The organism is Erwinia sp. V90_4, assembly GCF_029967685.1.
Lineage (GTDB): Bacteria > Pseudomonadota > Gammaproteobacteria > Enterobacterales > Enterobacteriaceae > Erwinia > Erwinia aphidicola.
Genome location: NZ_JASCAQ010000040.1, coordinates 172792 through 227146, shown reverse-complemented (window position 1 = coordinate 227146; position 54355 = coordinate 172792). Strand labels below are relative to the sequence as shown.

Sequence of the window (54355 nt, the reverse complement as noted above, 5' to 3'; positions counted from 1 at the left end):
TCTATAGGATTGTCGAGGTGGGAATCAACCAGGCAACAATGAGAAAAGGTGTTCACGGTGATGGACGGAAGGCACAAAAATGGCTTAACAGCTTTGATGGCTGGCTGGTTTACAAGGAGGCATCCTGATGGACTACAGCAAACTGAGCGATGCGGAAGTTCGCGAGCAGGCCGTTAAGCACGGAATCACCGTTTCAATTAATCGACCCCTACTCACTTTCGGTGATTGTGCTGCCGCCACTTATCCCACGCACGACGGCAAAGGGTGCGATTCAGCGATAGTGAGCCTGACCGATTACGAATACGTAGATGATGCCATTAACGCCGCGCTTCGTGAGGCGCTGGGCCTGATGATGCAGGAGAGTGAGTGATGAGAAACTGGATCCGAATCGAGGAATCAACGCCTAGGAATGGTCAGGCTGTACAAGTGAGCGATGGTCGTGACGTCGGCGTTTGGCGTTACCGCGGATTCTGGCCGGATAACGACTGGTATCGCTGCAGTGTTTCAAATAGCGCACTGGAAACACTGATGCCAGTGACTCACTGGATGCCATTAGCAGAGCCACCGGAGGAATAATGCACCAGACATACACAACAGAACTTATCGTATCGGGCCTACTAATTTTAGTAGGCCTTTTAGTTTGGCGATGGGCGGGGAGGAGAGGGTGAGATGAAACATCTGAGTGGATTAAAGCGCGGCGACCCGGTTATCTACCACCGATTAGGGGAAAGCCTGAAGTGCAAATTTATTGAACTGGCGGTGGTGAGAGAAAGGAATGTTGCAGCTGTTTACCATAAGGATTGGGGATTATTCCTCGCGCCCCCATCGCAAGTGAGCCTGTCAGATAAATTAGAGAGGGTGATATGACCAGCTGGCGCGGTAACAGGCGCGTGCGTTCACAGGCAATACTCACTGAGTACAGGTACGACCCGAAAGAACACAACACCAAGTCGGTTTACCTTCTCCATCACTCATCCCGCATGCAGAACACAGTGCTTGAGCAGAACCTCACTATCGAACGCGACAACTTCGGGGGGTTTAAGCCAACCGTCGAGTTGAAAGACTTCCCTCGGGGGCTTAGCGACAGAGAGTCAATGCTGAAGCTGGCCGACTGGCTGCATCGTCTGAGCGTGGCGATTGAAGATAACTGGAGCGAACCATGACAGCAGAAATCATCCCATTTAAACCGAAGCACCAACCTGTTATCGATTCACGAAAGGCGCTTCTAGTCGCGCTGTCGATGATTCGCGAAGGCGGCCACAGCGAGCAGGCTATTGACCTTTTAATCAGCGCTGCAGCTGACAATCTCTATGACTACGTGGAGACCTTGGAAGGGAGGTAGATATGCAGTTCGACCTGGTTAAACATCCGGGCGGCGTATTTTCTCCAGTGAACGACAGTGATATCGAACGACTCCACCGCTTCAAAAATGGCGAAACCTACTGCGCCGACATCAAGCTCTCTCGCAACCCCCAATTTCACCGCAAGGTAATGGCCTTCTTCGGATTCTGCTTCGAGCACTGGTGTGCTGACAGGGCCGGGATGGGTAATGCCGACGAACACACCCAGCGCACCCGATTCAGGAAAGACCTGACGATACTGGCAGGCTTCTACGACACGGTTGTGAACATTCGCGGCGAGGTGAGGGCAGAGGCAAAGAGCCTGGCGTATTCGAATATGGACCAGGAGGAGTTTGAGCGTTGCTATTCATCACTGATAAACGCCGCAATCAAGCACGTATTCGCCGGAACGCGTGACCCTAACATTCTCAATCAGCTTCGGAGCTACTTCTGAGGAGTAATCATGAGCAAAATGCAGATAGCAATCATCGACCAGTTATCAACTGGCAAATGGATGACATCGAACGAGATAGCCGAGCTGGCCGGGCTACCCAGGCCATACACACGAGTGACTCTGGCAACAATGACCAGGGACGGGTTAATCATCAAGAAAGACGACCCGGAAAGGCTCGGTAAGGTGCTCTACAAAAAGACGGATTTGCCGTGCGGATTCGGCGTGAGCCAGGCGATGGCAGCATTCGATAAATGCCTGCGTGAGGTGCGCCAATGAGCCGACAGAAATCAGCAACACAGCGAGCCATCGACTCACTGATATTCACCCCTACAGCCAGAAGCCGCAGCAAGCGGAAGTTAGTACCGCCAGCAAGCCAGGTAACGACTTACGACTATGTGTACACGCTGCTCCGGGCGAAGTTCGATCGAATGAGGAGGTCTCGATGACAGAACCATCTGACAGAGCCTGTGCTGATTGTGGCCTATCGCTGTCACCGGATGAAACATGGGTATGCGAAGAGTGTGACTCGCTCTACATGATGATTGGCTATGAAGTTATCGAAACAGTGAGGAGGGAGGATGGCGACAATACTAAAGCCACCGAAGCCGAAAAAGTGTAAATGCTGCTCTGAGAAGTTCACACCCCACAACACCCTGCAAACAGCCTGCTCTCCCAAATGTGCCATTCAACTCGCTAAGCAACTCACCCAGCGCAAGCAACAGCGCGAGGAGAAAGAGCAGCGTGCTGCCTGGAATAAGCGCAAAGCAGAAACCAAACCGTTAAGCCACTGGATGAACATGACTCAGCGCGCATTCAACGACTACATCCGGGCGCGGGACGGGGAAGTATGCATCAGCTGCGGTGGCACTTCGGCAGTCAGTTATCACGCCGGGCATTACCGGACTACCGCGGCGGCATCACAGCTCAGGTTCAATGAAGACAACTGCCACAGCCAGTGTGCAGCTTGCAACGTGCATCACTCTGGCGCGATTGGTACGTACCGCATCAACCTGATAGCCAAAATCGGCCCTCAGCGCGTCGAAGAGCTCGAAAACAACAACACCGCTCACCGATACACCCGTGAAGAACTCGACGCGCTGCGTGCTTTCTACAGGGCTAAATTGCGTGAGCTGAATAAGCAAAGAGAGGCAGCATGACCTGGTTAACCCGACTACTCAGCTACTTCAAGCCAGTCACTCCAGCCATCCAGCCAACACATTTTCAGTCCTGGGCAGTTACTCCAAAGGGGAAGAAGCGATGAGCTTAGAATCAACAGTCAAATATCATTTCCCGAAGTCCACGCAAATCTCCGACTCACCACGCGCCACCGCCTCAGATGCCCTGACAGGCACTGACCAGATGGCAGCAATGGGCATGGTGCAGTCACTGGCACCGATGGGGTTTAGCGCTTTCATGGGGAAGGTAGGAGTAAGCGAGTACGACGCCCGACGCGCCGTCACCCTGTTAACTGAACATGCATTGAAAACCTGCGATAAGGTTGCAGCCTTACGCAAACTCGACACAGATATTAAACCAGCGGTTATGCAAATACTCGCAAGTTATGCATACATGGATTATTGCCGGAGTGCGGCCAGCGTAAAACCTTGTGAGTGCTGCAAGGCTAAAGGTTTCATTGAGGTTGAAGTCTTCACAATGAAATCCAGATTCGGCACGCAGCGGCCGGAGGCTGTTACTGAAATTAAGAGGCTGGATGAGTCGCTTGCGGAGAATGTTAACTATCAGGTGCGGGATACTGAGCGCGTGCTGTGTAACTCCTGCAAAGGTAAGGGCGTTATTTCTGCTTACTGCCGTGACTGCAAAGGCCGTGGTAGGGCGGTGATGGAAAAAGAAACTCAAAAGCAGGGCGTGCCAGTAATGGGGGACTGCAAGCGATGCGGGGGTCGGGGGTATGAGCGCATCCCGGCTGTTGAAGCGTATCGCGCCATATGCGAAGCAACTGAGAGTATCGGTCTGGCAACCTGGGATCGTAGTGTTAAGCCCTTCTATGACCAGTTAATCGGGAAGCTGGAGATAGAGGAATCATGGGCTGATTCCACGCTCAGGAAGGTAACTGCATAGCGCAATAAGAAATAGCTCATTATTTTATCGTGAGCTATTTACTTTTCAGGAATCTGGGGATATAGTCCTCTAACACTAGAAATCCGTGAAGATGTTACGGTGACTAGAGAGAAAAGCCAGACTGCGCCGAGTTTAAACCCTCGATCCCGCAGCTGGCTTTTTTTCATTTGCACCATTTCGTCGAACCCGACAATATGGTAACGCAAGCCGCTGAGCGGTCATGAGGAACTGCGCCGGGCAGTTCGAAACTGCGGTCCCGGCAAATAACATTTGCATGCTTAGCTCAGACGGTAGAGCGCCTGATTTGTAATCAGGAGGTCGGGGGTTCGAGGCCCTCAGTTTGCACCAAATTTCAAAGGTCGCCAAAGAGCGGCCTTTTTTCTTTTGCGCCCTTCGAAACAACCCTCAGATATCCATGACAGCTCGTTGCGGCGCACTTTAAACAAAAAAATCCGCACATTGGCGGATTCTTCGGTTACTACCACACGGCGCAAGGCGGTGCTCATCTCTAGACAAGGTGAAGCATATCCGGACTTGTTCAGCTTATCTTCTAGACAATTCCTATTTGGACAAGTCCCCTTAATACGGGGGGTGGAAATTGAAAATCATGCCAGACAAAATCGCATCAGGCGCCAGCTACTGCGTGTCCGGTACTCTTGTGTGCGGAGGTGGCGTGTCGCAATGGATACATAACCTCGACTGGAATCAGATCGCAATCATTAGTGGTGTGGTAATCGGTATTGCTACATTCCTGGTGAACCTCTACTACAAGAACCGACAGACACGCGCATATGAAGCCGCATTAAACCGCGGACTCGTACAAAGCCCACCACAGGACCAGTAACCATGGCGACATTTACTGCCCTGCGCAACAAAATCATTGCTGGCATAGGCATTGCTGCCATGGGTGGCGGTGCTTTCTCTATTGCTGTGGAAATGATTGAGCCTCTTGAAGGCACAGTACGCGTCCCTTATCTCGATGTAGTTGGAGTCCCCACAGTTTGCACCGGGCACACAGGTCCAGACATTATCATGGGTAAAACCTACACCGAGGCCGAGTGCCAGGAACTGCTGAATAAAGACCTGCGGAAGGTCGCCAATCAGATTGACCCTCTCATCAAGCGTCCGATCCCCGACACAACGCGTGCGGCTCTCTATTCGTTTTCATACAACGTCGGCGCCGGAGCATTCCGCCAGTCAACCCTGCTGAAGAAAATCAATGCAGGTGACACGGTCGGCGCATGCAACGAGCTACGCCGCTGGACCTACGCAGGCGGTAAGCAGTGGAAAGGTCTGATGAACCGGCGCGAGATTGAGCGCGAAGTTTGCCTGTGGAGTCAGAAATGAATGCCCGCGCCTGGCTGATTATCGCCGTGGAGTTTCTGGCTGCAGTCGTCGTGGTGCTCATCCTGTCATCTCAGCTCACAAGGCAAAAGGCCCGCGCTGACAATGCCGAGTCTCTCGCAAAACAGAGGCAGGAGACCATCAATGACATGCAGACACGCCAGCGCGATGTTGCTGCTCTCGATGCCAGGTACACAAAGGAATTAGCCGATGCGAATAGTGAAAATGACAGGCTTCGCTCTAAGCTGTCTTCTGGTGGCCGGGTGCGGGTCGCAGGCAAATGTGAGGCCATCTCCACCACCTCCGGCAGCGTGGGCAATGCAGGGACCATCGAACTCTCTTCAGGTGCTGGATCAAACGTTCTCGATATCAGAGCCGGAATCATCAGCGACCAGTCAAAAGTAAGATATCTCCAGCAGTACATCAGAGAGCAATGCCTCAAATAAACAGAGCCTGACTTCGGTCGGGCTTTTTTATACCCGCAGTAAATCTCCGCGCATCTCACGCGCACATCAACGAGAGCCTTTCAGTAAGCGAGCCTGAGAACAGCCGTTATAGGTGGCGACCTCTCTCGGGCGGCTTTTCTGTGAGACAGGCTCACTTACTAAAAGGTAAAACGCAATGACTGCAAAAATCCTAACCAGAAATGGTGGGAGGGTATACGTAGCTAGTGATGGCACGAAAGTAAAGGTGGGAATGTCTTCAAGGAGTAAATGCCTGGGAAGATTTACCGAGCTAAGAAAGGTCGATGGTTTTGTTGTATCCGATAGCTGGATGACAGCAAAGCGCTATGACTTCAGGATAGTCGAGAAGATGGCTCATCAGAAATTGGCAGCTCACAGGCTTCATGGGGAATATTTCAATATAACCATGAGCGAAGGCATAGAGGCTGTTATTGATGTGATGCGCGAGCTTGATTCAAATGGATTTAGCGGATTCGTATAGCGCTGAATTAGCAACCAGCAGGAAGTTCTGAATGAGCTATGTTTGCATCCCATCACTACACCTGAAACTGAAGTGGTGGGTTATTCCTGCGGTAAAGGCAGTAGGCATCATCATCCACCTGACAGGCATCCATCACATAGCCGGGCCAGCATCACAAATCATCACTCGCCACGGCATCAGCAAAGAATTCTCACTGAGGAAAGTTAAATGGCGCGATTCAAGCTCATCTGCAAGCTAAGCATCAAGTGGTGGGTGCGACCGTTGATTTCCGTCTGCAAAGTCTGGATGTTCGTATCACGCAAGAGCATTGATGCAGACCGCCTGTCGCACTTCATTGCGCATCATGGCCTGAAGAAGAAATTCACTACGGAGTAACGCGATGCCCAAATTAATCAAGCACTGGAATGTCTTTATTGCTACGAACGAAACGTTTAGCAACGGAGAAGAGCGCATGCTCGTGGGATTTCAGTCATCACCAGACCCATACATCGAAGCGGGATTTCTCCTTTTCGTGAATATTGATGGAGCGCAAAGTGGCGTAAACCTGCGGGAAGTCCTGCTTTTCAACATCGAACCCGTTTACGAAGAAGAGAAATAAATGGCTAAGCTCACCGACAAACAAGAGCTGTTTGCCCGTGAGTACCTGAAAGATTTGAACGCCACTCAGGCAGCTATCAGGGCGGGTTACAGCGAGAAGACCGCCAAAGAGACTGGATATGAGAACCTCACAAAACCTCACATTCAGGAACTGATAGCGGAACTCAACAAAGACAGGCTTGATCGGCTTCAGGTTGATGCTGATTACGTGCTCAGACAAGCTGTGAAATTGCATGAGCGCTGCATGCAGGAAGTCGAGCCGATAACTGACCGTCGAGGCGAGGAACTCACAGACGAGCAGGGCAGGACGGTATACGGCTTCGATGCCAAGGGTGCCGTTGCTTCTCTTAAGCTCATTGGCGATCACGTAACAGTCCAGGCGTTCAAGCAGCAAATCAGCAATGAGATGCGCGGCAACATAGGTATTAACCTGAACAAATCACTAAGTGAGCTATTCGACGATGACAGCAATTAACCCCATCTTTAGGCCATTCGTGAAGCCGCACCGCTACAAAGTGGCAAAGGTGGACGCGGGTCAGGGAAAAGCTGGACGATTGCACGACTTCTCGTAGAGATATCTCGCCGGGGGTGCTACCGCTTTCTCTGCGCCCGCGAACTCCAGAACAGTATCAGTGATTCGGTTATCCGGTTGCTTGACGACACGATCACCCGTGAGGGCTATCAGGCAGAGTTTGAGGTGCAGCGAAACAGCATTCGCCACCTCATCACCAACAGCGAATTCATGTTCTACGGCATCAAAAACAACCCGACCAAGATTAAGTCCCTGGAAGGTGTAGACATCTGCTGGATTGAAGAAGCAGAGGCCGTATCTAAGTCATCGTGGGAAGTGCTAATCCCCACCATTCGTAAGCCAGGCTCTGAAATATGGGTCAGTTATAACCCGAAGAACATTCTCGACGATACGCATCAGCGCTTCGTAATCAGCCCTCCTGATGACATCTGCCTGCTGACGGTGAACTACAGCGAGAACCCGTGGTTTCCTGACGTTCTGCGGCTGGAGATGGAAGAGTGCAAGCGTAAAGATTACGACCTTTACCTGCATATATGGGAGGGAGAGCCGGTTGCTGACAGTGATATGGCAATCATCAAGCCATCATGGATAGCGGCGGCGGTAGATGCCCACCTTAAAATCGGATTCAAACCATCCGGGCGTAAGCGCGTTGGCTTCGACGTTGCCGATGAGGGCGAGGACAGTAACGCAACCACCACCGCTCATGGCTCTGTCGTGCTGGAGTGCATTCAGTGGCACAAAGGCGACGTTATCACCTCTGCTGACCGCGTGAAGAACTACGCCGAAGAGATTTTGGCAGGAGAAATTATCTATGACTCCATCGGTGTTGGTGCTGGCGTAAAAGCTCACCTGAAGCGCGTATGCCGCATTCCTGCCACCGGATTCAATGCTGGTGAGTCTGTGTTCAAGCCAGATGCGAAATATGCAGACGGCAAGACAAACAAAGATATGTTCTCAAACATCAAAGCTCAGGCATGGTGGGGTGTACGTGATCGCTTCTATAACACCTGGCGCGTCATCAAGCATCTAGAGAACAATCCGGGCGACAAGGATTTTGTGAAGCAGTTCAGCGATGACCAGCTCATCAGCCTATCTTCTGGCATAAAGCAGCTGGAATACCTCAAGGCAGAACTGTCTCGCCCATGGGTAGATTACGACAACAACGGTCGCGTGAAGGTTGAGAGCAAAAAGGACATGAAGAAGCGCGGCATACCGTCCCCTAACATGGCTGACTCGCTAATCATGGCGTTCGCTCCGGTTCACAAACCATTCCACATTCCTGACGAGATACTGCAATGACAAGACGCAAGCAGGCTGCGCAAGCCCCTCGACGGGAACTGGTGAAAATCACGCAGTCGCATATCGATAACGCACCATTGGCAAGCGATCAGGCAGCCACCGCAAAGTTTGAGCGATACGATCCGCTCCCCGGCGTAATCCCTGCGGAAAGCAAAGAAACCACACTGGCTATGGATGCCACGCCATACGATGTGCTTAACAGCATGTCTATCGGAACTGAGTATTCCGGTTTCCGTGGTTACCCTATTCTTGCTGCCATGTCTCAGCAGGTTGAGTATGCAAACATGCATACCGTCATGGCCGACGAGATGACGCGCAACTGGATTGAGGTGAAAAGCCGCAAAGATGGCGATCCTGATATTGATAAGATGGAACAGGCACTTGTCAAATATGACGTGAAGCGCCTGATTCACGAAGCGGTCAAGCAGGATTCCATGTTCGGCGTGGCGCATATCTACATCGATACCGGGGCGGATGAAAAGGAGCTAGAGAAGCCTCTGTTTCTCGACCCGCGAAAAATAACCAAAGGCTCGCTGAAAGGCCTGCGCTGCGTTGATCCGACCTGGATTTACCCGGCGATGTACAACACGCGCTGGCCGCTTGCTGATGACTATTACAAGCCACAGGCGTGGTACGTGATGGGCCAGACACTACATGAATCTCGCTTTATCGATATCATCAGTCGCCCGGTGCCGGACATCCTCAAGCCTTCCTACGTATTCGGTGGCCTGTCACTGACACAGCTGATGGAGGATTACGTTACCGACTGGCGAGACGCAAAGAAGAACGTGATAAAGATTCTCCGCTCTTTGCGTATGCGCGCGCTTAAGACAGATATGGAAGCCCGCCTGCAGGCGCCCGGTCAGTTCGACAAGCGCATTCAGATGTTTACCAAGTACCAGGATAACTTCGGTATCTGGGCGATTGACAAAGAAGAAGAACTGCAGCACATGCAGACCTCTCTCAGCGAGCTATCAAACCTGCTTTCGAACTATCAGGACCAGATGTGCATCCCGGCGCGTATCACTAACCTGAAACTGCTTGGGAACGCACCCGCCGGACTTAATGCATCAGGTGACTCTGAGCTTGAGACGTGGCACGAAACCATCTCAGGGATGCAGGAGCGAGATATACGCCGCGCTCTGGAGAATATTTTCAAAATTATCCAGCTCTCTGAGTTTGGTGAAATCAAAGATGACATCTATTTCGACTTCCGTCCGCTGGATGAGTTGGGCGAGAAAGAGAAAGCTGAGATAGCGAAGATTCGTGTCGAAACAGTCGCAATCGCTGCTGACTCGCAACTGGTTGACTCCGAAGAGGCCCGTGATGCACTGAAATGCATTGAGGGCGCAGGCTTCGAAAATCTGGATGGTGATTATGAACCGGAAGAAGACGAAGAGTCTGAAGCCAGTGAATTACAACGCAGGAAACATCAGATGGTACCAGAGAGAGCTACTCAGAACGATACGTGAGATGAATGACGATGTGCGTGAGCAGGTCGTCACCATTATGCTCGATAATCCGATGGCGCAGGATGCTCTTGCTATGGATGCCAATCCTGTAGAGCTGGTTGGTCGTGCTATCAAGGCACTGGCCAAGAAATGGATTGATCGATTTATTGAAAAGGCTATCCCCACCGCTAAAGACATCACCGACCGTACACAGGTAGCGGTTGACCGCGGCCTGCTGGCCTCTGCCCGGCGAGACTCAATGACCATCAATATGCAATGGACTGAGGCCATGCTGCAAAAGCGTGATGCCATCATTGCAGAGAACGTGGCGCTGATTCGCTCCATCCCGGAGAAGTATTTCACCGAGGTTGAGTCGATGGTGTTCCGTTCCATTGCAAAAGGTGGAGACCGCAAGCAACTGGCCGATGAGATTCAGCGGGAGTTTGGAAAACGCAATGGTATCACCAGGAGGCGCGCTGAGTTCATTGCTCGCGACCAGGTTCGAAAGGCTACCAGTGCGCTGTCAAGTGCGAGACAGCAGGCGGCAGGCATCAGGAAGGGTATCTGGCTGCACAGTGGTGGTGGCAATCAGCCCCGTCACAAGCATGTGCAGGCGAACGGCAAAGAGTTTGACCTCGATAAAGGGCTGCCGGTTGGCGACAAAGGCCAGTACGTGCTGCCTGGTGAGGAGCCTGGTTGCGGTTGCACATGGAAACCTAAGCTGCCGTTTTAAGCATCAAACATCATCAGGGTCACTTCGGTGGCCCTTTTTTATTGCCTGAAAGCAGGAATGAACATGAAAGATGTGAAGTTTGCCTTTGATCGGGCCAGTGTTCGCACCTATGACCAGGATGGAATGCTTCACGTAGCGCTCACTCCGGTCAGCAAGGCAAACATCTGCGTCTATTACGGCAAGGAAATCCCCGGATGGGAGGATTTGGGGCTTGAGCCTGAAAAGGCCTATCGACTTCTGCGCGACCCGACAGAGCTCGCCAAAGCCGTCAACACCTTCAACAAAAAGCCGCTACTGAACACGCATATCGCCGTCACAATTACCGACCCGCCCAAGGACGCCATTATCGGCTCTACAGGGGAGAGTGCGGAGTTTGACGGTACCTACCTGAAAAACTCAATGGTCATATGGGATGTTAATTCCATCATCGGCGTTGAGAACAAGCAGCAGCGCGAAATTTCATCCTCTTATCGCTATCGGCCAGATATGGCGCCGGGCGAGTTCGAGGGAGAGGCTTACGATGGCGTCATGCGTGACATCGTTTGTAATCATGTGGCAATCGTGCCAAGTGGCCGGGCTGGACCGGATGTATTTGTATATGACTCACTACCTACAGGACTCAAACTGATGTCAAAAATCCAAAAACTGATGGCGCTTTTTAAGCCTCATCTGGCTAACGACGCCAACCCTGAAGAGATGGAAAAGAAAGTCGAAGCCATCATCAAAGATGAAGACAAAGACGAAAAAGTCGCCAAAGACTCTGACAAGGACGATAAAGACCTTGCCAAAGACGAAGACGACGACGAAAAGAAAGACAAAAAATCTGCTGACGATGAAGAAGAGTCAGACAAAGACAAGAAAGAGAAAATGGCGAACGACAGCAAGTTTGCTATGGACTCTGCGATCAGGTCAGCAACTCAAGCCGTTGAGCAGCGATTCATTGAGCTTCGCAAGGCTGAGCGTGATGTTCGCCCGGTCGTTGGCGAGTTGGCCTGTGACAGCGCGGAGGAAGTGTATCGCACCGCTCTGAAGCAACTAGGCTGTGATGACCACGCATCTATCCCGGCCGCCGCACTTGGTTCTGTATTTAAAGCCTATGCCCGCACCCCGGCGATGGCGCAGGACTCTGCACCAATCAACCACTCTTCACGCGAAAACGTTAAAAACTTCTTTGAGGGCAAATAACAATGGCTTTCCAGACGAGCGTTAACATTTATTCTGGCGTTGGTCAGGCGGGTCAGCCTGCATCAAACAGCCCAATCATCGCCGCTGCAGGTGGACCAGGTGCTTTCCAGGCAGGAGCCAGCGGCCTGGTTATGGCACGATTTGCATGGCGCGACGGAACCAATCCGCTGCTGCTGAACAACACCGGCACAGGCAAGCCTGTTGGCTTTATCTACAACAACGCCAACGCCACTATCGGCTACCTGCAAAACTCAAGCATGACAATCCCGGCTGGCCGCGAGGCATCTCCTATCGTTGGCGGTGACTACTGGGCTCTGGCAGCTACCGACGCGACCGTAGGCCAGAAAGTATTTGCTGTGCTGGCTGACGGCACCCTGAAGACTGGTGCGGCAGGCGCGACCATTTCGGGCGCTGTAGAGACTGACTGGTACGTCTCCTCTCCTGCAACCACCGGCAATCTGATCATCATTTCTACCTGGAGCAAAGCATAATGCCTCAACTGACTCAGGCTGATTTCGCGGCCTTTAAAGCGGAAGCTGAATCCCGAGGCGTTTACCTGCCGCCTTCAGTAACCAAGTTTGCAATGGACGCCGACCCGCAGCCAAGCCTGGCAGCAAACGGTGGTATCCCTGCGATCGTCTCAACCTTCATCGACCCTGAAATCGTGCGCACCATCTTCGCCAAGCAGAAAGCGGTCGATATTTTGGGCGAGAAGAAAAAAGGATCTTGGGCGCAAGATACAATGATGGTTCAGCGCGTTGAGCCTTCTGGTGATGTGGTGGCGTATGACGACTACAGCGAGCAGGGCGCTAACCAGGTCACTTCCCGCTGGGAGAATCGTCAGGTATACCGCTATCAGACCATGGTCACCTATGGTGAGCTGGAGCAGGAGCGCTATGGGCTGGCGATGCTGCCATACGTTGCAGAGAAACAGCGCGCGGCGATGTGGACAATGAACCAGGCGCAGAATAAGTTCTACTTCTACGGCGTCAATGGCCTGCTTAACTACGGCATCCTGAACGATCCTTCACTGCCTTCCCCGCTGACCCCAGCGACGGTAGGCGGGGCAACCCTGTGGTCTGCCAAACAGGTTATCGATATCTACAACGACATCCTGGCGCTGTACGAAGACCTGATCACCCGCACCAATGGTGCAGTCGGTGATGGTGTTGACATGGCTTCCCCGCTGGTTCTGGCAATGTCGCCTAAAGCATCGGTGTGGTTCAAAAAGTCTAACGAGGTGTTCGGCAACTCTGTTGAGAAGATGGTCAAAGACACCTTCACCAACATCACCATCGAAGTGGCTCCGCAATACAGCACTGATGCAGGTGAGCTGGTGCAGATGTTTGTGCGTACCGCACAGGGTCAGGATGTCGGGTACTGCGCATACAGTGAAAAACTGCGTGCTCACCCGGTCATCACCATGACTTCAAGCTGGAAGCAGAAACACTCCGGCACCACTTACGGCGCGGTAATCACGCAGCCATTCCTGTTCGCTCAGATGCTGGGCGTCTGATTTCTCGGGGCCGATGTTGGCCCCATTGTGATTCTGGAGATCGAAATGGCTAAAGATAAAACCCAAGACCAGCTGGAAGCAGAGCAGCTTAATCAGGAGCAGGAAGTGGCAACGAACGAATCGGCAGCAGTAGTAACTACCCCTTCGGTTTATGTCGTCGGCTGCAAGCTGCCTAACGGCCTTCGCATCGGTCATGGTGCTTCGCAGGTTGCTCTGAAAGGCGCCAATGACTCAGCGCTGATTAACGGATTCGGCATCACTGATGGCGTCCCTGCTGAAGTGTGGGAAGAGTTTGAAAAGGCGCACAGGGCCAGCCCGATGATTCGAAACGGCATCGTTTTTGCCGTAAGCGATCGCAAGTCTGCTGAAGATGCGGCGCTTGAACGCACTAAGCAGAAAACCGGGCTTGAGCAGGCTAGTGCTGCCGATGCCGGAGTGGAAGAGATGAAAGAGGAGTAAATCATGGCCGTCGTGACGCTGAATATAACCAGCTTCCGCGACATGTATCCTGAGCTCTCAAATATCACCGATGCAATGCTCCCCTTCCTGTTCGACCAGGCTACCGACTACCTGAATAACACCGACTTCTCACTGATTGATGACGCCATAAAGCGAGAGCGTTTGCTCTACATGCTCATGGCTCATTTGGCGTATGTGAGATACGGCGACAACAAGGGAAATGGCGGCACCGGCATGGTCGGGCGCATTGCTTCAGCCTCTGAAGGCAGCGTGTCGGTTTCATCCGACCTCGGCCCGCTTGAGTTCAGGTATGCATGGTATACGCAAAGCCCTTACGGCCTGAGCTTCTGGCAGGCTACGAAGGTTTACCGCATGGCAACCTATTATCCGGGGAGCGTCTATGGCTGACGGGCTGGAGAAATACCTTGAGGGGGTGCTGGAAAAGTTAAATGCCTCCGAGGTGCGTGCGGGTTTCCTTGGTGGCTCAACCTACCCTGATGGGACCAGAGTTGCGATGGTTGCCGCTCGTAATGAGTATGGCGACCCTGCAAATAATCAGCCGCCACGCCCCTTTTTTCGAAATGCTATCGCCGAAAAGCAGGAAGAGTGGAAGAAGTCCATTGAGCGCGGTATGGCGTCCGGTCTGGATGCAAAAACTGTGCTTGAGGTAGTGGGGGCGCAGATTAAAGGTGATATTCAGGAATCTATTGCAACCCTGGTGGAGCCAGCGCTTTCACCTGCCACGCTAAAACGGCGCCGTACCCGCAAGGTAATGCCAAATCAGTCTAACAAACCGATCGTCGACACCAGGGTGATGATTGGCGATGTTAACTATGAGGTGACCTGATGAATCTTCGCGGCATAGCCAATCAGATGACTAAGCGGGTTAACCCGAACGCGCCGGGTATCTTTCAGGTGAGTACCGGATACACAACCGCACCAAGCGGCAAGAAAGTGCCGTCATACAGCAGTGTTGATGTGGAGGTGCAATTTCAGGAGCTATCCAGCACAGACCTGAGACAGATTGACTCTGTGAACATGCAGGGAATTCTGAAGTCGGCCTATCTGAATGGCAACTTTAACGGCGTGAACCGGCCCGAGCAAAAGGGTGGGGATATTCTTGTTGTCGATGGCCAGAAGTGGCTGGTAGTGAAGGTGCCTGAGCTCTGGCCGGATTGGTGCCGCGTTATTGTTAACTTGCAGAGGTCAACATGACGGCAACCGTGAGCATTATCCAGGATGATCTGACAACCGCCTTGCGCGGTTTTTTATTGTCCATTCTCGACACAGAAACGGTGGAACTTGGGCAGCAAAACCGCACATCAATGCCAGACGCTGACAACTTCGTTATCTTCACTCCGCTGGGTCAGATTGGACTATCCACCAACCGCGTTCAGTACGACGACAACGGCACATACGGCGATGGAAAGCAGTTAACGCAGCGCAGCACTCAGTGGCCGTGCCAGATTGACTGTTACGGTGAGCGGGCCTCTGAATTCGCATCAATCATCGGCACACTAGCTCGCTCTGATTATGCCTGCGACTGGTTCCGTGAAAACGGCCCGGTACTGACCCCGCTTTACTGCTCTGACCCGAAGCAAACCGCAATGATAAATGGCGAGCAGCAATATGAAGACCGCTGGACGCTGGATTTCATCGGGCAATTCAATCCAACCGTAACCACCCGGCAGGATTTCTACGACAGCATCAACCTCGGCATTATCGCCGCAGATTTAAAATACCCTCCGGAGAGTGCATAAATGGCAATCCCATTGCGTAAAGACGTGCAGATTAACCCCGGCGTACTGCCTGCGGGCGGCTCTGCACTGGACCTGAATGGCCTGATTCTTACCGATAGTGCTTATGCGCCAGTCGGTGGCGTCCTTACCTTCACAAGCAAGGATGACGTGTCGAAGTATTTCGGCAGCGCATCCAACGAATTCAGCATGTCAGAGATTTATTTTCAGGGCTACGATAACTCCAGCAAGACACCGGGCGCCCTGCTGTTTGCTCGCTTCAACACTGAAGATGCATCTGCGTGGCTGCGTTCGGGTTCGATGGCTGCTGTGACTATTGACCAGCTGAAGTTGCTGAGCGGCGTGCTAACCATCACTGTAGATGGCACTTCAGTAACATCAGCGAGCATCAATCTCAGTTCTGCGACCAGTTTTGCACAGGCCGCTGACCTGATTGAGACGGGTATCGGATCCAGCGTTACTGTCGATTTTGATACCACTCAGAAAGCTTTCATTATCACCTCGGCGACTGATGGCGCGACAAGCACTATGGGCTACGCCACGGGCACGCTCTCCGAAGGTCTGAAGCTTACCGCAGCTACCGGGGCAGTGACTTCACAGGGTGCAGGTGCCGCTGTGGTAACTGATGCAATGCAGGCTGTGCTGGATGGCTCACAAAACTGGGCGATCTTTACCACATCGTTCACTCCATCAGAAAGCCAGGCGCTCGCGTTCTCGGCGTGGGTTAACGGGCAGAATTATCGCTTCGGTTACGTACCATTCACGCTGGACGATTCTGCGATGGTTCAGGGTTCGACGGCGACGCTGGCTTATAAAATCATCGTCACCAATGACTACTCAAATGTCATCCCGGTTTATGGCGACCAGAGCCATGCTGCTGCCGTACTCGGATATGCTGCTTCGCTCGATTTCGACCGTCAGGAAGGCCGTGTAACGCTGAAATTCCGCTCGCTGTCCGGCCTGTTGCCTACTGTGACGTCATCCAGCGCTTACGATGCCCTGATTGCCAACGGCTACAACTTCTACGGCGCCTATACCGCGAACAACTACGATACCCGCTACTGGGCAGACGGAACGGTTACTGGCGACTTCAAATGGGTGGATTCATTCTGCTTCCAGATTTGGCTCAATGCCAACCTGATGCAGGATGCGGTCGATCTGTTCCAGTCTAATCGCAGCATTCCGTACAACGCGCGCGGCAAGGCGATCATCGAAGCCTCTTTCGCTGACACACTGAATCAAGGCATTACCTTCGGCGGCATCCGTACTGGCGTAACGCTCTCTAGCTCTCAGATTTCTGAAATTCAGAACGCGGTCGGCACTGATGTCTCAGCATCACTAATTGCCAAGGGCTATTACCTGTCCATTGCAGATGCCACGCCAACTCAGCGACAGGAGCGTACAAGCCCGAGCATGGGGCTTTGGTACTGCGACGGTGGCAGCGTACAGAAAATCACTCTGCCATCCATCATGGTTCAATAGGGGCAATAAATGGCTAACAACACGATTACCAGTGCCGATTCCATCTTTGCGCTGACCGTTACCAATCTGTTCCCCAGCGCGCAGACGCTCGAAGGTTATGCCGCGGATGCGATGTTTGCTCTGGGTGACACTGAAATGGCGCAGTCTGTTCGTGGCGCCGACGGCAAACTGTCAGCCGGCTTTGTGTTTGGCGAGTACCTGCAGACGATCACCATCATGCCGGATAGCCCTTCACGCCAGATTTTTGAAACGTGGCAACTGACCTCGCTGACGTCCAAGGCTGTTTTCCGCTGCAACGCGACAATCATCCTGCCAGCGATTGGTAAGAAGTTCACGCTGACCAATGGTGTGCTGCAGCGCGTTAAGGCCATGCCGGATGCTCAGCGTGTCCTGCAGGCTATGACCTTCCAGATCAACTGGGAGTCAGTGACCCCAGAAGACTACATCGCATAAGGAATACCATGGCACGTAAAGATCTTTATTACACCGTTGAGTCGGAAGGCCGCGACAAGGGCAAGGTGTTTTTCATCAAAGAAATGGCAGCCTCTGCTGCGGAGTGGTGGGCTATCCGCGCCGGGCTGGCAATGGCGAAAAACGGCGTTGCGTTGCCGGATAACTTCTCCGACATGGGCATGGCGGGTATGGCGAAGGTGGGTCTGGAGATGGTTGCCAAAATCCCGCCGGAAGACGCAAAGCCGCTGCTGGATGAGCTGATGAAGTGCGTCACCGCTGTGCCGGAACCGTCTAACCCGGCGGTTAAGCGCCCGCTTATCGACGACGACACCGAAGAGGTGATGACTCGCCTCAAGCTGCGCGGCGAAGTTTTCAAGCTGCACGTTGATTTTTTCACAGCCGTCGCAGGTTAGACATCCCGCCAACGCTGGGGAGCGATATTGCTGGCCTGGTGAACTACGAGAACATCCCTCGCACCATCGCCACTATCGTCTCCTCAAAGCTTGCGACACTCCATGAGCTGGATACGGTTTATGGGGTAGAAGACCTTTGGCGCCTGCTGGAAGTCAACACCGTGGACAATTACAACCAGATGGTCATTAACCGCGCCCAGGAGAGCTTCTGATGGCAGGAACAATCATTGATGCGCTTGTCGTCACTCTGGGCCTTGATTCCTCTGGTTTCAAAAAGGGTCAGCAGGAAGTTGGCGAAGGACTGAAAAACACGCGCAAGGATGCGGACCAGACTGCTAAGGAAATGGAGGCGTCCGGTAAGCGGGCGGCCTCCTTCTTTGGCTCTATCCGCACTGAGTTGCTGGCGCTTGTCGGCGTCACTCTTTCCGCGCAGGGCATCAAAACCTTTATCACCAGCATGACCTCCGACCTGATGAGGCTGGGGATTGAGTCCCGTGCGCTGGATATCTCTGCTAAGTCTCTGGATGGCTGGGAGCGTGCTGCTTTAGCAGCTGGCTCCAGCGCTCAGAAGATGGCTGGAACCTTGGGTGCATTCCAGAATGTGCTGACGCAAATCAGGACGGGTGGCGGGCAGGATGATCCACTCTTCGGAGCGCTAGCCTCGTTCGGTGGCGCTACCGGAGCAAACTTCGACTACCAGAATGACAACTCAGAAGCCATCATGCGCAAAATCGCGCAGAACTGGGGCAAGCTGAGCAAAGACGCACAGCGCCGATTTGGTGGCATGTTCGGCTTTGACAATGCAACACAGCAGGGCCTGGCTGATGGCTCTCTGGTACGTGATGCTGATAGCTTTTCTCGCTCCTCTCGGGCCACTGATGAGCTTACCAGTAAAGCGAAGGAGTTAAATCGAAGACTTGAGGAGATGAAGCAGCGACTTTCTGGTGCATCCCAAGTGCTTTACGAGGCGCTCATCCCTTATGTCGAAAAGCTCATACCGCTGATTGAGAAGTTCGGAAACTGGATCGCCACGCACGGCCCGGAGATTGAGAAGACCTTCGTCAGCATTACCGACAAGGTCAACGGCGTGGTTGATGCCTTTGGCGGCTGGGAAAACGTTCTTACCGCTCTACTGGTGTTTATGGGCGGTAAGTGGCTGATTGGTATTACCGGCGCACTCGGTGTCGTTAAAGCTTCGCTGCTTGCCATATCACGCATCAGCCTGATTGCCGGGCTTGTCGAGTTGCAGAAATATGCCGCCGAAATGGAGAAGAAATACGCCTGGCTGAAAGATAACCCGGTGACAAACTTCCTCAATAACGGCACTGGCACCGACACCACAACCGAGTTGGGCAAGAAATTCCACGACTGGGTTGCTGAGAATACAGGGATAGAGCTTCCCCGTGGCGATGGATACAAGTCGCTGCCTCGCGGTGTTCGCAATAATAATCCGGGCAACCTCAACTTTGCTAACCAGGCTGGCGCCACAAAAGAGCCGGGCGAGAACGGACGCTTTGCTGTCTTCGGCTCAATGCAGGAGGGCGCGGCAGCGCTTTACCGCCAGTTGCAGCTTTACATGAAGCGCGGTACCAACACCCTTTCGGGCATCGTAAACAAGTACGCACCCGCTGGCGACAACAACAATGTCGGCGCGTATATCAGCGCCCTGATGAAGGCGACAGGGAAAGGTGCTAATGAGGCCATCGATTCAGGCGACACCGGGACCATAGCCCGACTGATGAAAGGTATCGTAGACCATGAAAATGGGAAAGGTTACGTAAGCGCATCAGACATCATGGGCGGCATTCAGCTTGGCTCAGGCGCGGCAGCAATGCGAGGCGGCGCAGCCTCTGCATCAAGCGGTCCGCAGATTCACATCGGTGAGATGAATGTCCAAAGCACTGCCAGCAATTTGCAGGCACTTGGGACGGATGTCATGCGAAACGTGCAGCGAAACAGGCTGGTGACGCCTTCAATGTCAGGGCAGGGGTAATCATGGCCTTTTCTCTCAATGAAACAACGCTACTCAGTGCTCTGGGTAGCGGAAATATCTTCTCAATCATCAACAGCGTGCTGTCGCCGGGCTATGGAATTTATCTCAAGTCCGGCGCGGCAGCACTGTCACCCACATCATTCCTTGGCATTGAGTATGGTGTTGACGCTGCGATCGTATCCGCGCCGATTGAAAACGGCTCTTATAACTCTTTCAACAAAGTGAAGCGTCCCCCGGTTATCCGAGTGCTTTTCACGCTGGAAGGATGGACTGGGTTCAGCGGTAGCATCCCTAACCTGACCAACTTCACACTGACAAGTCGCACGGACATGCTGGCGGCTCTTGACGCAATGGTATCCGATGCTCAGGTGTATGACATCGAGACGCCAGACACCACTTACGAAGATTACGACCTTGTCCGTTACAACTACCGGACGTCAGATCGCGATGTCACGCTGCTGGTTGTTGAGGCAATTTTTCAGGCGGTCTTGCAGGAGGCTGAAGTGACACTGACAAACGCAACAGCTAACAGTGATACCACGCAGAACGGCACCAGCAAGGCAGCCAGCGTGGTGACAGAGAAAGCCAATTCCACCGCGTCAAATTCGACACTGGACGATGTAAAAGGCGCACTTTCCGGACTGAAAAGCTCAGTATCCAGCGCGGCAACTTCCGTGGCGACATCCGTCAGCACCTCGGTGGGCAACGCTACATCCGGTGTTACCAGCGCGGTTAATGGCGCAGCCACGTCGGCGATTAATAACTTGTCAGCCACGGTAAAAGAATTCGCAGCGAGTATCACCTGATGCAGAACATCTCACTGAAACCACTCAAAGCGCAGGAAGTAAACGTAACGCTGAACGGGCAGGCAACCACGCTGCGCATCGTACAGCGCTCGACTGGCATGTTTATGGATATCGGCGTGAACAACACCTGGATAGCTCAGGGCATTCTCTGCCTGAACGGGAATAAAATTGTCCGCTACCCACACCTGAAATTCAGCGGCGATCTGGTGTTCGCAGACACAAAAGGCTCTCTGGACCCGTCTTATGACGAGCTTGGCACCCGCTTCAAGCTATTCTATCTCACCGCAGAAGAGGTAGCGCAATGACGTACAAAAAGCGCACCCTGAAATTTCAATTCACCTTGAAAGAAGGCGCTTTCGATGACCAGGGTAATAGCACTCTTACTATTGCTAACAACAAAGCAGAAGTCGAGATAGGCGCTTATGGTGGTATTGCAGGCACCAACATGGAGGCCAGAATATTTGGTCTAAGCCTGAACAACATGGCCGCCCTGAGCTACAAGGGCATTCAGTACAACGGTTCAAAGCAGAACCTGATGAAAGTGTGGGCTGACGACAAGCCAATTTTTGTCGGCTCAATCACCAGCTGTTTTGCTGACCTGAATCAGATGCCTGATGCCCCACTAATCATAAGTGCGTTCTCAACAGGATTCGACCAGTCGATAACCGCACCCCCATTCAGCCGGGAAGGTGTGGCGAGCGTGGCAGAGATTATCCAGTCAATTGCGGCAGGGATAGGCTACACGGTCGTGAATAGCGGCGTTAGCGCGAAGGTTGAAAACCCTTACTTCACTGGCGACCCGATTTCTCAGATTCACCAGGTAGCGGAACTGGCCGGAATTAACATCGACTTTCGTCTCGGGGCCATCTACATCTGGCCGCAGAGTGGAAACGTTGATGACACTATCCCGCTAATTTCGCCAGCAACCGGGCTGCTCGGATATCCGATATTCACCCGCACCGGGATAACATTCCAGTGCGTTTACAGTGACCTGATTCTGCGCGGCAGGAAGATACAGCTGGAAACCTCACTACCCAATGGCAGCGGGATTTACACGATACAGTCAGCCACACACCACCTGTCTTCATGGACAGAGGGCGGGCCGTGGGCAACCATCGTTTACGCCTCTATAGGCCAGTTAACAGTGAGGCAGTAATGACCCTCTATACGACAAGGCCAGAAGACACTTCGACCGACTCCAACGCGCAAAAGCATCTCATGCGGCAGTTTCTGATGGGCCATGCATTCATTACCCTTGCCGTGGTGACGAAAGTCGATGAGGCGGGAGAGGTGGTGTCCGTGACGCCGATGGTGGATGGCTTCACCGGGGGCGGCGACCGCATACCAAATCAGCCAATCCACGGCGTTCCGGTGTGGAGGCTGCAGCGAGGCGCCAGCGCGGTGATCATGCCGCCAGTGATTGGAGATATTGGCCTGATCGCAATCTGCGATCGTGATATCAGCGCAGTGAAGCAGACTCGGGAACCTGCTTTGCCCGGCTCTAACCGCACGCACAGCTACTCTGATGCGATATATCTCGGTGGTGCGCTCAACGGCGACCCGGTGCAGTACGTGAAGTTTGCTAATGACGGCATTGATATTGTCTCCCCGCTCACCGTCACGATGACGGCGCCGATTGTTGAGGTTAACGCCGATACAAAAATATCCCTGAATTCTCCGGTGATTGAGGCTAATGGGCAACTCACGCAGGGATCTGGAAGCTACTCCGGCAACGCCACATTCGGCGGCAGCATCACCGCCACCGGAGAGGTCACAGGGAATGGAGTTAACCTCAGCACTCACACCCATGGCGGCGTGGAGTCAGGAAGCTCAAATACCAGCCAGCCAAATCCATAACCCGCCCCGGCGGGTTTTTTATTGCCCGGAGTTTACATGCTCACAAAAAGCTTTCTGCTCAACGTCGAAAAGTGGGACATCTCGCTCGACGACTCAGGGAATATCGGCATTACCTCAAACCCTTACGCAGTTGCACAAGACGCCGCATGCGCCTGCTCGACATTCCTCGGCGAGTGCTGGTACGACACCAGGCTGGGCATTCCGTACTACGAGAGAATCCTCGGCAAGTGGCCCGGCACTCAGCTGATCGCAACGAAGATGGCAACCGAAGCCAAAAAACTTCCTTACGTCCAGTCAGCGTTTTGCACCGTGACAGTAGGGAAGGTATCCCGTGCTGCATCTGGTGTTATGACCCTGACAGATACGAACAACATTACATCAAACATTCAATTCTGAGGTATCAATGTCTGACGTAACAGTAACCACAGCCGTCCCCTCCGTCACCCTTTCAGACATAGGCATCGCCGTACCGGATGAGATTGATATCCTGAATGGACGCCTGACGGATCTGGATACGGCGATGGGTGGAGGGATGAGCAAAAGCCTCACTACTCCGCAAGGCCAGATTGCAATGAGCGACACGGCAATCATCGGCGACAAAAACGATGCGCTGGCGTGGCTGGTTAATCAGATTAACCCTGACTATGCGGAAGGACGCATGCAGGACGCCATAGGCCAGATTTACTTTATCGACCGAATCGCCGCTATCGGCACAACGGTGACAGCAACCTGCACCGGGCTTGTCGGCACAATTATTCCGGCGGGAAGTCTTGCCACCGACAGCAGCGGATATATTTACGCATCTCTGGCTGACGCCACTATCCCATCCAGCGGTAGTATTGATGTTGTATTCCAGAATCAGGCGACAGGCCCGATCGCGTGCCCAATCGGCGCGCTAAACAGCATCTATCGGGCTATCACGGGCTGGTCTGGCATCACCAATGCCGCTGCTGGCGTGCTGGGTAATGACGTGGAAAGCAGGGCAAACTTTGAGTATCGACGCCGCCAGTCGGTTGCGGGGAATGCCAATAATCAGCTCGGCGCGATTTATGCCAACGTGCTTTCAGTGCCGGGTGTAACTGATGCCTACGTAACACAGAACAACAGCGGCACAGCGGTAGAAAAGGGCACTTCGGATTACACGCTGCTCCCACACTCTCTCTATGTCGCTGCCTACGGCGGGGCCGCTTCTGATATTGCTAACGCGATATTCCAGAAGCTGAACCCCGGCCCCGATATGAACGGCAACACCACTTACACGGTGCAAGACACGGTCAATTACGTCCAACCCTACCCTGAGTACGAAATTAAATGGCAAACGCCTGTCGCAGTCAGCGTATACGTGAAGGTTGAGCTGGCAAACAACAACTCGCTGCCGGGTGACATCGAAACCAGAGTTAGGACCGCCGTCCTCAGCGCGTTCAATGGCGAGGACGGCGGCACTCGGGCAAGGATTGGCTCGACCATCTACGCCGGGCGTTATTACTCAGGCGTACAGGCCGTCGACACTGATAACGTCGATATCTTCAGTATCACGCTGAGTCGCAACGGAACCACCTACGGCACCTCAGTATCGTTCGGCATTGATGAAGTGCCCACGCTGGACTCATCAAACATTTCGGTGACACTGGCATGATAAACGTCGCGGATACAATCCTGACGCAGTATGCCGACAGCCCGAACCTGAAATCACTCATCTACTCATTCAATGAGGCAATCGGCATAGACGGCTTCCTGGATGATTTCTATGACGTCATCTGGAACATAGAAACAGCCGACACTTACGGGCTGGATGTGTGGGGGAAAATCGTGGTTGTCAGCCGACAGCTGACGGTGACAGAAAATCAGATTTATTTCGGATTCGGCGAGGCGTCGTCTGAGCCAATTCTCGTCGATGACCCTCAGCCATTTAACCAGGCGCCGTTTTATTCTGGCGCACTGCTCACATCGACCGTAACACTGACAAATGACGTGTACCGCAAGCTCATCATGATGAAAGCTGCAGCGAACATATCTGACTGTACGATCCCCAATATGAACAAGCTACTGACGTTCATGTTTGGTGACAGTGGCCGCTGCTATGTCAGGAATGATGGCGGAATGACGATGAGCTACGTGTTCGAATTCCAATTATCAAACGCTGAGCTTGCGATTGTGCAAAGTTCCGGCGCACTCCCTGCCCCTGTTGGGGTCACCGTCAATATCGTTCAGCAGGTATAGAATGAATTCTTCAGACAATCCGTCACGCACCACTAAGGCGTTTGGCGTAAATGGCCTGCGCAATGCGATCGCCACAGACTCCAGCACATCCACCGATAATTCAGGAACAGCAACTTTTGATAAGGGCTTTCCTGATGTAACAATGCAGCCTCTTAGTGCCGGAGGCATACCACCGTCTGGCAAAGATATGAACGGTATTCTTTATTCAGTAAGCTTGAAGCAGCAGTGGAACGATGCCGGGATGTCGTACCCCTTCAACGCTGATTTCTCGACTGCAATAAATGGCTACCCAAAAGGTGCCGTTGTAGAGGCATCCAACTATTCCGGGTCATGGCTCAACACGCTGGAGGCAAACACTGCTAATCCGGAATCCTCCACGGGAGCAAGCACTGGATGGGTGCCGGGCATTGCATATGGCACGACGACCTTGAGTGGACTTACTTCATCCAGCGTTGTTCTATCATCTATCCAGGCTGCTAAAGACAGAATTGTACTCACCGGCACCCTAACGGCGAATATTAATATCGTGCTTCCTGCATGGGTCCGCACCTGGTCAATTGTCAACATGTGCTCGGGTAACTTCTCCGTAATCTGCAAAACCGCAGCAGGTTCAGGCGTATCTGTGAAAACCGGGTACTCAGCGAAAATTTATGGGGATGGTGTAAATATTTACAAAGACCTGGGCGATGCTTCGCAGAGAGATGTTGGAAACTCAACCGGACAAATACCAGATATGTCATTTTTCACATCTGGTGAAAAATACTTCAGAATGCCAAATGGATTTATTGTTCAGACTTTCCAAATAACCTTGCCAACTAATGGTACCACTGGCACCGTTTCTTTCCCAACACCATTCCCTAATAACTGCATTGGGGTAACCTCTGGCGGAGCTTCTTTATCTGGCGTAAACCCCGGAATACTCACATTCGATTATTCAAATAAAAACACATTGAGGTGGTGGAGGTTTTCAGCCACTGAACTAACGAACGCATCGATTACAGCCATTGGGAATTAATTATGTCTATTTCTGACACTAATAATGCAAAAAAATACGCCACGATCGCTGAAATTGCAGCGGCGCAGGCAAAGCTGAGCGCGGACAAATTAAACAACGCGCCCGACTATGCAGCACAAGCAGCCGCGTCCGCAGTTGCCGCAGCATCTTCGGCACAAGTTGCTGTATCAGCTGAATCAGTTGTGAACGAATTATCTATATCTGCCAGTGAGTCAGCAACGAGTGCTGCACAATCAGCAGCAGAAGCAGGTTCTGCAGCGTCCTCTGCAATCGAAAGCACAATGAGGGTGCCTGTTGGCGAGCAACTTTCTGAACTTCCAGAAAGTTCACAAAGGGCAGGGGCTGTTCCTCTTTTTGATTCTAATGGTGACGTATCAGTCAAATCTATTTCTGATTTCGTCATCCTGGATTCAGAAGGGAAAATCCCAGTATCGATGATCCCTGCCGTTGCACTGTCTGAAGTGTTTGTTGTAAACAGCCAGGCTGAAATGCTGGCACTTTCAGCACAAGAAGGTGACATTGCCAAGCGCAATGACCTCGGCTATTCCCTGGTTCTTTCAGGTGAGCCAGCTAGCACCCTATCCAACTGGATCCAGCTAAATGATGACGTGCTGGCCCAACTTGGGCTCCAGACTGGAGCTACGCAGATTGGCGCAAGTAATGAAACTGGATCAGCTACAACCGTGCAGGCCGCTCTGGATTCCAAGCAGACGAAAGTTACACTGGCTGCGTCTTCAGGCTCATCTCTTGTGGGCGACCCGCTAGACTCAACTGTATCTGATGCATTACTCAAGCGGCTTTATATCATCGAAAGTGTCTCACTGCTTTTGTCTAAAAACTTTTCAGGTATCCCGGACGGATTGCATGTCGCTACATTTGCAAACCGGTATGGTGTAAAAGGCAGGTCGGAATGGATCATTTCATCAACAGCAGACACAACGACATACAGCCTTTCCTTGCCAGGGGGGAAATACGCTAACTTAATCTGCAAGTCAGATATGAACTATTCATCCTTTGACTTTGGCGGGACAGATGTTCAGAACGTCGCAGCAGTCGATGAAGGAAACCGAGTAGCACGCGCACAGGCTATCGTTCGCAGCCTCTCATTCCCTGCTGGTGTGTATCAAATTGGCTCTTTCAATCTGGATGTTGATAAGCGGGCGTTCCGTTTCTGGGGGGCTGGCTGGGACAGCACCACACTTGTATCTACCACCTCCGGCATCTCGATGCACCATCTCGGTATTGACCCTCGCGATCGCAACAGGGATAAACTGCACTTCTACCAGGAAGTTGGCGGGTTCATGCTTGACGGAAACATTGACGGTAACGGGTCGAGCGCAGCATCACGTAGTGTCTGTACCGCGCATTACTCAGAAATTAGCTACAAGTCCGTGGGGCACAGGCTTTCCAATGTAGATATATGCTCACTTGTCTCGCACTGGAAAGGGCACACGCAGTCTAGAACAAGCGGCGCTACAGTAACAGCAAACGGCGTTAGGGCGCGTTATAACTCGATTAAGTTAGATGGTTACATCGGCGGAGCCTCAAACAAAGTGGCATGCTCAATTGGCGGTGTCCGTACTACGCTATCGTCAGCTGCGGCAATTGGAGACACAACAATAAATGTCTCTTCAGCTTCTGGCTTTAGTATCTACGACATTGTTGAAATTCAGGGCGGGACGAACCTTGAAGCCCCTTACATCATTGGAATTTCAGGTAACGTATTAACACTGGATAAACCTTTAGTCAGCGCGCATACAAGTGGCGCATTAGTGGCAATGCAGGTGGTCGGAACCTCCCTTACCGGAACAATCGAGGTTGGTCAGGTTCAAATAAACAACTGCGCAGGAACACAGATTCATGGTAATTATACGGAAGAATCTAGGTTTTTCATAACAGGGCTCGTCGAGTCACTTGAGATACATGGTAACTCCATTGCTGAATCTTCACCTGTAATTACTATTGATTCAACTATAGACAGGAATTCATCCATAAGGATTGTTTCAAATAAAACAGCGTTTCCAATAACTATCAATGTTAAGGATAGAGCTGTGGGAACTGTAAACGTTAATCTTGATCTTTATAACTTCCCTGAGCTTGATATTCAGCAAAATACCAGAATGCAGCAGCCGATAATTGTTAATGGCACCTATTACCTCAAATCATTAAAGGTTAGTAGATTCTACAACAATTCATTGAGCGACTCATCATTTACCAGCTTCTCCTTCACTGGCTTGAATGCAACTCAAGCCATATCTTCTGCAACAGCAATCATGAGATTTTCACAAGATAGCTCTCTTCGAGGGTATGATGGACACACCTATAAGATTTCCGCTTCAATAAGAAGGGCTAGTGGTCTTTCTGGAATACTGGAGAGGGTAGGTCAAACTTCATTGATTGGCAGCACGATATCTGACACTACAGCAGCAGCATCAAGAACGGTTAATAACTATGCCTTCTACAGTGCTACTGATGGGGCGGATTTGTATGCGCTTTCAGATACTGGAAGGATGCAGATAGTTATTAAGGGGGAGCCTACTGGCGGGCAGAGCATCACTGCAATGATCTCTGGGGAAGTGATTAGCGTCATTTAAAATTAACAGGGCCTCTGGTGAGGCCCGTTCTTTCTATATTTTAGAAATGTCAGACTCTATCTTTTCCTTGATAAACTGAATCCCTTTTTTTGTTGCGTGCATGTCATCATAAATAATTGGGAACTTATCATAAAAAGCAGTGCAGGCGCCTTCTGAACGATTGCAGATCTTGTCTTTTATATCAATGAATTGAACTAATTTATACTCATTGGAAATTAATCGTAGCTGATCGCTAATTTTAAACTGCAAATTTGAATAATCAAACGCAAGTCGTTCCGCGTCCTTTTTTTCATAATATGCCTTATAAATTATTCTGGGTAGTCTGTCGCTAAAATTCTTATTTCCGATAAGGACGATCTTAGCGCTTGATACCTTCCTCAAGTTGTCAATTGATTCCCTAATGAATGGTAGTGCGTACTCTCTCCAACTCATTGCGACAATTATAACATCAGCCTGCTTGACAATCTCATCACTATAGATCGCCTCAATCTCATTGTCACATAGAGCCTTAGTCGTCCTCCCAGTTCTAATATCCCATGAAACCTTGTACAACTCATCCCTCTGAGACTGATCCAAAAAGAAAGATGCACAATCTGAAGGAACAAGCCTAGACCTTAACTGCATGCTGTTAATTACAGCCGAGGAGTACAATACGTTTACAAAATCCGCTGCCATCGAGTCACCAATAATAAGAACCTTCCTATTATCATCCGACGAATCAAAATCAGTGTTTATCTTTTTAATGTTTTTCCAAGTGAAATCACCATAGTCTTTACTGCTTGGATCCATCATTGCGGTATTGTAAATCGCTCTTGGCATCTGAAATGCATAACCACCGTTTGCGAACACGGCAAAGCACATTACTAAAGAGAAGACTGGAACGAATAACAGATTGTTGCTTCTGCGTTTTTCTACTAATTCATAGCTTAGAAAACCAAATATGATTGATATAATCAACCCAACTATAATTCCCATTTCGATTTTGTTTAGATAGCAGTAAACCACCACAGGCCAATGCCATAAATAAATAGAATATGACCATCTCCCAATCAATATCACAGGCTTAAGTTTTGTGATATATCCATCATGATTAGCAGTAAGATAACAAACAGCACCAATAACAGGAAGCAATGCCATATATCCCGGCCAGACATCCTCCGAACTAACTATGAATACAGATGTAAATATTAATAACAAACCTAGATAGTGTAATTTTTTTGAATCATGGGCTCTTATTTTATTCTGCAAAAAGAAAGCTATTCCACCAAAAACCATCTCCCAAGCCCTAGACGGCAACAAGAAGTATGATGCAGTCGGCCAGTGTATTGATGAATATAACCCAAAGAAGAAAGATAAAGCACCAAATAAAATAAGTGAAATTCCGATATTCTTTGATTTTATTAATTTTGAGAGCAAAATCATAGCTATTGGGTAAACCAAATAAAACTGCCACTCTGCCGACAAAGACCATGTATGGAGAAGCCACTTTTCGTGAGAGGTAAGATCGAAATACCCAGACTCTCCCCAGTAAATGAAGTTAGAGATAAAAAGCATGCTAGATAAAGAGTGTTTTATCAGTTGGAGATAGTCTAGTGGCGCAAGCCTGAACCATCCAAATATTACAAGACTTATACACAAAACAGATAATGCGGGTAGAATTCTCCTACACCTAGACGCATAGAATGAAATTACGCTGAAGTTTTGATTAGATATTCCCTTGCTTATAATGGATGTCATCAGATAGCCGGAGATGGCAAAAAACACATCAACGCCCGCAAAACCACCTGGTAATATTTCAGAGTTGAAGTGGAACGCAACGACTGCAACCACTGCAATTGCCCTCAGGGCATCAATGTCCTTTCTATGTTTCAAGAGAATTCCCATTGGATTTAGTAAAGATTTCGTAAACTTTCTCATTATGTCATGATCGGATGGCATGACCAATCCCACATCAGCTGGTTTTTACTCTTCCCAATCATCATCCTGACAATTTTCCCCGACTAACCCAGTTGATCATTCCCGCCACATGATCAAATAATACTGTATATCCAAACAGTATCGAGGTAATCATGGGAAGAAGAGACGACATCCCGGCGGCGTTCCGGGCGAGCATACAGATTGCTGCCAGCGGGCGGCGCACAGTGAACACGGCTGACTTTGTCGCAGCGCTGGCGCAGGTCAACTATGAATGGTCGCTTGCTGAAGCTAACCGCTGGATTGAGCACTATCAGAGCACATTCAAAGACGTGTCGACTGAGGAAGGTGAGCGCCGGACTTTCCTGCTGTTCAATCCGAACAATGGGGGGGTCTGATGGGCTTTCCATCTCCAGCAGTTGACTACATCGAAGACGGCATCTGCCTGAACCGCCTGTTCATCCCGCACCCATCTGCAACTTCGCTCGTTGAGTTCGGCGGCCTGCAGTACGTCATTGACCGCTCAGTGACACCGGGCGGCGGCTCGGAGATTTGCTACGAGATTTTCGGAGAGGTGGCGATCGGGAAGACGATGGGCAGGGCGATCATAACTCCCGATGGTGATGCGATTGAAGGAGAGGCATTGAGCGAGGTGATTGTGATCGGCACCGTGGTGCTGACGATTACGCAGCATTACGATTTCAACGGGCCGGCGATTTGATGGGGCGAATTTGGGACACGCAAAGGTTTGAATCACTTTACAAGGTTTTGCATGTTTTCTCATTGCTGGACGTGTGAGCGCGCCAGAATGGGGTTAACTAACTGAATTTTTAGTGAGTTGTCGCTTCCGACATGCGGTGCTCTGGGTCAATACGTTCGATGGTCATGTGCATTCCTTTATTACTGATACTTTTAAACGCAGACAGACTGGCACAGATTCAGGCGGCTTGTCACCTTAAGGGTGGCTCAGACCGGTGGATACTGACATAATTACAGGTGTTTTTTTCCGGCAGTGAGGATGTGTGGCAGACGATTTTGCAGCAGACGGCGCCCTGGCGCAGGCTATACCCGGCTTCAGGCCGCGTGAACCACAGCGGGAGATGGCCGCCGCCGTGGCCCGGGCGATTGAGGGCAAGAGCGAACTGGTGGTCGAGGCCGGTACCGGCACCGGTAAAACCTATGCCTATCTTGCCCCGGCACTGCGTTCCGGGAAGAAAGTGATCGTCTCGACCGGTTCAAAAGCCCTGCAGGACCAGCTTTACAGCCGCGACCTGCCGACGGTCGCCAAAGCGCTGAAGTTCAAAGGCAGCGTGGCCCTGCTGAAGGGGCGCTCCAACTATCTGTGTCTGGAACGCATGGAACAGCAGTCGATGGCCGGTGGTGAACTGGCGGTGCAGGCGATGAGCGATCTCGTTCACCTGCGCGGCTGGTCAAACGAAACCGTCGATGGCGATATCAGCACCTGCGGTGGCGTGGCGGAAGACAGCACCATCTGGCCGCTGGTCACCAGTACCAACGATAACTGCCTTGGCAGCGACTGCCCGCAGTATAAAGATTGCTTCGTGGTTAAAGCCCGCCGTAAAGCGATGGATGCCGATGTGGTGGTGGTCAACCATCATCTGTTTCTCGCCGATATGGTGGTGAAAGAGGGGGGCTTTGCGGAGCTGATCCCGGATGCTGACGTGATGATCTTCGACGAAGCGCATCAGGTGCCGGATATTGCCAGCCAGTATTTTGGTCAGCAGCTCTCCAGCCGCCAGCTGCTTGACCTGGCGAAAGACATCAATATTGCCTACCGTACCGAGATCCGTGACGTCCAGCAGCTGCAAAAATCCGCCGACAGGCTGGCGCAGTGCGCCCAAGATTTCCGCATCGCGCTGGGCGACCCCGGTTTTCGCGGCAACCTGCGCGATTTACTGAGTAATCAGCAGATTCAGCGCGCGCTGCTGCTGCTCGATGATGCGCTGGAACTCTGTTACGACGTGGCGAAACTCTCGCTGGGGCGCTCTGCACTGCTGGATGCCGCCTTTGAGCGCGCCGCGCTCTACCGCGGGCGTTTAAAGCGCCTGAAAGATGTTTCGCAGCCGGGCTTCAGCTACTGGTATGAGTGCAACTCGCGCCACTTTGTGCTGGCGCTGACGCCGCTCTCGGTCTCCGATCGCTTCCGTGAAGTGATGGATGAGCGTCCGGCCAGCTGGATCTTTACCTCGGCAACGCTGGCGGTGAATGAGCAGATGACCCACTTTGTCGACCGCCTTGGCGTCGGCCAGGCAGAGACGCTGATCCTCAACAGTCCGTTTGATTTCGCCAGCCAGGCGCTGCTGTGCGTGCCGCGTAATCTGCCCTCACCAAATCAACCCGGCGGGACGCGCCAGCTGGCACGCATGCTGCGCCCACTGATTGAAGCCAACAACGGGCGCTGCTTCTTCCTGTGTACCTCGCACAAGGTGATGCGCGAGCTGGCGGAAGAGTTTCGCGCCATGCTGACCTTACCCGTGCTGCTGCAGGGCGAAACCAGCAAAGGCCAGCTGCTTAAGCAGTTTGTCGCGGCGGGTAATGCCCTGCTGGTGGCAACCAGCAGCTTCTGGGAAGGGGTGGATGTGCGCGGTGATGCCCTGTCGCTGGTGATTATCGACAAGCTGCCGTTTACCTCGCCGGACGATCCGCTGCTAAAAGCGCGTATGGAAGACTGCAAGGTGCGCGGCGGCGATCCGTTTGATGAAGTGCAGCTGCCGGATGCGGTGATCACCCTTAAACAGGGGGTAGGCCGTCTGATCCGCGATGTTGACGATCGCGGCGTGCTGGTTATTTGTGATAACCGCCTGGTGATGCGCCCCTACGGCGCGGTTTTCGTTAACAGTTTGCCGCCGACGCCGCGTACCCGAGATTTAGACAAGGCCGTGGCGTTTCTTAAGCCAGCGACAAGCAGTAATGGATCCGGCGGCAGTATGCTATGATGCGCGCCGAAAATTTTTCTCCCCCTGAGGTTGTGATGTCCACGCGAATTTTAGCTATTGATACGGCGACAGAAGCCTGTTCGGTTGCGTTGCTGAACCACGGTCAGACGTTAGCCCACTTTGAACTCTGCGCGCGTGAACATACGCAACGCATTCTGCCGCTGGTGCAGCAGATCCTGCGCGAGGGCGGGGTGGCATTAAGCGAACTGGATGCGCTGGCATTCGGGCGTGGCCCCGGCAGCTTTACCGGCGTGCGCATTGGCATTGGCATCGCTCAGGGATTATCGCTGGGTGCCAGCCTGCCGCTGATTGGCGTTTCCACCTTGCAAACCATGGCGCAGAGCGCATGGCGTCTGCATGGGGCTTCCCGCGTGCTGGCCGCGATTGATGCACGCATGGGCGAAGTTTACTGGGCAGAATATCAGCGCGATGAGCAGGGCGTCTGGCACGGTGAGCAGAGCGAAGCGGTGCTGAAACCGGAAGCCGCCGCGGCGCGTATGGCGCAGCTAAGTGGTGAATGGGCCTGCGTTGGCACCGGCTGGCAGGCATGGCCGCAGCTGGCAGAAAACAGCCCGCTGAGCTTAACCGTTACTGATGTGACGCTACCGCGCGCAGAAGATATGTTGCCGCTGGCCGGGCAGGCGCTGGCCGCCGGGCAGACCGTGGCTTCTGAACACGCAGAGCCGACTTACCTGCGTAATGAAGTGGCGTGGAAAAAATTACCGGGTCGCGAGTAGCCGTCGGCAACTATTTAAATGGGATGCAGTCGAAGTAGCATAAACCAGGGAGAATCTTAATGCGTAAACCGAGTATCTGGCAGTTAAGTGGTTTGTTATTGGTGTCGCTGTTGCTCAGCGGCTGTGTCACCGTGCCGGATTCAGTTAAAGGCTCCTCGCCCACGCCCCAGCAGGATCTGGTGCGGGTGTTAAGTGCGCCAGAACTGTTTGTTGGTCAGGAGTCGCGCTTTGGCGGGAAAGTCATCAAAGTCGACAACCGCAACGGTACGACGCGGCTGGAGATTGCCGCCATGCGCCTTGATGACGGGGCGCGTCCAATTCTTGGCAGCGCCTCTATTGGCCGTATCTTTGCTGACGTGAACGGTTTCCTCGATCCGGTGGATTTCAATAACCAGATGGTCACCGTGGTCGGGCCGATCAAGGGCACTGAGAAAGGCAAGATTGGCGAGGCGCAGTATAGCTTCGTGGTGGTGAGTGTGACCGGCTATCAGCGCTGGCATATGAGCCAGCAGATCGTTACGCCGCCGCAGCCTATCGACCCGTGGATCTGGTATGGCCCTGGCAACGGCCGCCACCGCGGAGGTTACTGGGGCCCGGCCCCGTGGGGTTACTACAACACCGGCCCGGCGCAAGTGCAGACCATTCTCACCGAGTAGCCACAGCGCGTAAACATTGACGACGGCATATCTGCCAGCCGCTGGCGATATGCCGTTTTTTATTGATTCTCTCCGGATGAGAGAAATTTAGTGATGGGCTTCGCAACCTCAAAACAGAGACCTGAGCAAACTGGTACGCTGAGTTAAAATAATGTTAACAGATGCCGATCGGTCGAGGCTGCGATGACAACAAATAATAATTTTCGAGGTGATTCCTTGCATAAGGTTTGGCTAAACCGCTACCCCGCTGATGTACCTGCTGATATTAACCCCGATCGCTACCGGTCGCTGATCGAACTGTTTGAGCACGCGGCGCTGCGTTACGCTGAGCAAACGGCATTTATCAATATGGGGCAGAGCATGTCCTTCCGTCAGCTGGATGCGCGCAGCCGCGCATTTGCCGCCTATCTGCAACAGGGGTTGGGGCTGAAAAAGGGCGACCGCGTAGCGCTGATGATGCCAAACCTGCTGCAGTACCCGATTGCCCTGTTCGGCATCCTGCGTGCTGGCATGATTGTGGTGAACGTTAACCCGCTGTATACCCCGCGAGAGCTGGAACATCAGCTGAATGACAGCGGTGCCAGTGCGATTGTGATTGTCTCCAACTTTGCCCACACGCTGGAAAAAGTGGTGGCGAAAACCCAGGTTAAGCACGTGATCCTGACGCGCCTTGGCGACCAGCTCTCACCGGCCAAAGGTACGCTGGTCAATTTCGTCGTCAAATACATCAAAAAAATGGTGCCGAAATATTATCTCCCCGGAGCGATTTCGTTCCGTCAGGCGCTGCACAGCGGGGCGCAGCTGGAGTATGTTAAGCCGGAGATCATCAATGACGATCTCGCTTTCCTGCAATATACCGGCGGCACTACCGGTGTCGCCAAGGGCGCCATGCTGACGCACCGCAACATGCAGGCTAACCTTGAGCAGACCAAGGCGACCTATGGCTCGTTGCTTAAGGCGGGTGAACATACCGTGGTCACCGCGCTGCCGCTGTACCATATTTTCGCGCTGACGGTGAACTGCCTGCTGTTTATCGAGCTGGGCGGCGCTAACCTGCTGATCACCAACCCACGTGATATTCCGGGCCTGGTAAAAGAGCTGGCGAAATATCCCTTTACCGCGATCACCGGCGTTAACACGCTATTTAACGCGTTGCTTAACGATGCCGCGTTCAACCAGCTCGATTTCTCAACGCTGAGTTTATCCGCCGGTGGCGGCATGGCGGTGCAGAAGGCGGTGGCCGAGCGCTGGGAGAAGCTGACCGGCCATTATCTGCTGGAAGGTTACGGCCTGACAGAATGCTCCCCGCTGGTATCGGTCAACCCGTATGACATTACCTGCCATAACGGCAGCATTGGTTTACCGGTGCCCTCTACCGATATCATGCTGGTGGACGAAGCCGGGAATGAAGTGCCGGAAGGTGAACCGGGCGAACTCTGTATTAAAGGCCCGCAGGTGATGCTGGGATACTGGCAGCGCCCTGATGCAACCGATGAAGTTTTAAAAAATGGATGGCTTCGCAGCGGTGATATTGTTACCGTTGACCACGAAGGTTTCCTGCGTATTGTCGATCGTAAAAAAGATATGATTCTGGTTTCCGGTTTCAACGTTTATCCTAATGAGATCGAGGATGTGCTGATGCTGCACCCAAAAGTGCGCGAAGCAGCCGCCATTGGCGTGCCGAATGATGTCGCGGGTGAGATGGTGAAAATCTGCGTGGTGAAGAAGGATCCGTCACTGACGAAAGATGAACTGCTGGCTCACTGCAAGAAGCATCTGACAGGATATAAAATTCCTAAAATTGTTGAGTTCCGTGATGAGCTGCCGAAGACCAACGTCGGCAAAATACTGCGTCGCGAACTGCGCGAGGAAGCCATCAAGACGGCCCAGCCCACAGGCTGATCGCCAATGGCTTTTCCTGCTAACGTACAATGCCGGGTTACCCGGCATTTTTATTGTTAACGCCAGCTGACTACAGGGCAATGGCCCCTGTGGCGAGAGAATACAAATTTGAATTACACCATGATCACCACCAATGAGGCGCTGGCCGAGGTCTGCCTGCGCGCCCGTCAGGTTCCTGCGCTGGCTCTGGATACTGAATTCGTCCGTACCCGTACTTACTACCCACGTCTCGGTTTAATCCAGCTGTTCGACGGGGAGACTATTTCACTGATCGACCCGCTGCCGATCACCGACTGGACACCGTTCCGCGATCTGCTGGTCGATGCACAGTGCATCAAATTCCTGCATGCCGGGAGTGAAGACCTCGAAGTATTCCATCACGAGTTTGGCGTGCTGCCGCAGCCGATGATCGATACGCAGATCCTCGCTGCCTTTAGCGGCCGCCCGCTGTCGTGCGGCTTCGCGACGATCGTTGAGTCCTTTACCGGCATTGCGCTGGATAAAAGCGAGTCACGTACTGACTGGATAGCGCGCCCGCTAACCGAAAAACAGTGCCAGTACGCCGCTGCTGACGTGTTCTATCTGCTGCCGATTGCGCATAAGCTGATGGCAGAGACCGAAGCAGCAGGGCAGATGGACGCGGCGCTGGATGAGTGCCAGCTGCTGTGCAAGCGCCGCACTACGCTGCTTGACCCGCAGGATGCCTGGCGTGAAATCACCAATGCCTGGCAGCTGCGCCCACGTCAGCTGGCCGCGCTGCGCCTGTTGGCTGCCTGGCGGCTTGAGCTGGCACGCGAGAAAGATATGGCGGTTAACTTTGTGGTACGCGAAGAGAACCTGTGGAAAGTCGCCCGCTTTATGCCGGGTTCGCTGGGCGAGCTGGACCATCTGGGGCTGGCCGGGCAGGAGATCCGTTTCCACGGTAAAGCGCTGGTAGCGATGGTGGCGCAGGCCAATGCACTGAGCGAAGCAGAGCTACCGCAGCCGTTGCCAAATCTGGTTGACTATCCGAACTACAAGCAGGTTTTCAAAGGGTTAAAAGCCCTGGTGGCGGAGGCGGCAGAACAGCATGGCGTCAGTCAGGAACTGCTGGCATCGCGCCGTCAGATCAATCAGCTGCTGAGCTGGTACTGGAAATTGAAACCACAAACGACCAAGCCGGAGCTGGTGGATGGCTGGCGTGGGAAACTGCTGGAAAAGGGTATCAACGAACTGCTCGCGGCGTACTAAACGCGCGAAGAAATTTTCCCCTGCTGCGATAGCAGGGGAAAATCAGGAACGGTTGGGGATCATTTCGGTGTGTCTTCCGCTTCCGCTTCTGTCTCTGGCAGGGTGACGTTCAACTCAAGAATAGAGATGTCATCATCCTTTTGATCCAGCTTGACGCTCAGCATCTCTGGATCAATTTTCACGTATTTGCAGATCACTTCCAAAATGTCCCTTTTCAGCTGTGGCAGATAGTGGGGCTCACTGTCGCCCCTTCTGCGTTCCGCCACAATAATCTGCAGCCGCTCCTTGGCTATATTGGCTGTGCTCTTTTTACGGGATAAAAAGAAATCGAGTAAGGCCATGGTTTATCCCCCAAACAGGCGTTTCAGGAAACCCTTCTTCTCTTCTTCAATGAAGCGGAAGGGACGTTCTTCGCCGAGCAGACGGTCAACGGTATCGGCATAAGCTTTACCTGCGTCTGATTCAGCGTCCAGGATCACTGGCTCACCCTGGTTTGAGGCGCGCAGCACGGACTGGTCCTCCGGAATCACGCCGGCCAGTGGAATACGCAGAATTTCCAGTACGTCTTCCATGCTCAGCATGTCACCGCGGTTTACGCGGCCCGGGTTATAACGGGTCAGTAACAGATGCTCTTTAATCGGGTCCTGGCCGTTCTCCGCACGACGTGATTTGGAGGACAGGATTCCGAGAATACGGTCGGAGTCGCGCACTGACGACACTTCCGGATTGGTGGTGATGATCGCTTCGTCAGCGAAATAGAGCGCCATCAGGGCACCGGTTTCAATCCCCGCCGGGGAGTCACACACCACGAAATCGAACTCCATGTTGCCGAGGTCATTCAGCACTTTTTCCACGCCTTCGCGGGTCAGTGCATCTTTATCACGGGTTTGCGACGCTGGCAGAATAAACAGGTTTTCGGTGCGTTTATCTTTGATTAACGCCTGGTTCAGCGTGGCATCACCCTGAATCACGTTAACAAAGTCATAAACCACACGGCGTTCACAGCCCATAATCAAATCGAGGTTACGCAGACCGATATCGAAATCGATAACGACAGTTTTTTTACCTTTCTGCGCCAAACCGGTAGCGATGGCCGCGCTGGACGTGGTTTTACCAACGCCTCCCTTACCCGATGTAACAACAATAATGCGTGCCATATAGTAATTTCCTTAAGAAAAGAAAGGGCTCGTGAGCCTGGCTCAGTTCAATGTTTGTATAGTCAGGGCGCCATCTTTGAGACAAAGACGCGACGCTTTTCCGAAAAATTCAGCGGGGATCTGGTCCATAATCCAGTAGTTACCGGCTATGGAGACCAGTTCAGCTGATAAACTGGTACAAAAAATCTGGCAATTTTTATCGCCGGAGGCGCCAGCCAGCGCACGCCCACGCATCATGCCGTAAATATGGATATTGCCATCGGCGATCAGTTCAGCACCGGCGCTGACGCTGTTAGTGACGATAAGATCGCTGTTTTTGGCATAGATTTGCTGCCCGGAACGAACCGGTGTGGAGATAATCCGGGTTTTGGTGGCAGGTAGCTCAGTCGGGGCAACCGGCACCGGCAGTGCGGCTGCCTCAGCATTTTTCTTCTGCTCTTTGCCTTCGCTCAGGACGGGCAGGCCCGAGCGCGCAATCATGCGTTTTAACTGCTCATCCTTGCAGCCGCTGATGCCAACAATATGTAAGCCTGTCGCCACAATAGCCTGCTGCATCAGCCGCCAGTTAACTTCGCGCGAAAGCGACGAAACGTTGACGACCACGGGGGCATTCTTCAGAAAGGCCGGAGCCTGGCTGACCTTCTCCTCCAGTGCCCGACGCACGGTATCAGGATCGGTGTGGTGCAAATGAACGACCGACAGCGTAAAACTACTGCCCTTTAACTCGATTGGCGATTGTGACATCTGTCCCGCTCAGTCCTGTTATTTCTTACCCGGCTAAATCAACCCCACAAGACGGTGATTAATCAAAGCCGTGAATATTCCGAAGTTCTGCAAGCATGTTATAGTTACTGTAATATTCAGGCAAGCCACCATCCCGGTTAATTCGAGTAAAAAATATGTTTTGTGTGATCTACAGAAGTCCCCAGCGTGACCAGACTTATCTTTATGTCGAAAAAAAAGACGATTTCTCCCGCGTTCCCGAAGCCTTACTGAAAGGGTTCGGCAAACCGCAGCTGGCAATGCTGCTGCCGCTTGACGGCAGTAAGAAGCTGGTAGGTGCGGATATCGAGAAAGTGAAAGCGGCGCTGCGTGATGAAGGCTTTTATTTACAGATGCCGCCGCCGGTAGAAAGTCTGCTTAAGATGCACCTGGAAAATGATAAAAAAGTTTAATTAGGATTCATCTGCAAATATATCTCCACCGTTCAGAACCCCCCTGGATGTTTTAATTCGACGGTGGAGAGCGTAAAAAAAAGGATGCCGCATGAAGCTGTCAGCCCTGCACACTTTACTGTTCACCGTCGCCCTGGCTGGCTGTGCCGCCAGTAACCACGCCGCTCCGGCCCCCGAAACCTCAGAACCTGCAGCTAAACCTGCAGCCAGCCCCACACCTTCCGGTGGCTTCCTGAAGCCAACCCCGAGCAGTAGCACCCTGGCGCAACAGGGGCGGGATCCCGCAGAGTTCCCGGCCTACGTGGAGCAGCTTAAAGCCCAGGCCCGCCAGCAGGGAATCGACCAGGCCACTATCGATACGGCATTCACCGGCGTGCATTTTGTTGATCGGGTGATCAAATCCGACCGCGGGCAGCTCGAGAAAAAAATCACCCTTAACGACTACCTCAGCCGGGTGATCACCCAGGCGAAGATCGATAAAGGGCGCGAGAATCTGCAGCAGTATCAGAATCAGCTGCAGCCGATTGCTGCCGCTTCTGGCGTGCAGGCCAATTACATTGTGGCGCTGTGGGCTATGGAAAGTCAGTTCGGCAGCATCCAGGGCAAAGAGGAAGTGGTCTCCGCACTGTCAACGCTGGCATTTGAGGGCCGCCGCGAGGCGTTCTTTACCAAAGAGCTGATGGCGGCGCTAAAAATCATTCAGCAGCAGCAGATGTCCGCTGCCGATCTAAAGGGCTCGTGGGCCGGTGCGATGGGGCAGAGCCAGTTTATGCCAAGCTCTTTCCTGACTTATGGTAAAGACGGCGATGGCGATGGCAAAATCGATATCTGGAACAACCTTGATGATGTCTTTGCTTCCACCGCTAATTATCTGCAGCGTGAAGGCTGGCAGGCGGGCCAGCGCTGGGGCGTGGAAGTGACGCTGCCGGGCAACTTTGATGCGCAGCTGGCCGGGCTGAAAACGCCGCAGGCGAAAACCGTGGCGCAGTGGCAGCAGCTGGGCGTGCAGGCCAATAATCCCGATGCGGCCAGCAACGGCGCACAGCGGGCATGGATTGTGACCCCGGAAGATGGCGACGGCCGTTCATTCATGGTTTATGACAATTTCCGCACTCTGATGCACTGGAATCGATCCTATTATTTCGCTATCAGTATTGGCACCATGGCCGATGCACTTGCGGCACAGTAAGCACTAAACCCATCACGACGTGCGCTGGCACGATGTCGGCGCCGCTCACCAACCAGGCAGGGGAAGAGTATGTATCAGCATCACAACTGGCAGGGCGCACTGTTAGATTTTCCGGCAAGTAAGGTCGTGTGCGTGGGCAGTAACTACGCTAAACATATTAAAGAGATGGGCAGCGCTACGCCGACTGAGCCGGTACTGTTCATCAAGCCGGAAACTGCGCTGTGCGATATGCGCCAGCCGCTATCGATTCCGCAGGGGTTAGGCGCGGTGCATCACGAAGTTGAGCTGGCAGTGCTGATTGGCGCGACGCTGAAGCATGCAAGCGTTGAGCATGTGGCAAAGGCGATTGCCGGCTACGGCGTTGCGCTGGATTTAACCCTGCGTGACGTGCAGGCCGGGTGCAAGAAAGCCGGTCAACCCTGGGAAAAAGCCAAAGGCTTTGATAACTCCTGCCCGCTCTCCGGTTTTATTCCGGTCAGTGAGTTCAACGAAGATCCTCAGGACGTGGAACTGAAGCTGGTGGTCAACGGCGAAGTGCGCCAGCAGGGCAGCACCGCGGACATGATCCATAAAATTGTGCCGCTGATTGCCTACATGAGCCAGTTCTTCACCCTGCGTGCGGGCGACGTGATCCTGACCGGCACGCCAGAAGGGGTTGGCCCGATGGTTTCTGGCGATAAGCTGGAAGTCTCCCTGGGCGGAAGAGGGGTTGCCACTCGCGTCCTGTAATCACCCGCCAAGGCGACAACACTTGCAACTGAAGCCCAAACCCCTTATAAGGTTCGGGCTTTTACTTTTACTGGACGCTAACATGACTGAGACCCCTTTCTGGCAGCGTAAAACGCTGGAACAAATGAGCGACGAGGAATGGGAATCCTTATGTGATGGCTGCGGTCAGTGCTGCCTGAATAAGTTGCAGGATGCCGATACCGATGAAATCTACTTCACCAACGTCGCCTGTAATCAGCTGAACATCAAAACCTGCCAGTGCCGTAACTATGAAACCCGTTTCGAACTGGAGGAGGACTGCATCAAGCTGACGCGCGATAATCTGCCCACCTTCCAGTGGCTGCCGCCGAGCTGCGCCTATCGCGTGCTGGCTGAAGGCAAAACTCTGCCGCCGTGGCATCCACTGCGCAGCGGTTCACGTGCCGCAATGCATGCCGCGCGTATTTCGGTGCGCCACATTGCCGTGCATGAGAGCGAAGTCGTAGACTGGGAAGAGCACATCATTAACCGTCCGCGCTGGTACGGCAAGTAGTACAGAAGGCGGAGGAGCAGAGCCAGCGGACGCTGGCTCTGGCAAGCTTAACGTGAGAACAGATCGCGTCTCTTCGGTTTAAACGCCTGGGCAATCAGCACCAGCACGCCAACCAGCAGGTAAGCCGCAAAGATCCCCACCAGCCACTGCGGCATCCCCAGCGTCAGAAACGACCAGGATTTCTCCGCGCAGTCACCTGAGGCGACAAATACCGACGGCAGCCATTTATCCAGCGGCAGCCACGTCGGGAAGCGAGCAGCAAAATCACAGGTGACAAACGGTGACGGATGCAGCTGGATCATCGTGTGTTCCCACGCCAGACGCACCCCTTCCCAGGCACTGTACAGCCAGATGACAATTGCCACCCAGCGCAGCGGTGTTTTTGGTGCGATGGCACCGACAATCCCTGCACCCATAATGCCAAACAGCGCGCAACGTTCATAAATGCACATTACGCAGGGTTTCAGCAGCATCACGTGCTGAAAATAGAGCGCTGTCATCTCCAGGGCAAAAGCCGTTAGCGCCATTAAAAGCCAGGCACCCCGGCCATAAGAGCAGCGATTCAGGTATCTCAACATAAGTCTGTCCGTGTAGTAGGCGTTGAAACGGCAGTGTAAACGAAAAGCGCCAGCATGCCAGCCTGCGTGAGAAAAATTTAAGCGGGAAAATGACTTAAAATAAACCCGTTAGTAAAAAAGTGAAGTTTTCAGCTTTCGAAGCCGACACGGAAAAAGAAGCCGATAAAGCGCCATCCGTTACCGGAAAAGAATCTCTGATTTTTGCAGATGATCGCTTTTTCCCCGGTAGCCAGGCTAGGTGAAGCCTGGGGCGTCTGGTATGATGAGCTGAAATTTTGCAGTCCTGAACGCAACGGAAATAGAACGCTATGGTCATTAAAGCGCAGAGCCCTGCGGGTTTCGCTGAAGAGTATATTATTGAAAGTATCTGGAATAATCGTTTTGCTCCGGGTTCTATCCTGCCTGCAGAGCGTGAGCTCTCCGAACTGATTGGCGTTACCCGCACCACGTTGCGCGAAGTGCTTCAGCGCCTGGCGCGCGATGGCTGGCTGACCATTCAGCATGGTAAACCGACTAAGGTGAACAATTTTTGGGAAACTTCCGGGCTGAGTATTCTGGAAACCCTGGCCCGGCTTGACCATGACAGCGTGCCGCAGCTGATCGACAATCTGCTCTCCGTGCGCACCAATATCTCTTCAATCTTTATCCGCCGCGCTATCCGCACCTATCCGGAAAAAGCCCGCGAAGTGCTGGAAACGGCCAATCAGGTTGAGGACCAGGCCGAGGCGTATACCAACCTTGACTACAATATTTTCCGCGGGCTGGCCTTTGCTTCAGGCAACCCGATTTACGGTCTGATTCTTAATGGATTGAAAGGGCTGTATACCCGCGTTGGCCGCCACTACTTCTCTAATCCGGAAGCGCGCCGTCTGGCGCAGGCGTTCTATCAGCAGCTGCTGGAAATCCTGCAGACTAAAAACTATGAGCTGATTGTCGACAGCGTGCGTGACTACGGCCGCCGCAGCGGCGAAATCTGGCACGCCATGCAGATCAGCATGCCGACCGACCTGCCGCCGGCGCGTCGCTGAAATTAAAAGGGACGACCAAAAAAGCGGTCGTCCCCTACAATTGTCCTCAGATAGCTGTTCCGGCACGCGGCGGACAGCGGTCTAAAATTTCAACGCTGCCGTCATCGTTCTGCTGCTCGAGATTGACATCAAAGCCCCACAGGCGGTGTACGTGTTTCAACACTTCACGACGGCTCTTGTCGAGCGGTGCCCGGTTATGCGGCACATAGCGTAACGTCAGTGAGCGATCCCCACGTAAATCAACGTCATAAACCTGAATATTCGGCTCCAGATTGCTCAAGTTATATTGAGCGGACAGCTGCTGGCGAATAGCCCGATATCCGGCTTCATCATGGATAGCCGCAATCTCAAGGAAATTATTGCGGTCATCATCCATCACGGTAAACAGGCGGAAGTCACGCATCACTTTCGGTGACAGGAACTGGCTGATAAAGCTCTCATCCTTAAATTCGCGCATCGCGAAGTGCAGGGTATCCAGCCAGTTCGAACCGGCGATGTCCGGGAACCAGTAACGATCCTCCTCCGTCGGCTCTTCACAAATACGTTTGATATCCTGGAACATGGCAAAGCCCAGCGCATAGGGGTTGATGCCGTTGTACCACTGGCTGTTATACGGCGGCTGGAACACCACGTTGGTATGGCTGTGCAGGAACTCCAGCATAAAGCGCTCGGATACTTTGCCTTCATCGTACAGGTGATTAAGGATGGTGTAGTGCCAGAAGGTCGCCCAGCCCTCGTTCATAACCTGAGTCTGCTTTTGCGGATAGAAATACTGGCTTACTTTACGCACGATACGCAGGCACTCACGCTGCCACGGTTCGAGCAGCGGAGCATTCTTCTCCATAAAGTAGAGAATGTTCTCCTGCGGCTCCACCGGATAGCGGGTATTGGCGAAGTGGGTCTCTTCACGCTCGCGGCGCGGCAGGGTGCGCCACAGCATGTTAACCTGGCTTTGCAGATACTCCTCGCGGCTCTTCTGGCGGGCTTTCTCCTCCTGCAGCGAGATCTTCTGTGGGCGTTTGTAGCGGTCAACGCCGTAGTTCATCAACGCATGACAGGAGTCCAACAGCCGCTCGACCTGTTCCACCCCATAACGCTCTTCACACTGGGTAATATAGTTACGGGCAAAGATCAGATAGTCGACAATCGAGCTGGCATCGGTCCAGCTGCGGAACAGGTAGTTATTTTTGAAGAAGGAGTTGTGCCCATAACAGGCATGCGCCATAACCAGCGCCTGCATCGTCATGGTGTTTTCTTCCATCAGATAGGCGATGCAGGGATTGGAGTTAATGACGATCTCATACGCCAGACCCTGCTGCCCATGCTTGTAACGCTGCTCGGTCTCAATAAATTTCTTACCGAATGACCAGTGGGCGTAGTTGATTGGCATGCCGACGCTGGAGTAGGCGTCCATCATCTGTTCCGAGGTAATGACCTCGATTTGGTGCGGGTAGGTATCAAGGCGGTAAGATTTGGCGACGCGGTCAATCTCCTTGAGATACACATCAAGCAGGTCGAAGGTCCAGTCTGGTCCATCATCGAGTCGTTTGCTGTCCTTAATCGGAACGTCAAAGATCGTGGTCATAGCGCACCCCTTTTTATAAAACCGGTTTCTGGCGATACATCCGTAGCGGCAAAATGTCCGTTTTCATGTCAGCTTAACCCGCAGCAGTGCCGTGATGATAAGCCTGGAATTAAAACCAATATCTCAATGATAGTTCACTGTCTCTTATCCCTCTTGCGAAAACAATTGAAATTTTCGATACAAAATACAGCGTTGGGTTAAAAAAGGTTTTTACCTGAGGTTAAATGCAGGTTGAGGCTGTTTTTTTAGAATAATATACTGTTTATCGTGAAAAGTTATGACGGGGATCGTTTGTGCTGATGTTTGCGCAATTATGCTATTTATTGATTATTACCTGCTTAAAAAGTGTCTTTGTTAGAGTTTTCAACTGAAATGATGGCAGCATCTTGTTTTTATTTCGGCATCAGGTAAAAAATATGTGAAATTTATCAGTGGCAGGATGAAGTGCTCTCTGGTTTTTTCATCCAGTCGATAACTAAAAATCCAGTGCATTGTTCTTTTCTAATTCTCGGCGAGGTGGTTATGCGTGTTGTCATTCTGGGCAGTGGAGTGGTTGGCGTGGCGAGCGCCTGGTATCTGGCACAGGCCGGGCATCAGGTGACGGTTATCGACCGGCAGCCCGGCCCGGCACTTGAAACCAGCGCGGGTAATGCCGGGCAGATCTCGCCGGGCTATGCTGCCCCCTGGGCTGCGCCAGGCGTGCCGCTAAAAGCCATTAAATGGATGTTTCAGCGCCATGCTCCGCTGGCGATTCGTCTGGACGGAAGCCGTTTCCAGCTCGAGTGGATGTGGCAGATGCTGCGTAACTGCGATATGCGCCACTATCAACAAAATAAAAGCCGCATGGTGCGCATTGCCGAATACAGCCGGGACTGCCTGAAGGCGCTGCGCCAGCAAAAAGGCATTGCCTATGAAGGGCGCCAGGGCGGCACGCTGCAACTGTTCCGCACCGCCCAGCAGTACGAAAGCGCGGCCAAAGATATCGCCGTGCTGAAGGAGGCCGGCGTGCCTTACGAGCTGCTGGAAGCCGCGCAGCTGGCGCAGGCAGAACCGGCGCTGGCCGCCACGCAGCACAAGCTGACCGGCGGGCTGCGGTTACCTAATGATGAAACCGGTGACTGCCAGCTGTTTACCCAGCGGCTGGCTAAAATGGCTGCTGACGCTGGGGTAGAGTTCCGTTTTAATACCCCGGTTGACGGGTTACTCCAGGAAGGGAATAAGATTACCGGCGTGCAGTGTGGCGATGAGCGAGTGACGGCTGAGGCTTACGTCGTTGCGTTCGGATCGTATTCAACGGCACTGCTGGATGAGATCGTCAAAGTGCCTGTCTATCCGCTAAAAGGTTACTCGCTGACCATTCCAATTAAAGATGCAGATGCCGCGCCGGTCTCAACGGTGCTCGATGAAACCTACAAGGTGGCAATCACCCGATTTGACGACCGCATCCGTGTGGGCGGCATGGCGGAAATTGTCGGCTACAACACCAAACTACTGCCTGCGCGTCGCGGCACGCTGGAGATGGTGGTGCGCGATCTCTATCCGCAGGGTGGGCATATTGAGCAGGCGACGTTCTGGAGCGGGCTGCGCCCGATGACCCCGGACGGAACGCCGATTGTCGGCCGTACCCCATTGAAAAACCTGTTCCTTAATACCGGTCATGGTACTCTTGGCTGGACCATGGCATGCGGTTCTGGTCAGCTGCTGGCCGACATTATTTCCGGCCGTACGCCCGCGATTGCGGCTGACGATCTGTCCGTCATGCGCTATCTGCCGGGATATGCTCCGGCCGCAGCGACCACGCTGCACGGTGCCAATATTCGTTAATGCAGCCCAAGGTTATAAGTTATTCAAGGAGAGGAGAGGGTATGTCACGTCCGATTGTCGCAACGATTAATCGCGCCGCGTTGCGGCAAAACCTGGCAGTGGCGCGCCAGGCCGCCCGGAATTCGCGCCTGTGGTCCGTGGTGAAAGCCAACGCCTACGGACACGGTATTGAACGCGTCTGGGAAAGTCTGGCAGAGACCGATGGTTTTGCGCTGCTCGACCTCGAAGAGGCGATCCTGCTACGCGATCGCGGCTGGAGAAAGCCGATACTGCTGCTGGAAGGCTTCTTCCATCCCAGCGATATCGAACTGCTCGATCGCTACCGCCTGACCACCAGCGTGCACAGCAACTGGCAGATCAAAGCGCTGGCAGAGGCGAAACTCTCTGCGCCGCTGGATATCTACCTGAAAATGAACAGCGGGATGAATCGACTCGGCTTTCAGCCAGAGCAGGTGCACAACGCCTGGCAAAAACTGCGTTCATTAGCTAACGTTGGCGAGATGACGCTGATGGCGCACTTTGCCGAAGCAGAGAGCGCAGCAGGCATCGTCGAGCCGATGCGGCGTATCAACCAGGCCGCGGAGGGGCTGGACTGTGCGCGTTCGCTGGCTAACTCCGCCGCCACGCTGTGGCACCCAGAGACCCATCATAACTGGGTGCGGCCCGGCATTATTCTTTATGGTGCTTCCCCAAGCGGACAGTGGCAGGATATCGCCGGGAGTGGGCTGCAGCCGGTGATGAGTTTAAACACGGAAATAATCGGCATTCAGCAGCTGGCTGCCGGTGCCGCAGTCGGTTATGGCGCGCGCTATCGTGCCGCTGGCGAACAGCGTATCGGTGTGGTGGCCTGCGGCTACGCGGATGGCTACCCGCGCCACGCGCCGACCGGCACGCCGATCGTGGTCGACGGCACGTTAACACGCACCGTAGGGGCCATCTCAATGGATATGATCACGGTAGATTTAACGCCTTGCCCGCAGGCCGGTATCGGCAGCAAGGTTGAGCTGTGGGGCAATAACGTGAAGATTGATGACGTGGCGGCCGCTTCCGGCACCGTAGGTTACGAGCTGATGTGCGCGCTCGCCCGTCGGGTGCCGGTCGTCGTGGAGTAAACTTAGAGCGCGGTCAGCGTACCGCGCACTTTACGGCTCATACGCCATGCGGTAAATGCCAGCAGTGCTCCGGCCACCATCATCAGCGCCAGTGCGGATTTCTCCGCCAGCGGCAGCGCCATCACCAGCAGTCCCGCAGAAGAACCCCCGGCCATCTGAATAAACCCAGCCAGCGCGGAAGCCACGCCTGCCTGCTGCTGATAAGGCTCCAGCGCATAGCTGGTGGCCGGACCGACGGTAAAGGCCAGACCCGCAACGGAAACCGCAACCGGGAGCATATACAGCGCCCAGTGGCTCTGCATACTTTCGGGGAACAGCATCACGCCAGCCATCAGCATCAGCGCGCCCAGCGTCATGGCCAGCGCGCCGCTCGCCAGGCAGATCGGGCGGCCCAGCTTGCGGATCATCTTATTGACCAGCACGCTCACCAGCATGATCCAGAATCCGTTCGCGCCAAAGGCAATCGAGAACTGCAGGGCGCTGAGCTGGCCTTCGGTCATTAACACGTGCGGGGCGAGAGAAACGTAGGTCAGTACCATACCGAGCGCGCCCGCATTGGCAAAAGCAAAGGCGAGGAAACGCGGCTGGCGGAGGATCTGCCAGTACTGGCGCAGCGGCACTCCTTTGACTTTTTGCGTGTCGGCCGGTCGGGTTTCCGGCAGGAAGAAGATCACCAGCAGGCCAATAAACAGCGCATAGCCGGTCAGGAACCAGAAATTGGCGCGCCATCCGAAGGCTTCAGCCAGAAATCCGCCGAGCATCGGTGCCAGCGCCGGGACAATGTTCAGCGCGCCATTCAGGAAGCCGTAAGCGCGCGCCGCTTCATCGCCATCAAGGCGGTCGCGCACGCCGCTGAATGCCACCACGGCGGTGCAGCAGACGGCACAGCCCTGAATAATACGGGCGCTAAGAAACTGCGGCCAGCCCGTGGCGGTCGCGGCCAGCACGCTACCGCCGACATACAGCAGCAGACCAATCAGCGCGATAGGCTTACGACCCAGATTGTCCACCAGCGGTCCGGCAATGATCTGCCCTAGCCCCATAACCAGCAGAAACAGCGGGATAGTGGTCTGAATGGTGGTGACAGGCGTTGCCAGTCCGGCGGCGATATCCGGCAGCGTAGGTAAATAGAGGTCAATACCCAGCGGGGCAAGGAGCACCAGGCTGAGCAGTAGCAGCGTGAATTTTTGCATGGAATGGAGAGGTCCGAAGTAAAGCAAGCCGGACAGGGTAGAGATAACGCCGGGAAAAGAAAAGCAGAAAATGGCAAAAAGGGGAATTGAGGTGGCGACAGTCATGCCCGGCGGCACGGCATGACTATCGCAGACAGGCGTTACTGAGGATTAATAAGCACCGTCACGACGTAATACCACGCCTGCGGTTTTGAACAGAATGGCAATGTCGGTCCACAGCGCCCAGTTTTTAACATACCAGGAGTCGAAGTAGACGCGGGTGTCATAGTCGATATCGTTACGACCGCTGACCTGCCACAAACCGGTCATCCCCGGTTTAGCCATCAGGTAGTAGTCAACGTCACCGGCATAACGCTCCAGCTCGGCTTCAATAACCGGGCGCGGACCGACCAGACTCATTTCGCCGCGGATCACATTCCACAGCTGCGGCAGCTCATCAAGGCTGGTTTTACGCATAAACGAACCGATTTTGGTCACGCGCGGGTCGTTTTTCAGCTTGAAGTCTTTATCCCACTCGGCGCGGGCTTCTTCGCTGGTCGCCAGCAGCTTCTCCAGCACTTCTTTGGAGTTCATTACCATTGAACGGAACTTCAGGCATTTGAATTTCTTGCCGTCCTGGCCCACGCGCTCGTGACCGTAGATTGGGCTGCCGCCATCACGGCTGACCATCCAGCAAATCAGGCCAAAGGCCGGGGCGAGCAGCAGCAGCAGCATTGAGGCCACCACGATGTCAAACATGCGCTTGAGGAAGCGGGAAGAGCGCTTTGCCAGATTGTTGCTGACGCGCAGCAGCATCACTTCATGACTGAAGATAAAGGACATGTCTGTACCATACAGCGGCACGCCACGCAGGGTAGGTACCACTGAGACCGAACGGCATTTTTTCTTCGACAGCAGCTTGAGCCACTTATCGCGGATTGCACGCTGGTCGTTCTCCATCGCCACGATAAACTGGGTGTTATCGAGGTCGACGGTATCCCAGACGATATCTTTATGGGTGATAACCGGAATGCCGTTAAAGCTTTCAGGGCCGCTTTCACCGGCCGGTGCGACGAACGCTTTCACATCATAGCCCAGCAGCTCTTCGCTCTGTAATGCGGCATAAGCTTCCCGGGCATTTCTACCCGAGCCGATAATGATGGTGTGCTTCTGCCACTGACCTGCTTTCAGAATGGCATTCTTCACGCATGAGCGCAGTAGCGGAACCAGAATCAGCGCGTAGATCCAGGTAAAACTCCACAGCATGCGGGAGAAATCCCATTTAGAAAACGCAATCAGGGCCAGATCCAGCAGCGAGAAAATCACCAGAGTTTTGATAATCTCTTTTAATTCAAACCAGAATGGCTTGCGATAAGTATAGTGGCGCAGTCGCATCCAGAACCAGGCGGTACACAATACTGACATGACGGACTGGGCAATAAAGCGCACTTCAACTTCCTGCGGTGGAATAAATATATCCAGATTACCCCAAATACCCTGCAGGGTGGCAGCAGAAAGAAACAGTGCCAGGTTAATCGAAAGTAAATCTGAGAAGCTTAATGCGACTTTCGCGATGACGTTTTTTCTTGTGCCGCTAAACGTGCGGCGACGGTCATTCAGTACCAGAGTACTTGCCATAATGCCTGCTCTCTTTTCATGAGGAATCAGTAACCTGACGGGAATAAAGCACGCGTCAAGGCGTCGCTACATCAAACCTTCACGGTTATCCGGACTGACTTTAATGTTTCTGTTGTGTGACAAAATCAGGGCAGCGGAGCGGTGATGAAAAAGGCCACCACGCAATTCCGTCATAATTGAAGAGATGAGTATGCAGGAGTTATTTGGCTTAGTTAATACGGGAAAATCCTAAAAGACGATGAAAAATCGAACAGGATAATTCTGAAAGGGAAAATAAGCGCAGCGGTAATTTAAAACTTAAAAAATGTGGTTATGACAAGAAGATAACAATAAAGCTCCCGTTTGATGAAAATGAAAACCGCCAGCGGCAATTATGGCGGTTTTCGGATTATCCCTATCTCAGCGGCTAGCGCGAAATGACGCTACTCCTTCTCTTCCTGAACCCTTACGCCAATCTTGACGATCTCATTGGCTTCTTTTTCTGCCACGGTCCAGATCATATTTTTCCATTCAACCTGGTCCCCGACCACCGGCGCGCCACCGATGATGCCGGATACCAGCTGGCCCAGCGTCTGCTGGCTGTTGGCCTCTTCATCCAGGTCGATGCCATAGATCTCTGACACGTCGTGCAAACGCGCATCAGCCTGCAGAATAAAGTCACCAAAGAAGCGCTGGTCGAGGGCGACAGGCGGCGACTGGCTGAACAGCTTACCGAGCGCAGGCAGGTCGCGCTCGCGGCCAATCACGCACAGTACATCGTTCTCACGCAGTCGCGTGCTGCCGGTGGGGTGCAGCAGCAGGTTATCGCGAAACAGCGCGGCGATGCGCGTTTCACGCGGCATCTTCAGATCGCGCAGCGCCGCACCTACGCACCATTTGTCGGCGCTTAGCTGATAGACGAACTGCTCCCACGGATTCTCCGGATGGATGTCGAGGCCGACGCGGGAGATTGGCGAAGCCATGGGGGGCACAATCACCCTGGCTTTGCGCGCCGCCCAGCCCAGCGAGGTGCCCTGAACCATCAGCGACACCAGCACCACGAAGAAGGCGATATTGAAGAACAGTGGGGCGTGAGGCAATCCGGCCATCATCGGAAACACCGCCAGGATAATCGGTACTGCGCCGCGCAGCCCCACCCAGCTGATAAATATGCGCTCGCGAATATTAAAGCCGCGAAACGGCAGCAGCCCGATGATAATTGACAGCGGGCGTGCTACCAGGATCAGGCACAGCGATAGCAGAGTGGCAGGCAGCGCGATGTGCCACAGGTCGGTCGGGTTTACCAGCAGTCCCAGCACCAGGAACATGCCAATCTGGCTAAGCCAGGCCATACCGTCGAAGGTCTGCAGGATGCCGTGGCGATTGCGAATTGGGCGGTTGCCCAGTACAAAGCCGCACAGGTAGACGGCGAGGATACCGCTGCCTTCCAGCACGGTCGTCAGCGCAAAGACCAGGATCCCCCCGCTGACCGCCAGCAGAGGGTAGAGGCCGCCCGCGAGAGAGACGCGGTTAATCATTTGCAGCAGCGCCCAGCCGCCGCCCAGCCCAAGCACGATCCCGAGGCCAAACTGCTGCACCAGATGCACCACAAACATCCAGCTCAGGCCGCTTTGCCCCTGCTGGATCATCTCAATCAGGGTGATGGTCAGGAACACCGCCATCGGGTCGTTGCTGCCGGACTCAATCTCCAGCGTGGCGCTGACGCGCTCGTTGAGACCTTTGCCGCCCAGCAGGGAGAACACGGCTGCAGCATCGGTAGAGCCGATAATTGCCCCGACGAGAAAACCGTTCATCAGATTAAGGTCGAACAGCCAGGCGGCAGCCAGACCGGTCAGCCCGGCGGTAATCAGCACCCCCACCGTGGCCAGCGACAGCGCCGGTCCGAGTGCCACCTTAAAGGAGCTGGCCTGAGTACGCATGCCGCCGTCCAGCAGGATGATGGCCAGCGCAAGGTTACTGATCAGATAGGCTGCCGGATAGTTGTCAAAGGCAATGCCGCCGATGCCGTCAATCCCGGCAAGCATACCGAGGGCGAGAAAGATAACTAATATCGGGATGCCCAGCTTAGATGAGAAAGAGCTGAGCAGAATGCTCGAAGCTACCAGCACTGAACCAATGATGAAAAGACTGTAGATCGCGCTGGCTTCCAATGGGCATTTCTCCTGTGAAGATTAAAAACCTGTTTTTACAGTGTGTTGTAACAGCCGGTATAAAGTCAAAGCCCGAAGGTCACTGATTGGCATTCTGAGGGTACTATTTTAGCCAGAATAAAATATCGCATAAAGTCATGAAACAAATGCTGATGAGTGCGATAAAAGTACGCTTTATTTCGTGGATTGAAGCGAAAGGCGGGTAGTGAGGGGAAATCTGCCGTTTAAAGCGGCATCGTCACCCTGGCACCAGGTGATTCTACGGGAAAAGGGTTGACCAGGCGACCGGTCAACCCGCTGGTTTTAATAATTCTCTTCGGCCTGCTTGTGAAACAACTCGCGGAATACCGGGTAGATATCTTCCGGCTCACGAATGTGCTGAATGGCGAAGTTATCAAACGTCGACTGCAGATGTTCATACTCACGCCACAGGGTTTGATGAGCACGCCGGGTGATTTCGATATAGCTGTAGTAACGCACCACCGGCAGGATGTTTTTTGCCAGGATCTCATGACACAGCGGCGAGTCATCGGCCCAGTTGTCGCCATCGGAGGCCTGTGCGGCAT

General features: G+C 53.2%; 68 protein-coding genes and 1 tRNA gene (2 of these 69 running past the window's edge). 59 read left to right on the top strand and 10 right to left on the bottom strand.

Going from position 1 to position 54355, the window contains the following annotated elements:
* The 45 genes from QLG07_RS07750 to QLG07_RS07530 form a co-directional block, all read left to right on the top strand.
* On the top strand, positions 1 to 128 hold the 3' portion of the coding sequence (locus tag QLG07_RS07750) for a hypothetical protein (RefSeq protein WP_282468934.1). The gene continues 64 nt to the left of window position 1, outside the view; 128 of the gene's 192 nt are visible here — the last part of the coding sequence; the start codon falls outside the window, past its left edge; it ends in the stop codon at positions 126 to 128.
* Positions 128 to 370, top strand: coding sequence for a hypothetical protein (locus QLG07_RS07745; RefSeq protein WP_282468933.1), 243 nt, complete (start codon positions 128 to 130; stop codon positions 368 to 370). Before QLG07_RS07750 ends, QLG07_RS07745 begins: the two co-directional genes overlap by 1 nt.
* The gene (locus QLG07_RS07740; protein ID WP_282468932.1) at positions 370 to 576 is read left to right on the top strand and encodes a DUF551 domain-containing protein; all 207 of its coding nucleotides are present in this window, start codon (positions 370 to 372) and stop codon (positions 574 to 576) included. The genes QLG07_RS07745 and QLG07_RS07740 overlap by 1 nt, the downstream gene beginning before the upstream one ends.
* A gap of 93 nt (positions 577 to 669) precedes the next feature.
* The gene (locus QLG07_RS07735) at positions 670 to 867 is read left to right on the top strand and encodes a hypothetical protein (protein WP_282468931.1); all 198 of its coding nucleotides are present in this window, start codon (positions 670 to 672) and stop codon (positions 865 to 867) included.
* The gene (locus QLG07_RS07730) at positions 864 to 1163 is read left to right on the top strand and encodes a hypothetical protein (protein ID WP_282468930.1); all 300 of its coding nucleotides are present in this window, start codon (positions 864 to 866) and stop codon (positions 1161 to 1163) included. Before QLG07_RS07735 ends, QLG07_RS07730 begins: the two co-directional genes overlap by 4 nt.
* Positions 1160 to 1342, top strand: a complete 183-nt coding sequence (locus tag QLG07_RS07725) for a hypothetical protein (protein WP_162475288.1) — start codon at positions 1160 to 1162, stop codon at positions 1340 to 1342. The genes QLG07_RS07730 and QLG07_RS07725 overlap by 4 nt, the downstream gene beginning before the upstream one ends.
* Positions 1343 to 1344: 2 nt before the next feature.
* Complete coding sequence (locus QLG07_RS07720; protein WP_282468929.1) at positions 1345 to 1794, top strand: DUF1367 family protein; 450 nt, start codon at positions 1345 to 1347, stop codon at positions 1792 to 1794.
* Between the two features lie 9 nt (positions 1795 to 1803).
* Positions 1804 to 2070: a helix-turn-helix domain-containing protein gene (locus tag QLG07_RS07715; RefSeq protein ID WP_048918292.1), complete on the top strand. Its 267-nt coding sequence runs from the start codon at positions 1804 to 1806 to the stop codon at positions 2068 to 2070.
* On the top strand, positions 2067 to 2240 hold the full coding sequence (locus QLG07_RS07710; protein ID WP_282468928.1) for a NinE family protein: 174 nt from the start codon (positions 2067 to 2069) through the stop codon (positions 2238 to 2240). Before QLG07_RS07715 ends, QLG07_RS07710 begins: the two co-directional genes overlap by 4 nt.
* Positions 2237 to 2413 carry a hypothetical protein gene (locus tag QLG07_RS07705; RefSeq protein ID WP_282468927.1) on the top strand — a complete coding sequence of 59 codons (177 nt, stop codon included), beginning with the start codon at positions 2237 to 2239 and terminating at the stop codon, positions 2411 to 2413. The genes QLG07_RS07710 and QLG07_RS07705 overlap by 4 nt, the downstream gene beginning before the upstream one ends.
* Entirely contained in the window at positions 2373 to 2951 is a 579-nt protein-coding gene (locus QLG07_RS07700) for a recombination protein NinG (protein ID WP_282468926.1), read from the top strand. Before QLG07_RS07705 ends, QLG07_RS07700 begins: the two co-directional genes overlap by 41 nt.
* Positions 2952 to 3051: 100 nt before the next feature.
* The gene (locus tag QLG07_RS07695; RefSeq protein ID WP_282468925.1) at positions 3052 to 3873 is read left to right on the top strand and encodes an antitermination protein; all 822 of its coding nucleotides are present in this window, start codon (positions 3052 to 3054) and stop codon (positions 3871 to 3873) included.
* 272 nt (positions 3874 to 4145) lie between these two features.
* Positions 4146 to 4221, top strand: a tRNA-Thr gene (locus QLG07_RS07690).
* Positions 4222 to 4480: 259 nt separating this feature from the next.
* Positions 4481 to 4717 (top strand): phage holin, encoded by a 237-nt coding sequence (locus QLG07_RS07685; protein WP_048918300.1) that lies wholly within the window; start codon positions 4481 to 4483, stop codon positions 4715 to 4717.
* A 2-nt stretch (positions 4718 to 4719) separates the two neighbouring features.
* Entirely contained in the window at positions 4720 to 5220 is a 501-nt protein-coding gene (locus QLG07_RS07680) for a lysozyme (protein ID WP_282468924.1), read from the top strand.
* Positions 5217 to 5663 carry a lysis protein gene (locus QLG07_RS07675; protein ID WP_282468923.1) on the top strand — a complete coding sequence of 149 codons (447 nt, stop codon included), beginning with the start codon at positions 5217 to 5219 and terminating at the stop codon, positions 5661 to 5663. Before QLG07_RS07680 ends, QLG07_RS07675 begins: the two co-directional genes overlap by 4 nt.
* A gap of 175 nt (positions 5664 to 5838) precedes the next feature.
* Entirely contained in the window at positions 5839 to 6162 is a 324-nt protein-coding gene (locus QLG07_RS07670) for a GIY-YIG nuclease family protein (RefSeq protein ID WP_282468922.1), read from the top strand.
* A 31-nt stretch (positions 6163 to 6193) separates the two neighbouring features.
* The gene (locus QLG07_RS07665; protein WP_282468921.1) at positions 6194 to 6400 is read left to right on the top strand and encodes a hypothetical protein; all 207 of its coding nucleotides are present in this window, start codon (positions 6194 to 6196) and stop codon (positions 6398 to 6400) included.
* Positions 6401 to 6541: 141 nt separating this feature from the next.
* Positions 6542 to 6760, top strand: a complete 219-nt coding sequence (locus tag QLG07_RS07660) for a hypothetical protein (protein WP_282468920.1) — start codon at positions 6542 to 6544, stop codon at positions 6758 to 6760.
* Positions 6761 to 7234: a terminase small subunit gene (locus QLG07_RS07655; protein WP_282468919.1), complete on the top strand. Its 474-nt coding sequence runs from the start codon at positions 6761 to 6763 to the stop codon at positions 7232 to 7234.
* A gap of 15 nt (positions 7235 to 7249) precedes the next feature.
* On the top strand, positions 7250 to 8590 hold the full coding sequence (locus QLG07_RS07650; protein WP_348994609.1) for a PBSX family phage terminase large subunit: 1341 nt from the start codon (positions 7250 to 7252) through the stop codon (positions 8588 to 8590).
* Positions 8587 to 10062, top strand: coding sequence for a DUF1073 domain-containing protein (locus QLG07_RS07645; protein WP_282468918.1), 1476 nt, complete (start codon positions 8587 to 8589; stop codon positions 10060 to 10062). Before QLG07_RS07650 ends, QLG07_RS07645 begins: the two co-directional genes overlap by 4 nt.
* A gap of 1 nt (position 10063) precedes the next feature.
* Positions 10064 to 10774, top strand: coding sequence for a phage minor head protein (locus tag QLG07_RS07640; RefSeq protein WP_282468917.1), 711 nt, complete (start codon positions 10064 to 10066; stop codon positions 10772 to 10774).
* Between the two features lie 63 nt (positions 10775 to 10837).
* Positions 10838 to 11959 carry a DUF2213 domain-containing protein gene (locus QLG07_RS07635; protein ID WP_282468916.1) on the top strand — a complete coding sequence of 374 codons (1122 nt, stop codon included), beginning with the start codon at positions 10838 to 10840 and terminating at the stop codon, positions 11957 to 11959.
* A 131-nt stretch (positions 11960 to 12090) separates the two neighbouring features.
* Positions 12091 to 12450, top strand: coding sequence for a hypothetical protein (locus QLG07_RS07630; RefSeq protein ID WP_282468915.1), 360 nt, complete (start codon positions 12091 to 12093; stop codon positions 12448 to 12450).
* On the top strand, positions 12450 to 13475 hold the full coding sequence (locus QLG07_RS07625; RefSeq protein WP_282468914.1) for a hypothetical protein: 1026 nt from the start codon (positions 12450 to 12452) through the stop codon (positions 13473 to 13475). The genes QLG07_RS07630 and QLG07_RS07625 overlap by 1 nt, the downstream gene beginning before the upstream one ends.
* A 45-nt stretch (positions 13476 to 13520) precedes the next feature.
* Positions 13521 to 13934 carry a hypothetical protein gene (locus tag QLG07_RS07620; RefSeq protein ID WP_048918214.1) on the top strand — a complete coding sequence of 138 codons (414 nt, stop codon included), beginning with the start codon at positions 13521 to 13523 and terminating at the stop codon, positions 13932 to 13934.
* 3 nt (positions 13935 to 13937) lie between these two features.
* Entirely contained in the window at positions 13938 to 14342 is a 405-nt protein-coding gene (locus QLG07_RS07615) for a DUF4054 domain-containing protein (protein ID WP_282468913.1), read from the top strand.
* The gene (locus tag QLG07_RS07610) at positions 14335 to 14781 is read left to right on the top strand and encodes a hypothetical protein (RefSeq protein ID WP_282468912.1); all 447 of its coding nucleotides are present in this window, start codon (positions 14335 to 14337) and stop codon (positions 14779 to 14781) included. Before QLG07_RS07615 ends, QLG07_RS07610 begins: the two co-directional genes overlap by 8 nt.
* Positions 14781 to 15149 (top strand): hypothetical protein, encoded by a 369-nt coding sequence (locus QLG07_RS07605; protein ID WP_282468911.1) that lies wholly within the window; start codon positions 14781 to 14783, stop codon positions 15147 to 15149. Before QLG07_RS07610 ends, QLG07_RS07605 begins: the two co-directional genes overlap by 1 nt.
* Complete coding sequence (locus QLG07_RS07600) at positions 15146 to 15694, top strand: hypothetical protein (protein WP_282468910.1); 549 nt, start codon at positions 15146 to 15148, stop codon at positions 15692 to 15694. The genes QLG07_RS07605 and QLG07_RS07600 overlap by 4 nt, the downstream gene beginning before the upstream one ends.
* The gene (locus tag QLG07_RS07595; RefSeq protein ID WP_282468909.1) at positions 15695 to 17173 is read left to right on the top strand and encodes a DUF3383 domain-containing protein; all 1479 of its coding nucleotides are present in this window, start codon (positions 15695 to 15697) and stop codon (positions 17171 to 17173) included.
* A gap of 9 nt (positions 17174 to 17182) precedes the next feature.
* Positions 17183 to 17626: a hypothetical protein gene (locus QLG07_RS07590; RefSeq protein WP_282468908.1), complete on the top strand. Its 444-nt coding sequence runs from the start codon at positions 17183 to 17185 to the stop codon at positions 17624 to 17626.
* 8 nt (positions 17627 to 17634) lie between these two features.
* Entirely contained in the window at positions 17635 to 18039 is a 405-nt protein-coding gene (locus tag QLG07_RS07585; protein ID WP_282468907.1) for a hypothetical protein, read from the top strand.
* Between the two features lie 35 nt (positions 18040 to 18074).
* Entirely contained in the window at positions 18075 to 18251 is a 177-nt protein-coding gene (locus tag QLG07_RS07580; RefSeq protein WP_282468938.1) for a transglycosylase, read from the top strand.
* Positions 18251 to 20032: a hypothetical protein gene (locus tag QLG07_RS07575; RefSeq protein ID WP_282468906.1), complete on the top strand. Its 1782-nt coding sequence runs from the start codon at positions 18251 to 18253 to the stop codon at positions 20030 to 20032. Before QLG07_RS07580 ends, QLG07_RS07575 begins: the two co-directional genes overlap by 1 nt.
* Positions 20033 to 20034: 2 nt before the next feature.
* Positions 20035 to 20838: a hypothetical protein gene (locus tag QLG07_RS07570; protein ID WP_282468905.1), complete on the top strand. Its 804-nt coding sequence runs from the start codon at positions 20035 to 20037 to the stop codon at positions 20836 to 20838.
* Positions 20838 to 21143 (top strand): hypothetical protein, encoded by a 306-nt coding sequence (locus QLG07_RS07565; RefSeq protein ID WP_282468904.1) that lies wholly within the window; start codon positions 20838 to 20840, stop codon positions 21141 to 21143. Before QLG07_RS07570 ends, QLG07_RS07565 begins: the two co-directional genes overlap by 1 nt.
* A complete protein-coding gene (locus tag QLG07_RS07560) occupies positions 21140 to 21994 on the top strand; it encodes a hypothetical protein (protein WP_282468903.1) in 855 nt (284 codons plus the stop codon). The genes QLG07_RS07565 and QLG07_RS07560 overlap by 4 nt, the downstream gene beginning before the upstream one ends.
* A complete protein-coding gene (locus QLG07_RS07555; RefSeq protein WP_282468902.1) occupies positions 21994 to 22695 on the top strand; it encodes a Gp138 family membrane-puncturing spike protein in 702 nt (233 codons plus the stop codon). Before QLG07_RS07560 ends, QLG07_RS07555 begins: the two co-directional genes overlap by 1 nt.
* Before the next feature lie 36 nt (positions 22696 to 22731).
* Complete coding sequence (locus QLG07_RS07550; RefSeq protein WP_282468901.1) at positions 22732 to 23091, top strand: hypothetical protein; 360 nt, start codon at positions 22732 to 22734, stop codon at positions 23089 to 23091.
* 7 nt (positions 23092 to 23098) lie between these two features.
* Positions 23099 to 24331, top strand: coding sequence for a baseplate J/gp47 family protein (locus QLG07_RS07545; RefSeq protein WP_282468900.1), 1233 nt, complete (start codon positions 23099 to 23101; stop codon positions 24329 to 24331).
* Positions 24328 to 24915 carry a DUF2612 domain-containing protein gene (locus QLG07_RS07540; RefSeq protein WP_282468899.1) on the top strand — a complete coding sequence of 196 codons (588 nt, stop codon included), beginning with the start codon at positions 24328 to 24330 and terminating at the stop codon, positions 24913 to 24915. The genes QLG07_RS07545 and QLG07_RS07540 overlap by 4 nt, the downstream gene beginning before the upstream one ends.
* A 1-nt stretch (position 24916) precedes the next feature.
* Positions 24917 to 25930, top strand: coding sequence for a hypothetical protein (locus QLG07_RS07535; RefSeq protein ID WP_282468898.1), 1014 nt, complete (start codon positions 24917 to 24919; stop codon positions 25928 to 25930).
* A 2-nt stretch (positions 25931 to 25932) separates the two neighbouring features.
* Complete coding sequence (locus QLG07_RS07530; protein WP_282468897.1) at positions 25933 to 28524, top strand: hypothetical protein; 2592 nt, start codon at positions 25933 to 25935, stop codon at positions 28522 to 28524.
* 33 nt (positions 28525 to 28557) lie between these two features.
* On the opposite strand, the gene QLG07_RS07525 is transcribed toward QLG07_RS07530, so the two are convergent.
* Positions 28558 to 30396, bottom strand: coding sequence for an acyltransferase family protein (locus QLG07_RS07525; RefSeq protein ID WP_282468896.1), 1839 nt, complete (start codon positions 30394 to 30396; stop codon positions 28558 to 28560).
* A 197-nt stretch (positions 30397 to 30593) separates the two neighbouring features.
* Between QLG07_RS07525 and QLG07_RS07520 the strand changes: the two genes are divergently transcribed.
* The 7 genes from QLG07_RS07520 to rnd all read left to right on the top strand — a co-directional run bounded on the left by QLG07_RS07520 (position 30594) and on the right by rnd (position 37920).
* Positions 30594 to 30836, top strand: coding sequence for a DNA polymerase V (locus QLG07_RS07520; RefSeq protein ID WP_282468895.1), 243 nt, complete (start codon positions 30594 to 30596; stop codon positions 30834 to 30836).
* Complete coding sequence (locus tag QLG07_RS07515) at positions 30836 to 31159, top strand: hypothetical protein (protein ID WP_282468894.1); 324 nt, start codon at positions 30836 to 30838, stop codon at positions 31157 to 31159. Before QLG07_RS07520 ends, QLG07_RS07515 begins: the two co-directional genes overlap by 1 nt.
* A 301-nt stretch (positions 31160 to 31460) precedes the next feature.
* A complete protein-coding gene (locus tag QLG07_RS07510; RefSeq protein WP_048915878.1) occupies positions 31461 to 33395 on the top strand; it encodes an ATP-dependent DNA helicase in 1935 nt (644 codons plus the stop codon).
* A gap of 35 nt (positions 33396 to 33430) precedes the next feature.
* Entirely contained in the window at positions 33431 to 34132 is a 702-nt protein-coding gene (gene tsaB / locus QLG07_RS07505; protein ID WP_282468893.1) for a tRNA (adenosine(37)-N6)-threonylcarbamoyltransferase complex dimerization subunit type 1 TsaB, read from the top strand.
* 59 nt (positions 34133 to 34191) lie between these two features.
* Positions 34192 to 34788 carry a Slp family lipoprotein gene (locus QLG07_RS07500; RefSeq protein ID WP_282468892.1) on the top strand — a complete coding sequence of 199 codons (597 nt, stop codon included), beginning with the start codon at positions 34192 to 34194 and terminating at the stop codon, positions 34786 to 34788.
* A 216-nt stretch (positions 34789 to 35004) separates the two neighbouring features.
* Positions 35005 to 36690, top strand: a complete 1686-nt coding sequence (gene fadD / locus QLG07_RS07495) for a long-chain-fatty-acid--CoA ligase FadD (protein ID WP_133623769.1) — start codon at positions 35005 to 35007, stop codon at positions 36688 to 36690.
* Positions 36691 to 36810: 120 nt separating this feature from the next.
* Positions 36811 to 37920, top strand: coding sequence for a ribonuclease D (gene rnd, locus QLG07_RS07490; RefSeq protein WP_282468937.1), 1110 nt, complete (start codon positions 36811 to 36813; stop codon positions 37918 to 37920).
* Positions 37921 to 37979: 59 nt separating this feature from the next.
* Here rnd and minE read toward each other — a convergent pair whose 3' ends face one another.
* Genes minE through minC form a run of 3 tightly spaced genes read right to left on the bottom strand, consistent with a single transcriptional unit; the run spans position 37980 to position 39821 of the window.
* Entirely contained in the window at positions 37980 to 38261 is a 282-nt protein-coding gene (gene minE, locus QLG07_RS07485) for a cell division topological specificity factor MinE (protein WP_099753633.1), read from the bottom strand.
* A gap of 3 nt (positions 38262 to 38264) precedes the next feature.
* Entirely contained in the window at positions 38265 to 39077 is an 813-nt protein-coding gene (gene minD / locus QLG07_RS07480) for a septum site-determining protein MinD (RefSeq protein WP_048915883.1), read from the bottom strand.
* A 42-nt stretch (positions 39078 to 39119) separates the two neighbouring features.
* The gene (minC, locus tag QLG07_RS07475) at positions 39120 to 39821 is read right to left on the bottom strand and encodes a septum site-determining protein MinC (protein WP_048915884.1); all 702 of its coding nucleotides are present in this window, start codon (positions 39819 to 39821) and stop codon (positions 39120 to 39122) included.
* Positions 39822 to 39976: 155 nt separating this feature from the next.
* Here minC and QLG07_RS07470 point away from each other — a divergent pair, with 155 nt between their 5' ends.
* The 4 genes from QLG07_RS07470 to QLG07_RS07455 all read left to right on the top strand — a co-directional run bounded on the left by QLG07_RS07470 (position 39977) and on the right by QLG07_RS07455 (position 42702).
* On the top strand, positions 39977 to 40252 hold the full coding sequence (locus QLG07_RS07470; RefSeq protein WP_133623768.1) for a YcgL domain-containing protein: 276 nt from the start codon (positions 39977 to 39979) through the stop codon (positions 40250 to 40252).
* Between the two features lie 91 nt (positions 40253 to 40343).
* Positions 40344 to 41441, top strand: a complete 1098-nt coding sequence (locus tag QLG07_RS07465) for a lytic murein transglycosylase (RefSeq protein WP_048915886.1) — start codon at positions 40344 to 40346, stop codon at positions 41439 to 41441.
* A gap of 69 nt (positions 41442 to 41510) precedes the next feature.
* Positions 41511 to 42170 (top strand): fumarylacetoacetate hydrolase family protein, encoded by a 660-nt coding sequence (locus tag QLG07_RS07460; RefSeq protein WP_048915887.1) that lies wholly within the window; start codon positions 41511 to 41513, stop codon positions 42168 to 42170.
* An 82-nt stretch (positions 42171 to 42252) separates the two neighbouring features.
* On the top strand, positions 42253 to 42702 hold the full coding sequence (locus tag QLG07_RS07455; protein WP_048915888.1) for a YcgN family cysteine cluster protein: 450 nt from the start codon (positions 42253 to 42255) through the stop codon (positions 42700 to 42702).
* 47 nt (positions 42703 to 42749) lie between these two features.
* On the opposite strand, the gene dsbB is transcribed toward QLG07_RS07455, so the two are convergent.
* A complete protein-coding gene (gene dsbB / locus QLG07_RS07450) occupies positions 42750 to 43280 on the bottom strand; it encodes a disulfide bond formation protein DsbB (RefSeq protein WP_048915889.1) in 531 nt (176 codons plus the stop codon).
* A 308-nt stretch (positions 43281 to 43588) separates the two neighbouring features.
* Between dsbB and fadR the strand changes: the two genes are divergently transcribed.
* Positions 43589 to 44308 carry a fatty acid metabolism transcriptional regulator FadR gene (fadR, locus tag QLG07_RS07445; RefSeq protein WP_048915890.1) on the top strand — a complete coding sequence of 240 codons (720 nt, stop codon included), beginning with the start codon at positions 43589 to 43591 and terminating at the stop codon, positions 44306 to 44308.
* A gap of 46 nt (positions 44309 to 44354) precedes the next feature.
* Here the strand turns inward: fadR and QLG07_RS07440 are convergent, their stop codons facing one another.
* Positions 44355 to 45893 carry a SpoVR family protein gene (locus QLG07_RS07440; protein ID WP_282468891.1) on the bottom strand — a complete coding sequence of 513 codons (1539 nt, stop codon included), beginning with the start codon at positions 45891 to 45893 and terminating at the stop codon, positions 44355 to 44357.
* 522 nt (positions 45894 to 46415) lie between these two features.
* Here QLG07_RS07440 and QLG07_RS07435 point away from each other — a divergent pair.
* Complete coding sequence (locus QLG07_RS07435) at positions 46416 to 47717, top strand: D-amino acid dehydrogenase (RefSeq protein ID WP_282468890.1); 1302 nt, start codon at positions 46416 to 46418, stop codon at positions 47715 to 47717.
* A 41-nt stretch (positions 47718 to 47758) separates the two neighbouring features.
* On the top strand, positions 47759 to 48829 hold the full coding sequence (gene dadX, locus QLG07_RS07430) for a catabolic alanine racemase DadX (protein ID WP_187496960.1): 1071 nt from the start codon (positions 47759 to 47761) through the stop codon (positions 48827 to 48829).
* A 2-nt stretch (positions 48830 to 48831) separates the two neighbouring features.
* Here the strand turns inward: dadX and QLG07_RS07425 are convergent, their stop codons facing one another.
* The 4 genes from QLG07_RS07425 to QLG07_RS07410 form a co-directional block, all read right to left on the bottom strand.
* Entirely contained in the window at positions 48832 to 50022 is a 1191-nt protein-coding gene (locus tag QLG07_RS07425; RefSeq protein WP_048915899.1) for a multidrug effflux MFS transporter, read from the bottom strand.
* 150 nt (positions 50023 to 50172) lie between these two features.
* Positions 50173 to 51639: an undecaprenyl-phosphate galactose phosphotransferase WbaP gene (gene wbaP / locus QLG07_RS07420; RefSeq protein ID WP_048915900.1), complete on the bottom strand. Its 1467-nt coding sequence runs from the start codon at positions 51637 to 51639 to the stop codon at positions 50173 to 50175.
* A gap of 422 nt (positions 51640 to 52061) precedes the next feature.
* A complete protein-coding gene (locus QLG07_RS07415) occupies positions 52062 to 53789 on the bottom strand; it encodes a potassium/proton antiporter (RefSeq protein WP_048915901.1) in 1728 nt (575 codons plus the stop codon).
* 303 nt (positions 53790 to 54092) lie between these two features.
* A protein-coding gene (locus tag QLG07_RS07410; protein ID WP_282468889.1) for a YeaH/YhbH family protein crosses the window boundary here: on the bottom strand, positions 54093 to 54355 show its final stretch. Its footprint extends 1018 nt past the window's final position; only the last 263 of its 1281 coding nucleotides appear in the window; its start codon lies beyond the right edge, outside the window; its stop codon occupies positions 54093 to 54095.

What these genes read in the sequence shown, in the direction of transcription:
- QLG07_RS07745 (WP_282468933.1), top strand. Translation starts at nt 128, where the DNA reads ATGGACTACAGCAAACTGAGCGATGCGGAAGTTCGCGAGCAGGCCGTT.
- QLG07_RS07740 (WP_282468932.1), top strand. Translation starts at nt 370, where the DNA reads ATGAGAAACTGGATCCGAATCGAGGAATCAACGCCTAGGAATGGTCAG.
- QLG07_RS07735 (WP_282468931.1), top strand. Translation starts at nt 670, where the DNA reads ATGAAACATCTGAGTGGATTAAAGCGCGGCGACCCGGTTATCTACCAC.
- QLG07_RS07730 (WP_282468930.1), top strand. Translation starts at nt 864, where the DNA reads ATGACCAGCTGGCGCGGTAACAGGCGCGTGCGTTCACAGGCAATACTC.
- QLG07_RS07725 (WP_162475288.1), top strand. Translation starts at nt 1,160, where the DNA reads ATGACAGCAGAAATCATCCCATTTAAACCGAAGCACCAACCTGTTATC.
- QLG07_RS07720 (WP_282468929.1), top strand. Translation starts at nt 1,345, where the DNA reads ATGCAGTTCGACCTGGTTAAACATCCGGGCGGCGTATTTTCTCCAGTG.
- QLG07_RS07715 (WP_048918292.1), top strand. Translation starts at nt 1,804, where the DNA reads ATGAGCAAAATGCAGATAGCAATCATCGACCAGTTATCAACTGGCAAA.
- QLG07_RS07710 (WP_282468928.1), top strand. Translation starts at nt 2,067, where the DNA reads ATGAGCCGACAGAAATCAGCAACACAGCGAGCCATCGACTCACTGATA.
- QLG07_RS07705 (WP_282468927.1), top strand. Translation starts at nt 2,237, where the DNA reads ATGACAGAACCATCTGACAGAGCCTGTGCTGATTGTGGCCTATCGCTG.
- QLG07_RS07700 (WP_282468926.1), top strand. Translation starts at nt 2,373, where the DNA reads ATGGCGACAATACTAAAGCCACCGAAGCCGAAAAAGTGTAAATGCTGC.
- QLG07_RS07695 (WP_282468925.1), top strand. Translation starts at nt 3,052, where the DNA reads ATGAGCTTAGAATCAACAGTCAAATATCATTTCCCGAAGTCCACGCAA.
- QLG07_RS07685 (WP_048918300.1), top strand. Translation starts at nt 4,481, where the DNA reads ATGCCAGACAAAATCGCATCAGGCGCCAGCTACTGCGTGTCCGGTACT.
- QLG07_RS07680 (WP_282468924.1), top strand. Translation starts at nt 4,720, where the DNA reads ATGGCGACATTTACTGCCCTGCGCAACAAAATCATTGCTGGCATAGGC.
- QLG07_RS07675 (WP_282468923.1), top strand. Translation starts at nt 5,217, where the DNA reads ATGAATGCCCGCGCCTGGCTGATTATCGCCGTGGAGTTTCTGGCTGCA.
- QLG07_RS07670 (WP_282468922.1), top strand. Translation starts at nt 5,839, where the DNA reads ATGACTGCAAAAATCCTAACCAGAAATGGTGGGAGGGTATACGTAGCT.
- QLG07_RS07665 (WP_282468921.1), top strand. Translation starts at nt 6,194, where the DNA reads ATGAGCTATGTTTGCATCCCATCACTACACCTGAAACTGAAGTGGTGG.
- QLG07_RS07660 (WP_282468920.1), top strand. Translation starts at nt 6,542, where the DNA reads ATGCCCAAATTAATCAAGCACTGGAATGTCTTTATTGCTACGAACGAA.
- QLG07_RS07655 (WP_282468919.1), top strand. Translation starts at nt 6,761, where the DNA reads ATGGCTAAGCTCACCGACAAACAAGAGCTGTTTGCCCGTGAGTACCTG.
- QLG07_RS07645 (WP_282468918.1), top strand. Translation starts at nt 8,587, where the DNA reads ATGACAAGACGCAAGCAGGCTGCGCAAGCCCCTCGACGGGAACTGGTG.
- QLG07_RS07640 (WP_282468917.1), top strand. Translation starts at nt 10,064, where the DNA reads ATGAATGACGATGTGCGTGAGCAGGTCGTCACCATTATGCTCGATAAT.
- QLG07_RS07635 (WP_282468916.1), top strand. Translation starts at nt 10,838, where the DNA reads ATGAAAGATGTGAAGTTTGCCTTTGATCGGGCCAGTGTTCGCACCTAT.
- QLG07_RS07630 (WP_282468915.1), top strand. Translation starts at nt 12,091, where the DNA reads ATGGCACGATTTGCATGGCGCGACGGAACCAATCCGCTGCTGCTGAAC.
- QLG07_RS07625 (WP_282468914.1), top strand. Translation starts at nt 12,450, where the DNA reads ATGCCTCAACTGACTCAGGCTGATTTCGCGGCCTTTAAAGCGGAAGCT.
- QLG07_RS07620 (WP_048918214.1), top strand. Translation starts at nt 13,521, where the DNA reads ATGGCTAAAGATAAAACCCAAGACCAGCTGGAAGCAGAGCAGCTTAAT.
- QLG07_RS07615 (WP_282468913.1), top strand. Translation starts at nt 13,938, where the DNA reads ATGGCCGTCGTGACGCTGAATATAACCAGCTTCCGCGACATGTATCCT.
- QLG07_RS07610 (WP_282468912.1), top strand. Translation starts at nt 14,335, where the DNA reads ATGGCTGACGGGCTGGAGAAATACCTTGAGGGGGTGCTGGAAAAGTTA.
- QLG07_RS07605 (WP_282468911.1), top strand. Translation starts at nt 14,781, where the DNA reads ATGAATCTTCGCGGCATAGCCAATCAGATGACTAAGCGGGTTAACCCG.
- QLG07_RS07600 (WP_282468910.1), top strand. Translation starts at nt 15,146, where the DNA reads ATGACGGCAACCGTGAGCATTATCCAGGATGATCTGACAACCGCCTTG.
- QLG07_RS07595 (WP_282468909.1), top strand. Translation starts at nt 15,695, where the DNA reads ATGGCAATCCCATTGCGTAAAGACGTGCAGATTAACCCCGGCGTACTG.
- QLG07_RS07590 (WP_282468908.1), top strand. Translation starts at nt 17,183, where the DNA reads ATGGCTAACAACACGATTACCAGTGCCGATTCCATCTTTGCGCTGACC.
- QLG07_RS07585 (WP_282468907.1), top strand. Translation starts at nt 17,635, where the DNA reads ATGGCACGTAAAGATCTTTATTACACCGTTGAGTCGGAAGGCCGCGAC.
- QLG07_RS07575 (WP_282468906.1), top strand. Translation starts at nt 18,251, where the DNA reads ATGGCAGGAACAATCATTGATGCGCTTGTCGTCACTCTGGGCCTTGAT.
- QLG07_RS07570 (WP_282468905.1), top strand. Translation starts at nt 20,035, where the DNA reads ATGGCCTTTTCTCTCAATGAAACAACGCTACTCAGTGCTCTGGGTAGC.
- QLG07_RS07565 (WP_282468904.1), top strand. Translation starts at nt 20,838, where the DNA reads ATGCAGAACATCTCACTGAAACCACTCAAAGCGCAGGAAGTAAACGTA.
- QLG07_RS07560 (WP_282468903.1), top strand. Translation starts at nt 21,140, where the DNA reads ATGACGTACAAAAAGCGCACCCTGAAATTTCAATTCACCTTGAAAGAA.
- QLG07_RS07555 (WP_282468902.1), top strand. Translation starts at nt 21,994, where the DNA reads ATGACCCTCTATACGACAAGGCCAGAAGACACTTCGACCGACTCCAAC.
- QLG07_RS07550 (WP_282468901.1), top strand. Translation starts at nt 22,732, where the DNA reads ATGCTCACAAAAAGCTTTCTGCTCAACGTCGAAAAGTGGGACATCTCG.
- QLG07_RS07545 (WP_282468900.1), top strand. Translation starts at nt 23,099, where the DNA reads ATGTCTGACGTAACAGTAACCACAGCCGTCCCCTCCGTCACCCTTTCA.
- QLG07_RS07540 (WP_282468899.1), top strand. Translation starts at nt 24,328, where the DNA reads ATGATAAACGTCGCGGATACAATCCTGACGCAGTATGCCGACAGCCCG.
- QLG07_RS07535 (WP_282468898.1), top strand. Translation starts at nt 24,917, where the DNA reads ATGAATTCTTCAGACAATCCGTCACGCACCACTAAGGCGTTTGGCGTA.
- QLG07_RS07530 (WP_282468897.1), top strand. Translation starts at nt 25,933, where the DNA reads ATGTCTATTTCTGACACTAATAATGCAAAAAAATACGCCACGATCGCT.
- QLG07_RS07520 (WP_282468895.1), top strand. Translation starts at nt 30,594, where the DNA reads ATGGGAAGAAGAGACGACATCCCGGCGGCGTTCCGGGCGAGCATACAG.
- QLG07_RS07515 (WP_282468894.1), top strand. Translation starts at nt 30,836, where the DNA reads ATGGGCTTTCCATCTCCAGCAGTTGACTACATCGAAGACGGCATCTGC.
- tsaB (WP_282468893.1), top strand. Translation starts at nt 33,431, where the DNA reads ATGTCCACGCGAATTTTAGCTATTGATACGGCGACAGAAGCCTGTTCG.
- QLG07_RS07500 (WP_282468892.1), top strand. Translation starts at nt 34,192, where the DNA reads ATGCGTAAACCGAGTATCTGGCAGTTAAGTGGTTTGTTATTGGTGTCG.
- rnd (WP_282468937.1), top strand. Translation starts at nt 36,811, where the DNA reads ATGATCACCACCAATGAGGCGCTGGCCGAGGTCTGCCTGCGCGCCCGT.
- minE (WP_099753633.1), bottom strand. Translation starts at nt 38,261, where the DNA reads ATGGCCTTACTCGATTTCTTTTTATCCCGTAAAAAGAGCACAGCCAAT.
- minD (WP_048915883.1), bottom strand. Translation starts at nt 39,077, where the DNA reads ATGGCACGCATTATTGTTGTTACATCGGGTAAGGGAGGCGTTGGTAAA.
- minC (WP_048915884.1), bottom strand. Translation starts at nt 39,821, where the DNA reads ATGTCACAATCGCCAATCGAGTTAAAGGGCAGTAGTTTTACGCTGTCG.
- QLG07_RS07470 (WP_133623768.1), top strand. Translation starts at nt 39,977, where the DNA reads ATGTTTTGTGTGATCTACAGAAGTCCCCAGCGTGACCAGACTTATCTT.
- QLG07_RS07465 (WP_048915886.1), top strand. Translation starts at nt 40,344, where the DNA reads ATGAAGCTGTCAGCCCTGCACACTTTACTGTTCACCGTCGCCCTGGCT.
- QLG07_RS07460 (WP_048915887.1), top strand. Translation starts at nt 41,511, where the DNA reads ATGTATCAGCATCACAACTGGCAGGGCGCACTGTTAGATTTTCCGGCA.
- QLG07_RS07455 (WP_048915888.1), top strand. Translation starts at nt 42,253, where the DNA reads ATGACTGAGACCCCTTTCTGGCAGCGTAAAACGCTGGAACAAATGAGC.
- dsbB (WP_048915889.1), bottom strand. Translation starts at nt 43,280, where the DNA reads ATGTTGAGATACCTGAATCGCTGCTCTTATGGCCGGGGTGCCTGGCTT.
- fadR (WP_048915890.1), top strand. Translation starts at nt 43,589, where the DNA reads ATGGTCATTAAAGCGCAGAGCCCTGCGGGTTTCGCTGAAGAGTATATT.
- QLG07_RS07440 (WP_282468891.1), bottom strand. Translation starts at nt 45,893, where the DNA reads ATGACCACGATCTTTGACGTTCCGATTAAGGACAGCAAACGACTCGAT.
- QLG07_RS07435 (WP_282468890.1), top strand. Translation starts at nt 46,416, where the DNA reads ATGCGTGTTGTCATTCTGGGCAGTGGAGTGGTTGGCGTGGCGAGCGCC.
- dadX (WP_187496960.1), top strand. Translation starts at nt 47,759, where the DNA reads ATGTCACGTCCGATTGTCGCAACGATTAATCGCGCCGCGTTGCGGCAA.
- QLG07_RS07425 (WP_048915899.1), bottom strand. Translation starts at nt 50,022, where the DNA reads ATGCAAAAATTCACGCTGCTACTGCTCAGCCTGGTGCTCCTTGCCCCG.
- wbaP (WP_048915900.1), bottom strand. Translation starts at nt 51,639, where the DNA reads ATGGCAAGTACTCTGGTACTGAATGACCGTCGCCGCACGTTTAGCGGC.